58 protein-coding genes (1 of these 58 cut by a window edge) are annotated in these 57,671 nt (G+C 36.4%); 22 read left to right on the top strand and 36 right to left on the bottom strand.

Translation table 11 applies throughout. The features are described from left to right. Positions 1 to 243 carry the 3' portion of a GNAT family N-acetyltransferase gene (locus BMZ04_RS09940; RefSeq protein ID WP_093269052.1) on the top strand. 306 nt of this gene lie to the left of the window's left edge, so 243 of the gene's 549 nt are visible here — the last part of the coding sequence; the start codon falls outside the window, past its left edge; its stop codon occupies positions 241 to 243. A 105-nt stretch (positions 244 to 348) separates the two neighbouring features. Here BMZ04_RS09940 and BMZ04_RS09945 read toward each other — a convergent pair whose 3' ends face one another. Beyond that, positions 349 to 1,191 (bottom strand): GNAT family N-acetyltransferase, encoded by an 843-nt coding sequence (locus BMZ04_RS09945; RefSeq protein WP_093269056.1) that lies wholly within the window; start codon positions 1,189 to 1,191, stop codon positions 349 to 351. A gap of 309 nt (positions 1,192 to 1,500) precedes the next feature. Here BMZ04_RS09945 and BMZ04_RS09950 point away from each other — a divergent pair, with 309 nt between their 5' ends. Then, entirely contained in the window at positions 1,501 to 1,758 is a 258-nt protein-coding gene (locus tag BMZ04_RS09950; RefSeq protein ID WP_093269060.1) for a phage holin, read from the top strand. A 755-nt stretch (positions 1,759 to 2,513) separates the two neighbouring features. On the opposite strand, the gene BMZ04_RS09960 is transcribed toward BMZ04_RS09950, so the two are convergent. The 3 genes from BMZ04_RS09960 to BMZ04_RS09970 are packed head-to-tail and all read right to left on the bottom strand — an operon-like array spanning position 2,514 to position 6,284. Continuing rightward, entirely contained in the window at positions 2,514 to 3,638 is a 1,125-nt protein-coding gene (locus BMZ04_RS09960; protein WP_093269063.1) for a Ger(x)C family spore germination protein, read from the bottom strand. Further along, on the bottom strand, positions 3,638 to 4,747 hold the full coding sequence (locus BMZ04_RS09965; RefSeq protein ID WP_093269067.1) for a GerAB/ArcD/ProY family transporter: 1,110 nt from the start codon (positions 4,745 to 4,747) through the stop codon (positions 3,638 to 3,640). Before BMZ04_RS09965 ends, BMZ04_RS09960 begins: the two co-directional genes overlap by 1 nt. Before the next feature lie 16 nt (positions 4,748 to 4,763). Next, positions 4,764 to 6,284, bottom strand: coding sequence for a spore germination protein (locus BMZ04_RS09970; protein WP_093269071.1), 1,521 nt, complete (start codon positions 6,282 to 6,284; stop codon positions 4,764 to 4,766). Positions 6,285 to 6,796: 512 nt separating this feature from the next. Between BMZ04_RS09970 and BMZ04_RS09975 the strand changes: the two genes are divergently transcribed. Further along, positions 6,797 to 8,098, top strand: coding sequence for a CitMHS family transporter (locus BMZ04_RS09975; protein ID WP_093269075.1), 1,302 nt, complete (start codon positions 6,797 to 6,799; stop codon positions 8,096 to 8,098). Between the two features lie 50 nt (positions 8,099 to 8,148). Here BMZ04_RS09975 and BMZ04_RS09980 read toward each other — a convergent pair whose 3' ends face one another. Continuing rightward, positions 8,149 to 8,403 (bottom strand): (4Fe-4S)-binding protein, encoded by a 255-nt coding sequence (locus BMZ04_RS09980; protein ID WP_093269078.1) that lies wholly within the window; start codon positions 8,401 to 8,403, stop codon positions 8,149 to 8,151. Positions 8,404 to 8,421: 18 nt separating this feature from the next. Next, positions 8,422 to 10,119, bottom strand: coding sequence for a ribonuclease J (locus tag BMZ04_RS09985; RefSeq protein WP_093269607.1), 1,698 nt, complete (start codon positions 10,117 to 10,119; stop codon positions 8,422 to 8,424). Between the two features lie 222 nt (positions 10,120 to 10,341). Between BMZ04_RS09985 and BMZ04_RS09990 the strand changes: the two genes are divergently transcribed. The 7 genes from BMZ04_RS09990 to BMZ04_RS10020 all read left to right on the top strand — a co-directional run bounded on the left by BMZ04_RS09990 (position 10,342) and on the right by BMZ04_RS10020 (position 16,220). Beyond that, a complete protein-coding gene (locus BMZ04_RS09990; RefSeq protein ID WP_093269083.1) occupies positions 10,342 to 11,730 on the top strand; it encodes an amino acid permease in 1,389 nt (462 codons plus the stop codon). Between the two features lie 167 nt (positions 11,731 to 11,897). After that, a complete protein-coding gene (locus tag BMZ04_RS09995; protein ID WP_093269086.1) occupies positions 11,898 to 12,848 on the top strand; it encodes a polysaccharide deacetylase family protein in 951 nt (316 codons plus the stop codon). A 120-nt stretch (positions 12,849 to 12,968) separates the two neighbouring features. Then, the gene (locus tag BMZ04_RS10000; RefSeq protein WP_093269090.1) at positions 12,969 to 13,283 is read left to right on the top strand and encodes a hypothetical protein; all 315 of its coding nucleotides are present in this window, start codon (positions 12,969 to 12,971) and stop codon (positions 13,281 to 13,283) included. Positions 13,284 to 13,309: 26 nt separating this feature from the next. Then, on the top strand, positions 13,310 to 13,780 hold the full coding sequence (locus BMZ04_RS10005) for an LAGLIDADG family homing endonuclease (protein ID WP_093269096.1): 471 nt from the start codon (positions 13,310 to 13,312) through the stop codon (positions 13,778 to 13,780). Further along, on the top strand, positions 13,764 to 14,141 hold the full coding sequence (locus tag BMZ04_RS10010; RefSeq protein ID WP_093269100.1) for an rRNA methyltransferase: 378 nt from the start codon (positions 13,764 to 13,766) through the stop codon (positions 14,139 to 14,141). The genes BMZ04_RS10005 and BMZ04_RS10010 overlap by 17 nt, the downstream gene beginning before the upstream one ends. Positions 14,142 to 14,990: 849 nt before the next feature. Next, on the top strand, positions 14,991 to 15,218 hold the full coding sequence (locus BMZ04_RS10015; RefSeq protein WP_093269104.1) for a hypothetical protein: 228 nt from the start codon (positions 14,991 to 14,993) through the stop codon (positions 15,216 to 15,218). Between the two features lie 288 nt (positions 15,219 to 15,506). Further along, the gene (locus BMZ04_RS10020; protein ID WP_093269109.1) at positions 15,507 to 16,220 is read left to right on the top strand and encodes a hypothetical protein; all 714 of its coding nucleotides are present in this window, start codon (positions 15,507 to 15,509) and stop codon (positions 16,218 to 16,220) included. A gap of 1,080 nt (positions 16,221 to 17,300) precedes the next feature. Here the strand turns inward: BMZ04_RS10020 and BMZ04_RS10025 are convergent. Both BMZ04_RS10025 and BMZ04_RS10030 read right to left on the bottom strand, forming a co-directional pair. Beyond that, a complete protein-coding gene (locus BMZ04_RS10025; RefSeq protein ID WP_093269113.1) occupies positions 17,301 to 18,407 on the bottom strand; it encodes a copper resistance D family protein in 1,107 nt (368 codons plus the stop codon). Continuing rightward, positions 18,404 to 18,967: a copper resistance CopC family protein gene (locus BMZ04_RS10030; RefSeq protein ID WP_093269118.1), complete on the bottom strand. Its 564-nt coding sequence runs from the start codon at positions 18,965 to 18,967 to the stop codon at positions 18,404 to 18,406. The genes BMZ04_RS10025 and BMZ04_RS10030 overlap by 4 nt, the downstream gene beginning before the upstream one ends. Before the next feature lie 122 nt (positions 18,968 to 19,089). On the opposite strand from BMZ04_RS10030, the gene BMZ04_RS10035 reads away from it, so the two are divergent. Continuing rightward, a complete protein-coding gene (locus BMZ04_RS10035) occupies positions 19,090 to 19,344 on the top strand; it encodes a hypothetical protein (protein ID WP_093269122.1) in 255 nt (84 codons plus the stop codon). 146 nt (positions 19,345 to 19,490) lie between these two features. Beyond that, positions 19,491 to 19,688 carry a hypothetical protein gene (locus tag BMZ04_RS22360; RefSeq protein ID WP_177184403.1) on the top strand — a complete coding sequence of 66 codons (198 nt, stop codon included), beginning with the start codon at positions 19,491 to 19,493 and terminating at the stop codon, positions 19,686 to 19,688. A gap of 377 nt (positions 19,689 to 20,065) precedes the next feature. On the opposite strand, the gene parC is transcribed toward BMZ04_RS22360, so the two are convergent. Together parC and parE are read right to left on the bottom strand one after the other, a co-directional pair. Beyond that, positions 20,066 to 22,498, bottom strand: coding sequence for a DNA topoisomerase IV subunit A (gene parC, locus BMZ04_RS10045; RefSeq protein WP_093269131.1), 2,433 nt, complete (start codon positions 22,496 to 22,498; stop codon positions 20,066 to 20,068). Continuing rightward, positions 22,495 to 24,492, bottom strand: a complete 1,998-nt coding sequence (gene parE, locus BMZ04_RS10050) for a DNA topoisomerase IV subunit B (protein WP_218145520.1) — start codon at positions 24,490 to 24,492, stop codon at positions 22,495 to 22,497. The genes parC and parE overlap by 4 nt, the downstream gene beginning before the upstream one ends. A gap of 230 nt (positions 24,493 to 24,722) precedes the next feature. On the opposite strand from parE, the gene plsY reads away from it, so the two are divergent. Together plsY and BMZ04_RS10060 are read left to right on the top strand one after the other, a co-directional pair. Next, positions 24,723 to 25,328 (top strand): glycerol-3-phosphate 1-O-acyltransferase PlsY, encoded by a 606-nt coding sequence (gene plsY, locus BMZ04_RS10055; RefSeq protein ID WP_093269139.1) that lies wholly within the window; start codon positions 24,723 to 24,725, stop codon positions 25,326 to 25,328. 10 nt (positions 25,329 to 25,338) lie between these two features. After that, on the top strand, positions 25,339 to 25,641 hold the full coding sequence (locus BMZ04_RS10060) for a HesB/YadR/YfhF family protein (RefSeq protein WP_369802648.1): 303 nt from the start codon (positions 25,339 to 25,341) through the stop codon (positions 25,639 to 25,641). Positions 25,642 to 25,780: 139 nt separating this feature from the next. On the opposite strand, the gene BMZ04_RS10065 is transcribed toward BMZ04_RS10060, so the two are convergent. The 11 genes from BMZ04_RS10065 to BMZ04_RS10115 form a co-directional block, all read right to left on the bottom strand. After that, a complete protein-coding gene (locus tag BMZ04_RS10065; RefSeq protein WP_093269144.1) occupies positions 25,781 to 26,077 on the bottom strand; it encodes a hypothetical protein in 297 nt (98 codons plus the stop codon). Next, the gene (locus tag BMZ04_RS10070; protein WP_093269148.1) at positions 26,077 to 26,502 is read right to left on the bottom strand and encodes an acyl-CoA thioesterase; all 426 of its coding nucleotides are present in this window, start codon (positions 26,500 to 26,502) and stop codon (positions 26,077 to 26,079) included. The genes BMZ04_RS10065 and BMZ04_RS10070 overlap by 1 nt, the downstream gene beginning before the upstream one ends. A gap of 54 nt (positions 26,503 to 26,556) precedes the next feature. After that, positions 26,557 to 28,047, bottom strand: a complete 1,491-nt coding sequence (locus BMZ04_RS10075; RefSeq protein ID WP_093269153.1) for a class I adenylate-forming enzyme family protein — start codon at positions 28,045 to 28,047, stop codon at positions 26,557 to 26,559. An 18-nt stretch (positions 28,048 to 28,065) separates the two neighbouring features. Further along, positions 28,066 to 28,806 (bottom strand): 3-oxoacyl-ACP reductase FabG, encoded by a 741-nt coding sequence (fabG, locus tag BMZ04_RS10080; RefSeq protein ID WP_093269158.1) that lies wholly within the window; start codon positions 28,804 to 28,806, stop codon positions 28,066 to 28,068. Further along, positions 28,803 to 29,705 (bottom strand): intracellular short-chain-length polyhydroxyalkanoate depolymerase, encoded by a 903-nt coding sequence (locus BMZ04_RS10085; protein WP_093269162.1) that lies wholly within the window; start codon positions 29,703 to 29,705, stop codon positions 28,803 to 28,805. The genes fabG and BMZ04_RS10085 overlap by 4 nt, the downstream gene beginning before the upstream one ends. Before the next feature lie 15 nt (positions 29,706 to 29,720). After that, positions 29,721 to 30,728: a 3-oxoacyl-ACP synthase gene (locus BMZ04_RS10090; protein WP_093269166.1), complete on the bottom strand. Its 1,008-nt coding sequence runs from the start codon at positions 30,726 to 30,728 to the stop codon at positions 29,721 to 29,723. Beyond that, complete coding sequence (locus BMZ04_RS10095) at positions 30,725 to 31,735, bottom strand: branched-chain amino acid ABC transporter permease (protein ID WP_093269171.1); 1,011 nt, start codon at positions 31,733 to 31,735, stop codon at positions 30,725 to 30,727. The genes BMZ04_RS10090 and BMZ04_RS10095 overlap by 4 nt, the downstream gene beginning before the upstream one ends. Positions 31,736 to 31,741: 6 nt before the next feature. Beyond that, the gene (locus BMZ04_RS10100) at positions 31,742 to 32,602 is read right to left on the bottom strand and encodes a branched-chain amino acid ABC transporter permease (protein ID WP_093269175.1); all 861 of its coding nucleotides are present in this window, start codon (positions 32,600 to 32,602) and stop codon (positions 31,742 to 31,744) included. A 12-nt stretch (positions 32,603 to 32,614) separates the two neighbouring features. After that, positions 32,615 to 33,322, bottom strand: a complete 708-nt coding sequence (locus BMZ04_RS10105; RefSeq protein ID WP_093269180.1) for an ABC transporter ATP-binding protein — start codon at positions 33,320 to 33,322, stop codon at positions 32,615 to 32,617. Then, a complete protein-coding gene (locus BMZ04_RS10110; RefSeq protein ID WP_093269183.1) occupies positions 33,306 to 34,073 on the bottom strand; it encodes an ABC transporter ATP-binding protein in 768 nt (255 codons plus the stop codon). The genes BMZ04_RS10105 and BMZ04_RS10110 overlap by 17 nt, the downstream gene beginning before the upstream one ends. Positions 34,074 to 34,173: 100 nt before the next feature. After that, complete coding sequence (locus tag BMZ04_RS10115) at positions 34,174 to 35,427, bottom strand: substrate-binding domain-containing protein (protein WP_093269187.1); 1,254 nt, start codon at positions 35,425 to 35,427, stop codon at positions 34,174 to 34,176. A gap of 140 nt (positions 35,428 to 35,567) precedes the next feature. Between BMZ04_RS10115 and BMZ04_RS10120 the strand changes: the two genes are divergently transcribed. Together BMZ04_RS10120 and BMZ04_RS10125 are read left to right on the top strand one after the other, a co-directional pair. After that, positions 35,568 to 35,750 (top strand): hypothetical protein, encoded by a 183-nt coding sequence (locus tag BMZ04_RS10120; RefSeq protein WP_093269190.1) that lies wholly within the window; start codon positions 35,568 to 35,570, stop codon positions 35,748 to 35,750. Between the two features lie 338 nt (positions 35,751 to 36,088). Beyond that, positions 36,089 to 36,277, top strand: a complete 189-nt coding sequence (locus BMZ04_RS10125; protein ID WP_093269195.1) for a hypothetical protein — start codon at positions 36,089 to 36,091, stop codon at positions 36,275 to 36,277. Positions 36,278 to 36,311: 34 nt separating this feature from the next. On the opposite strand, the gene BMZ04_RS10130 is transcribed toward BMZ04_RS10125, so the two are convergent. Then, a complete protein-coding gene (locus BMZ04_RS10130; RefSeq protein ID WP_093269200.1) occupies positions 36,312 to 39,521 on the bottom strand; it encodes a BTAD domain-containing putative transcriptional regulator in 3,210 nt (1,069 codons plus the stop codon). Positions 39,522 to 39,676: 155 nt separating this feature from the next. Here BMZ04_RS10130 and BMZ04_RS10135 point away from each other — a divergent pair, with 155 nt between their 5' ends. After that, complete coding sequence (locus tag BMZ04_RS10135; RefSeq protein ID WP_093269202.1) at positions 39,677 to 40,219, top strand: GNAT family N-acetyltransferase; 543 nt, start codon at positions 39,677 to 39,679, stop codon at positions 40,217 to 40,219. A 51-nt stretch (positions 40,220 to 40,270) separates the two neighbouring features. On the opposite strand, the gene BMZ04_RS10140 is transcribed toward BMZ04_RS10135, so the two are convergent. From BMZ04_RS10140 to BMZ04_RS10150, 3 genes are all read right to left on the bottom strand, one after another. Next, positions 40,271 to 40,687 (bottom strand): iron-containing alcohol dehydrogenase, encoded by a 417-nt coding sequence (locus BMZ04_RS10140; protein WP_143128291.1) that lies wholly within the window; start codon positions 40,685 to 40,687, stop codon positions 40,271 to 40,273. A 960-nt stretch (positions 40,688 to 41,647) separates the two neighbouring features. After that, a complete protein-coding gene (acnA, locus tag BMZ04_RS10145; RefSeq protein ID WP_093269209.1) occupies positions 41,648 to 44,356 on the bottom strand; it encodes an aconitate hydratase AcnA in 2,709 nt (902 codons plus the stop codon). A 119-nt stretch (positions 44,357 to 44,475) separates the two neighbouring features. Continuing rightward, positions 44,476 to 44,988, bottom strand: a complete 513-nt coding sequence (locus BMZ04_RS10150) for a DinB family protein (protein WP_255367876.1) — start codon at positions 44,986 to 44,988, stop codon at positions 44,476 to 44,478. Between the two features lie 116 nt (positions 44,989 to 45,104). Between BMZ04_RS10150 and yfkAB the strand changes: the two genes are divergently transcribed. From yfkAB to BMZ04_RS10165, 3 genes are all read left to right on the top strand, one after another. Next, positions 45,105 to 46,214 (top strand): radical SAM/CxCxxxxC motif protein YfkAB, encoded by a 1,110-nt coding sequence (gene yfkAB / locus BMZ04_RS10155; RefSeq protein ID WP_093269213.1) that lies wholly within the window; start codon positions 45,105 to 45,107, stop codon positions 46,212 to 46,214. A 413-nt stretch (positions 46,215 to 46,627) separates the two neighbouring features. Beyond that, on the top strand, positions 46,628 to 47,173 hold the full coding sequence (locus BMZ04_RS10160; protein WP_093269216.1) for a cysteine hydrolase family protein: 546 nt from the start codon (positions 46,628 to 46,630) through the stop codon (positions 47,171 to 47,173). Positions 47,174 to 47,526: 353 nt separating this feature from the next. Further along, positions 47,527 to 47,775 carry a GlsB/YeaQ/YmgE family stress response membrane protein gene (locus tag BMZ04_RS10165; protein WP_093269219.1) on the top strand — a complete coding sequence of 83 codons (249 nt, stop codon included), beginning with the start codon at positions 47,527 to 47,529 and terminating at the stop codon, positions 47,773 to 47,775. A 16-nt stretch (positions 47,776 to 47,791) separates the two neighbouring features. On the opposite strand, the gene BMZ04_RS10170 is transcribed toward BMZ04_RS10165, so the two are convergent. Next, complete coding sequence (locus BMZ04_RS10170) at positions 47,792 to 48,487, bottom strand: lytic transglycosylase domain-containing protein (RefSeq protein WP_093269222.1); 696 nt, start codon at positions 48,485 to 48,487, stop codon at positions 47,792 to 47,794. A gap of 176 nt (positions 48,488 to 48,663) precedes the next feature. On the opposite strand from BMZ04_RS10170, the gene mscL reads away from it, so the two are divergent. After that, positions 48,664 to 49,053 carry a large conductance mechanosensitive channel protein MscL gene (mscL, locus tag BMZ04_RS10175; RefSeq protein WP_093269226.1) on the top strand — a complete coding sequence of 130 codons (390 nt, stop codon included), beginning with the start codon at positions 48,664 to 48,666 and terminating at the stop codon, positions 49,051 to 49,053. A 25-nt stretch (positions 49,054 to 49,078) separates the two neighbouring features. Here mscL and BMZ04_RS10180 read toward each other — a convergent pair whose 3' ends face one another. From BMZ04_RS10180 to BMZ04_RS10195, 4 genes are all read right to left on the bottom strand, one after another. Next, positions 49,079 to 49,669 (bottom strand): SCO family protein, encoded by a 591-nt coding sequence (locus BMZ04_RS10180; RefSeq protein ID WP_093269231.1) that lies wholly within the window; start codon positions 49,667 to 49,669, stop codon positions 49,079 to 49,081. Positions 49,670 to 49,774: 105 nt separating this feature from the next. Continuing rightward, the gene (locus tag BMZ04_RS10185) at positions 49,775 to 49,897 is read right to left on the bottom strand and encodes a YvrJ family protein (RefSeq protein WP_093269234.1); all 123 of its coding nucleotides are present in this window, start codon (positions 49,895 to 49,897) and stop codon (positions 49,775 to 49,777) included. A gap of 57 nt (positions 49,898 to 49,954) precedes the next feature. Beyond that, a complete protein-coding gene (locus BMZ04_RS10190; RefSeq protein ID WP_093269239.1) occupies positions 49,955 to 50,167 on the bottom strand; it encodes a DUF2922 domain-containing protein in 213 nt (70 codons plus the stop codon). 21 nt (positions 50,168 to 50,188) lie between these two features. After that, entirely contained in the window at positions 50,189 to 50,404 is a 216-nt protein-coding gene (locus BMZ04_RS10195; RefSeq protein WP_093269242.1) for a DUF1659 domain-containing protein, read from the bottom strand. Between the two features lie 116 nt (positions 50,405 to 50,520). On the opposite strand from BMZ04_RS10195, the gene BMZ04_RS10200 reads away from it, so the two are divergent. Then, the gene (locus tag BMZ04_RS10200) at positions 50,521 to 50,976 is read left to right on the top strand and encodes a DUF2621 domain-containing protein (protein ID WP_093269247.1); all 456 of its coding nucleotides are present in this window, start codon (positions 50,521 to 50,523) and stop codon (positions 50,974 to 50,976) included. 275 nt (positions 50,977 to 51,251) lie between these two features. On the opposite strand, the gene BMZ04_RS10205 is transcribed toward BMZ04_RS10200, so the two are convergent. The 6 genes from BMZ04_RS10205 to BMZ04_RS10230 form a co-directional block, all read right to left on the bottom strand. Beyond that, entirely contained in the window at positions 51,252 to 51,740 is a 489-nt protein-coding gene (locus BMZ04_RS10205) for a CcdC family protein (RefSeq protein ID WP_093269252.1), read from the bottom strand. A 39-nt stretch (positions 51,741 to 51,779) separates the two neighbouring features. Beyond that, positions 51,780 to 52,142, bottom strand: coding sequence for a response regulator (locus BMZ04_RS10210; protein WP_093269257.1), 363 nt, complete (start codon positions 52,140 to 52,142; stop codon positions 51,780 to 51,782). A gap of 43 nt (positions 52,143 to 52,185) precedes the next feature. Further along, positions 52,186 to 52,896 (bottom strand): cytochrome c biogenesis CcdA family protein, encoded by a 711-nt coding sequence (locus BMZ04_RS10215; RefSeq protein ID WP_093269262.1) that lies wholly within the window; start codon positions 52,894 to 52,896, stop codon positions 52,186 to 52,188. Positions 52,897 to 53,237: 341 nt separating this feature from the next. Further along, on the bottom strand, positions 53,238 to 53,606 hold the full coding sequence (locus tag BMZ04_RS10220; protein ID WP_093269266.1) for a hypothetical protein: 369 nt from the start codon (positions 53,604 to 53,606) through the stop codon (positions 53,238 to 53,240). 168 nt (positions 53,607 to 53,774) lie between these two features. Then, on the bottom strand, positions 53,775 to 55,559 hold the full coding sequence (locus BMZ04_RS10225; protein ID WP_093269271.1) for an ABC transporter ATP-binding protein: 1,785 nt from the start codon (positions 55,557 to 55,559) through the stop codon (positions 53,775 to 53,777). Further along, a complete protein-coding gene (locus BMZ04_RS10230; protein WP_093269274.1) occupies positions 55,559 to 57,313 on the bottom strand; it encodes an ABC transporter transmembrane domain-containing protein in 1,755 nt (584 codons plus the stop codon). Before BMZ04_RS10230 ends, BMZ04_RS10225 begins: the two co-directional genes overlap by 1 nt. Positions 57,314 to 57,671: the final 358 nt, after the last annotated feature.

Below are 57,671 nucleotides of genomic sequence, written 5' to 3' on the forward strand. Positions count from 1 at the left end.
TATGTTGGTTTAGGGTTAATGACTAAAGCGGTTAAAGCTTTTGTACATTATGCATTAAATGACTTAAATTTGAACAGAGTAGAAATTCGCGCTGCTGTAGAAAATAAAAAAAGTAGAGCAATTCCAGAAAGACTTGGGTTCACAGAAGAAGGGTGTATTCGTCAAGCGGAATGGTTGTACGATCATTATGTTGACCATGTAGTTTATGGAATGCTAAAGAACGATTGGAAAGAAGAAATCTAAACCATTTAATATTATAAGATACAATCCAATCAGTAGGGGGCTTCATCCTCCACTGATTGGTAAATTGAACTAAAGCAGCTAACCCATTTATGCTTCTTCGATTCCTCAGAGCTTTGAGGTGCTGGATAGAGAGGGATAAAAATAGTAATCTTGCGCATGTGTAACTATGAACCCAACCGATTGATAAAGTCCAAGTGCATGTGCATTAGTGGTTTCTACCTCAAGATGAACAGAGTGACCTGCTTCTGATTGTTCTTTAACTACCCTCTGTAATACCTTGCGTCCAATACCTTGCCCTTGCTGTGTAGGTAAAATGGAGAAACCATAAATCCATGCTTCTCCATTTTCTTTTTTCACTCGAATTTTTCCGACTGGTTCTTCATGAACATCTATCATGAATATAGCATTGTCACTGTCTCCAACGATTCTGTTCTCCATTTCTTGTGCATCTTCAATAGTTATACCGAATGCTTCTATATCCAAACGAATGCGCATTTCTAAATCCTCTATATTTGCTTTTCGCAAAGTAAAGCCGTCTACTTCTTCTAGATTCTTTCCTTTCCACTCCATTTGATGTTCTGAAAATTCATAGTTAGCCCCTAGTTTTGTTAAAAATAACTTAGCTTCCACAGAACTTGCTGGAGCATTTAACAAGATTTTTTTGAAATGCTTATATTTTGCAGTAGCTAACCCTTGTTGAAGCAGTCTAGAAAAGTGTCCTTTTCGCCTCTTTATTGGTTTTACCATGCCACATACTTCTACTGTCGAACCAAAAGGATATAACCCTAAAAAGGCTACAAGTTCATCATTTTCATAATGAAAGAAGTCGAATTCATTGAACTCCCGATTGCTAAGCATGTCCCAATTTAACTTTAGTTGAAGGTGATCGTGTGTTTCACATTCTTGTTGAAGTTGTTTAATATCTTCCAATTGTTTTTGTGTTAACATATTTTACCCCTTTTTCTTATGTATCGAGGATAGTGCAACTCACTTTTATTTTACATCAGTTAAAAGGCAAAACAAGTATATTTACGAAAAATTTGATCAACCCTATATATTCGGACAAAAGTAATGCCATATTATCATTCAATATAAGTTACAATAATAATATTATGTTAACTTGATAAGGGGAACGCTTGGTTAATCTATGAAATACTTTAGTTGACTAGAATCATTGAAATGTCGAATTAGGACAAGTATACATTGCATATGATGAGAGTAGCATAAACTACAATCATTACGTTAGGGGGACCAAGTTTGACGAATAAACAGCATTCAGCACCATTTGAGAAAATGATGATTGTTCGTACGGTCGTTCTATTAATTGCCTGGTTAAACCAATATCTCGTTATGAAAGGTAAAAGTCCAATACAGTTTAAGGACGAAGATGTGGAACTCGCTGTAACTTTTGGGTTTGCTTTTTTAGCCTCGATTTGGGCATGGTGGAAAAACAATGATGTGAGGTACAAGGCACGTCGAAATACACAACATCTGAGAAATAATGGGTTAAAATAGTTGCTGATTCTAGTATATAAAACGATTTCAATCGTTTTATATACTAGTTTTTTTAATATATTTGGAAAAGATGAAAGGGAGGTGTACGCTTGGTGAAAAGATAGTGGCAGATTACGTATTGTATCAAGAGAGGATGCGGTATCGAACATCCTGTATTTAATCCCTATTATTCATGGTGCAGAGATGTCCTTAACCGGGGAGCTACCTACTTTTTATCCGGAGATTCATCGGGAACATGGTCTTGGTCCGTTAATTCCAGACGGAATAAGCAGCAAAAAATAATAGTAGAATCCACCGTATTGAGTTTGACCAACATTACGATATGTTCTTTCATCATTTTCTATCCGTTATGACAGGTCAACACATAAAGGGAAACTTCCAACAGTGGGGAGTTCTTCATTCCTTACTGATAAGGAATGAAGAACTAAGGCAAACAACACCGTATCCAATGGAAGGCATTCTAAATTTGCCTGCGTACTGCTCCTTCGCAAAAGAACTTTTGCGACAACAATTCCATGACCCACGTCCCTGTAGGCCTCAATGCTTAAGTTACCAACGTCTTGTTGACCCTAGGTTCATAGGATGATTCACATAGATGAAGTCTCACGACGTGGGTTTTTTCGTCTATGTTCTATGTTCTACATCAGGAATTTATAGGACATTAATCACGATCATTTTAATCGTTTTCTCACCCTAATAGTTGAAGTGGAGAAATCACCGTCTGTTGAACAGGGATAAACATTGAGTAGAATATTTTACTCAAAAACACCATCTCTGAGTATTTCAAATTCAACTTTAATATTTACCTTCATATCTTTGTACATATCATGCAATTTTTCTTTCGACAAATTAGAATTTCTTACGGAGCTTCTATACTTTTCGCCAAAGCCAAAGATATCCGATTGGACATTTTGGCAATGGGCAATAACCCTTGATATCTCTCTTGTTAAGTTTTTAACCATCGCATCTTCAAGTCTTTCGATTACTTTTGGATCTCCTGATTCCACATCTGGATATATTTCTAAAAGTCGTGCTTTTAGTTTAAGCTGAAAATCAAACTCTGGAGTAGTCGCATCAACTAGTTTCAACTCTCTTTTCGATTTAATTGCATCAAATGCTACAGGCATTTCATTAGACGTCCCTTTTATCAAATTGGGGGGGATATCCTCTTCCTTTAGGATCGTTTCAAATATTCCTGACTTAAAATTGTCTCTCAAAAGTTTCACATAAAAGCTATCTTCTAATGAAAGAGAACTTACCATTTTGCCATCATTAAATATGGCAACACCTGTTAATTCGACTAATTCTCCCTCTTTTTTTATAATTGGTATCGCGCTATCTTTACCTACCATATAAAAATCATGTGCAATTTCATGCAAGGTAGAAGAAATCATGTGTTCATATTTAATGTTTTGTTCCATTAACCTATATATATGTTGACCAATATCATCTATATTTTTATATTCATGTTCAAGTAATACGGACGTTTCTCCTTCTACTACTGCCAAATACAGACTATTACTTACACTTGGATTTTCTAAAAGTGAATCCAAGTAAGAGTGAAGATCATCTTTTGCCAACTCTTCGCCGAACAAAACGACTCGCATCTGACCGATCGTAATTTTTTTGGATAACTTTCGATTGGCTTTCATTCTATTTCCTTTGCTTGTTTCGTTTTCCGTCGTAATCACTTCTACATTGCTTTGAAATTCTGGGTTTACTTCTCTAACAACCACCGTAGTGGACATTCTTTCTTCAGTCCCTACATCATAACCGACTAAAGTGGTTAACCCTACTCGATCCAATATATCTGTCTCTGCACAACCAACTAAAATACTGAGCAAAAATAGAGGTATGATATAGAACGTAACTTTTTTCATTATTTTTGCTCCTTCTGTGATGAATATTTCTTTTTCAGCATCGCTACGAGCAATAAGATAATAGGATAGACAAATATTATATAGAAAGCTATATTTCCAAAATGGGTATTAATCGAATTTATTTGGGTTCTGCTTTGAACAATTAATGTGCCTATAAATATAAGAATGGAGAAAATCCAAACAAATTTCGTCCCGCTTATTTTAATTACTCGACTTGCACCACGAGAAGCAGCCCATAAATAAAGACATAGATTTGGTAAAATAATTAGCATCCAAAAACAAACTGCCACAAATTCAAACCGCTCCATAAAGGGAAAACTAATAAAACTGAACAAAGTTAAAGTCGCCCATATCGTTTTATCTAATTTTCCTTCGCTATAGTAAGTGAGGGAGACGAGCATAATGATTAGATATACGGCAGTAGTGAATAACAAGCCTAAATGCACATGTTTTTTCACATTTTCTTTGTCTTTTACAAAAGGATAAATGATTTGAAGGATTTCAAAGCCTATAATCGTAAAAGCCATAGATTTTGCACCTTTTAAAATAGAGCCAATATTTGCTTCTAAAATAGGTAAAAGGCTATCTACTGATGCAAATTTTAAAGGAATTAATAACAGAGGGAGGATCCATAGAGCGAGTACGATACTAAAAAAAGAAACGCCAACAATCACCCGAAGACCACCTGTAAACGCATAAATAGTAACTAAAAGCAATGACGCAGAAATAAACCACGTACCTAAGCCTGGAAAAATCCATGTTTGAATTACTTCAATATAATTTCGCAGGACGGAAAAAAATGCAACGGAACAATACAGTATATAAATTACATTCAAGAAATTTCCAAACCATATACCAAAGACATCTTGATGGATCCCATAAAGATCATTGGAACCGTATATTTCCAATGTTTTGATCATACAAAAAGCAATGAGATGAGTGGCAAGACCTGCCAGAAGAACAGAAATCCATGCATCTTGTTTTGCCTCTTGATACACAATCCGTTGAAATCCATGAATACCAACCCCAACTTGAGCACTATGGATTACAAAGATGAGCAAATAAGAATTAATCATATCTTTAGCGCTAAGTTGTATAGGATTTTTCATTGATTTCACCTTCAGTTCAGCTTTTTTCAGGTTTTATAGGCTCTGGATTGAATTTATCTTCATCAGCTGGCCTAACATTGGAAGGTCTTTTTGCTGTATAGGGTAATGGCATTCTAATAAGACTATCTCGCATATCCTGAAATCTAGGGGGATAGAAAGGAGCCATATAAGGTGCACCCAAACTTGTTTGACGTAATAGATGAATAAGAATAAAGCAGAAGGCAAGCATAATTCCAAAAAACCCCCAAAATCCTGCGAGTATGATGATGGGAAAACGAATAAGACGGATAACATTTCCCATAGTATAACTTGGTGTCGTAAAGGACGCTAATGCGCTTAAAGCGACAATAATAAGTAATATATTACTTGTTATTCCCGCTTGTACGGCTGCAGTTCCAATTACGATACCCCCTACAATCCCAATCGTTTGGCCAATCTTTGTAGGTAATCTTGCCCCAGCTTCTCGTAGTAGTTCAATGATAAATTCAAGAAGTAAGGCTTCAAAAACAGGTGGAAAAGGGACTAATGCCCTTGATTCACTCAGTGGAACTAAGAAAGCCTGTGGAATTACTTCATAGTGAAATGTCAACGCACCTACATAAATTGGAGTCAAGAAAATGGAAAGAAAAATAGCAGTAAATCTTAATAGGCGAACAAATGTGGCAACTTGCCATCGTAGATTCTTATCTTCTCTACTTTCAAAAAACTCAATAAACGATTGAGGACAAACAATTGCCATGGAACTACCGTCCACTATGACACCCAATTTTCCATTCAATAGACCATCGCAAAACCTGTCTGGTCGTTCCGTTAAAAGCATTTGGGGGAAAGGCGATAACGAATTATCATCAATCATTTCAACAAGGACCGCACTATCTAGTAATGCATCGACATCAAGATCTTTTATCCTTTGGCGAAGTGTATTTACCATTTCATCAGAAGCTATACCATTCATATAGATAAGGGAGAGGGAAGTATTGGAGCGCTTTCCTACTTTGAATTCTTCATTACAAAGATCGGGACTTACAATATTGCGACGAACCAATGAGATATTTGTAGAAAGACTCTCATTAAATCCAACTTGTGCTCCGATTACTTGTGATTCATTTTCAGGTGCTGATAGACTTCGCGATTCTCTTTTGGGAATATTCGCCAACACAACTGGTGAGTATCCCTCCACATATATAAGAACGCTTCCATTTACTAGGGAAGCTACTGTTTCCTCCAGTTGACTAGATATATTTACCTCTGGTAATGAAAGTGACAACTTGATTGTTTCTGGTGTTTCATAAATTTTATTTTGTAAATTAGTAATAATATGATCGTTTAAAATTTGATCATTTACTAAATTTTTTATATATATAAGGGTTAAGTTCGGTGGAATAGATTTAACGATTAAATCAGATGGATTATGGGTAGCATCTTTTATCATCTGAGTAAAATTATTTTCCTCAGGAATAATCATTTCTACATTTTCTTTAGTTGCTTGTATGACTATAGGTGTTTGTTTTTTATTGAAAGGTAGTTTAAATTTCATATTGAATATTAGGCTCCTCTCATTTCTTACTTAGTTTATAGAATGGACTTTTAAAGGATTATCTATACTTATTTCATTAGATAAGATGAAAGAAGATATCCACGGGAACGACATACTTATAACCAAACTTTCCATCATGCATTCTTTCAAGATTTTGAACCGATAGTAATAGAACGATTTGGTGAGTCGGAGCAGCTGTTGTTATTAGATTAATAACTAAAGTAAATAGTACTGTCTAACTAAGAATAAAATCTTAGTTAGACAGTTTTTTTATATTAATATTAGTTTGTTCGGCGCTTCTAAGATATTACCGAATAGAAAAAAGAATCCTTGAACATGACTAATACTCGAACCAAAATGATAAAAAACTAGCAAAAATGAAATTCGCATTACTTTATTTAAAATATTCTAAAAAATTGGACTTGACTTAATAGTGGATACTTTATAAAATATATTGCATATACATAGAAAATTCGTGATTCAATACACGAACTAGAGGGGAATTATTATTCATGTTGGCTTTGTTGGGTTTTTTGATGATTGTTACTTTTTTATTTTTAGTAATAACTAAGCGACTCTCGGTAGTAGCAGCTTTTATCGGTGTGGCGGTTGTGTTTGCATTAATCGGTGGATTTTACGCTGAGATGGGTCAGATGATGATGGATGGTATTATCAAAGTGACACCAACTGCGGTTATGATTGTTTTTGCTATATTGTATTTTGGGTTAATGATAGATGTTGGATTATTTGATCCGATGATTAACCGCATTTTAGCACTTGTAAAAGGGGATCCTTTAAAAGTAGTTTTAGCTACCGCCGTTATTACAATATTAGTAGGTTTAGATGGAGATGGTTCTTCCACGTTTATGGTATCGGTCACTGCAATGCTTCCTTTATACATACGACTTGGGATGAGTCGATTAGTGTTAGCCTGTGTAGTAGCTTTAGCAGCAGGTGTGATGAATATTATTCCATGGGGTGGACCACTCGTTCGAGCTGCAGCGAGCCTTCAAGTAGAAGTTGCCGATTTGTTTATTCCTTTAATTCCAGTTATGGTTGCAGGGTTATTATGGACGCTATTCTCTGCCTATTTGTTAGGGAAGAAGGAAAGAGCACGACTCGGGGTTATTGTGTTAGAAGAGCCAACACCAACAGTAGCTGAACTAGCAGCAACAACTGTTGAGAAAAGAGGCGTTTCTAAAATTTATTGGTTTAATCTTTTCTTAACGATCGTTTTAATGGCCTTACTTGTCATGGATATATTGCCGATTGCTATTTTATTTGCTACAGCATTTGCCATCGCATTAGTAGTTAACTTCCCAGATGTACAAAAACAACAAGATCAGATTTTAAGACATGCGAATAACTTTGTCATGATTAGTACAATGGTTTTTGCAGCAGGTATTTTTACGGGTATTTTCAGTGGAACTGGGATGATGGATGCGATGGCAAAAACTCTGGTTTCCGTAATTCCTGAATCGCTCGGAAGCCATATGCCAGTTATAGTTGCACTTACTAGTATTCCAATGGGACTTGTATTTTCTCCAGACGCCTATTACTTTGGTATACTACCTATTCTTAGTGAAACAGCAGCAGGTTTTGGAATAGATCCTGTAGAAATCGGACGGGCTGCATTATTAGGGCATTCAACCGCTGGATTCCCGTTATCACCATTAGTGCCAGCTACTTTTATCCTGATTGGGTTAGTTGGGGTAAGTTTTGGTGAACATCAAAAATTCCTATTTAAATGGGCTTTTGGTACTACCGTAGTTATGACCATCGCAGCCGTGTTAACTGGTGCGATTACCTTATAAACAAACAACTGTTAAAACGCTACTGCAGAAAAATGCAGTAGCGTTTTATGTTAGGGGTAGAGCGATTCAGTCTTTTCTATATGTTTTAATGCTTCACTTGGACATGTTGCGATAACTCTTTTCACATCTTCTCTAAGTGCTGCATCAGGTAATATCCAAGGTTTTCTACTCATGTTGAATGTCGAAGGTAAATATTTTATACAATTGGCAGCATGTATGCATTTTCCTATATGAAAATAGACATCGACTTCATAGCCATTATATTTCTTGTAACCTGCATTGAGTAGGGCTTTTTCATCTTCCATTTTTTCCTTCACCCGATGTTACACTTCAATCATAATTGGAAGAATCATTGGCTTCCGTTTCGTACGGGAATATAAATGTTTTTCCACCGTTTTTTTGATATTTTGTTTTAACACGCGCTGATTTCGATTATTATCTTTCATTTTATCTATAGTTGTTTTTACGATTTGATTTACTTCGTTTATAAGCTCTCCAGATTCTGGACCGTATATAAAACCTCTTGAGATAGTATCTGGACCTGAAATAATATTTCCTTGCGATTTACTAATAGTCGTAACAATGACTAGCATGCCATCTTCTGAAAGTAATTTACGATCACGCAAGATGATTTCTCCAACATCACCTACACCAATACCATCTACGAAAACATTTCCAGCATCTACACTTCGCGTTTGAATGGCCTCATTATTCACAATATCTACGACATCTCCATTACTAACAATGAAAATATTTTCTGTTTGGACTCCAACAGATTCTGCTAATAAGCGATGTTGATGAAGCATTCTGTATTCACCGTGAATAGGGATAAAGTATTTTGGTTTCATCAACGTTAGCATCAACTTTAACTCTTCTTGGCAAGCATGACCCGATACATGAAGTCCTGTAACACTACCTGAACCATATATTACCCTGGCACCTAATTGAAATAGATTATCTATTATGCGGGAAATACTCCGCTCATTTCCTGGAATAGGACCAGCAGCTAAAATAACTGTGTCATCAGGAAGAACTTCTACTTGTCTAAAGTTTGAACTCGATAAACGTGATAACGCGGCCATCGGTTCACCTTGGCTTCCTGTACATAGAATGACCACTTTTTCTGGATCCATCGAGTTTACTTCATTCGCTTCTATTATCATATTCTCTGGAACATCTAAGTATCCTCGCTCTATTGCAACCGATACAACATTGACCATACTACGTCCAAGTAGAACAAGTTTACGGTTAGTCTTGATCGCTGCATTTACTATTTGTTGAACACGATGTACATTCGAAGCGAATGTAGAGATGAACACTTTCCTAGGCGCATGACGAAATGCTTCTTCAATATGATCTCCTACAACCTGTTCTGATGAGGTAGACCCAGGTCTCTCTGCATTTGTACTTTCGGACAGTAGCAGCAGAACACCATTTTCACCTAGTGCTGCCATTTTGTGAATGTCGGAACCCTGTTTATCTACTGGTGTCCAATCAAACTTGAAATCTCCAGTATGTACGATTGTGCCTTGTGATGTATGGAATGCTATACCAAGACAGTCCGGAATACTGTGACTAGTTTTGAAAAATGTTGTCTTAATCGTTCCTAACTGTAACTCCGACTCACTATCAATCATAAAAAGCTTCGTTCGTCTTAGAAGACCATGTTCTTTTAACTTAATTTCGATTAAACCTAACGTTAAATTAGTAGCATAAATTGGGACGTTTACTTGTTTTAAGAAGTAGGGGATACCTCCAGTATGATCTTCATGTCCATGTGTAACGATTAGAGCCCTAATTTTTTCTTGATTCTCCTGTAAGTACGAAATATCCTGGATGATCAAATCTATACCTAATAGACTTTCATCCGGAAACTTTGATCCGCAGTCAATTACGACAATATCATCTTCAGATTGCAATACATACATATTTTTACCGATTTCGTTAACGCCTCCAAGGGCAAAAATCGATACTTTTTGGTCTGTTGTGTTCAATATATTTTTCCTCCCCTTCAAATTCATATTCAAAGTATTGCCTTTTCTACATCTTTTATAAGTAAGTTTATTTGGAATTTTTTTATTAGGGATTGAAGAAAGTGTTATTTGAAAAATTATCTATTTTTGAAACTATGAGATTTTGGTTATTGTCGAATATACTTGTATTGTGCTAGAATATTGTTTATACAAAAATTCTCAAATATTAGAAAAATTAAAATATGTAGTAACAGAGGGAGAGGAAGTTATATGCAAGAACAACAGCTAGCGAGAGGTTTAAAAAACAGACATGTTCAGTTAATCGCTATTGGTGGGGCAATCGGTACGGGATTATTTCTTGGAGCAGGTAAATCTATTCACTTAGCAGGACCTTCGATATTATTTGCGTATTTAATAACAGGTATCATTTGTTTTTTAATCATGCGTGCACTGGGTGAATTACTTCTATCGAATTTAAACTATCATTCTTTTGTAGATTTCGTACAAGATTATTTGGGTAATATGGCTGCATTCATTACGGGATGGACGTATTGGTTCTGTTGGATCTCTATTGCAATGGCAGACTTAACCGCGGTAGGACTCTACACGCAATACTGGTTTCCCGAAGTACCACAATGGATGCCCGGATTAATCGCACTTGTTATTTTGCTATTTATGAACCTTGCAACTGTAAAGCTTTTTGGAGAAATGGAATTTTGGTTCGCACTAATAAAGGTCATTGCCATTCTAGCATTAATTGTTATCGGTATTTTCATGATTATTAAAGGGTTTTCAACCGATGCAGGTGCATCCAGCTTCTCGAATATCTGGGGTAATGGGGGCATGTTCCCAAATGGAATGAATGGCTTTATTCTCTCGTTTCAGATGGTAGTGTTTGCGTTTGTCGGAATTGAACTTGTTGGATTGACAGCAGGGGAGACAGAAAACCCGGAAAAAGTCATCCCAAAAGCAATTAATAATATCCCGATTCGGATTTTAATCTTCTACATCGGTGCACTTATTGTCATTATGAGTATTTATCCATGGAATGCTATCAATCCAATGGAAAGTCCATTCGTTCAAGTCTTTGTGGCAGTAGGTATTGCTGCGGCTGCTGGTATTGTCAATTTTGTTGTGTTAACATCTGCAGCTTCCGCATGTAATAGTGCCATATTTAGTACAAGCCGTATGTTGTTTTCACTGGCAAAAGATAACAACGCACCCGTACCATTTACAAAATTGACTACTCATAAAGTTCCTTCCAATGCATTATTCTTTTCAACAATTATTATTCTAATAGCTGTTGTCTTGAACTATGTAATGCCGGAAGGGGTGTTTACACTTATCACAAGTATTTCTACCGTATGTTTTATCTTTATATGGGGAATTACGGTCATTTGTCACTTAAAATATCGCAAAACAAGACCTAATTTAGCTAAATTAAACAAATTCAAGATGCCGCTTTACCCATTTGCGAATTACTTGATTCTTGCTTTCCTTGCATTTGTTCTTGTCATTTTAGCACTTGCAGCAGATACTCGTGTTGCGTTGTTCGTAACGCCTGTATGGTTTCTAATGCTGATTGTTATTTATATGGTTAGGAACACGAAGGGGAAACAAAGAACTCTTGTTGAAAATGCATCAGTTGAAAACAATTAAGGTTAACTTACTAATTTAGTGATGAAATCCTCTGTCTTTTGTTGAGACAGGGGATTTCTTTGTTTTGGTAATGAACATACCGTCACCCTAACGAAATTTGAACAAGTATAGTCCTAAAGTAAAGGGGAAACTTAATATCATTAAACTTTCAAAATGGAGGAGCGGCAATGTCAAAACATAATACAAGACGGAGATTAACAAGGAAAAGGTATACTTTACAGATTATTATGTTTGTGAGTGTTTTCCTTTTAACGGTGGGAAGCTTCGTACTTTTAACTTCCGCAGATTTTAAAACGGACAGTCTTTATCAAGAAATTCAAAACTATAGCAAGCAACACGATATAAAGCCGATTGATGCAAAAGTGGATAGGGTTTGGAAAGCTATCCCTGGCTACAATGGATTGATTGTAAATATCAAAGCAAGTTATGAAAAAATGAAAAAAGAAGGTGTCTTTAATAAAAACAAAATTGTTTATAAAGAGATATCGCCAAATGTACATCTAGATGATTTAGATCCTCAACCTATCTATAGGGGTAATCCAGAAAAACCAATGGTAACCCTGTTAATTAATGTTGCCTGGGGTAATGAATATATTCCAGCCATTCTTAAAACATTAAACACTCATCAGGTCAAAGCGACATTCTTCTTTGACGGTAGTTGGGTTAAGAAGAACCCTGATATAGCTAAGATGATTAGTAAAGAGGGGCATGAAATTGGTAACCACGCTTATAGCCATCCGGATCTTAATCAACGTTCGAGAATCGAAACTTTAGAAGAAATAAAAAAGACGAATGATGTGATCCAGGCAACGATAGGGATGAAACCGAAGTGGTTTGCACCGCCAAGTGGTAGTTTTAATCAGGAAACGATCAATGTCGCTCACGAGCTCGAAATGAAAACTATCCTATGGACGGTCGATACGGTTGACTGGAAAAAACCTTCACCATCAGAAATGGTCACTCGCGTTGTAACGAAAGTAGAAAATGGTTCCATGATTCTTATGCATCCCACAGAACCTGTTGCTGAAGGTCTAGATTCCATGATATCGACTATAAAAGCGAAGGGGTATCAACTAGGGACAGTTAGTGATCTTATGAGTGAAAAACGGATTGATTGATTGATTGATTGAGGAAGATCATATTCAACTGAGAGAAATTTCACATTTTCTCAGTTTTTTTTGATTTCAAGAACATTTGTTTGTATAATGGATATAAAGCTATTCTGGGGGGATTGAATTATGCCTAGGAAACGAGGAATAACCGATGAAATGATTATCGAGATGTATAAAAGCGGTATGACATATAAAGAAATGGAGACAACAGTTGGACTAACTTCTGTAGCAATACTGAATGTTATATACAAACACAAAGTACCTATAAACAGAAAACAATATTCTGGTAGACCAAGAAAGAATAAGGTCAATGAACATTTCTTTAAGGTTTGGTCACATGAAATGGCTTGGGTTTTAGGAATGTTAGTTACGGATGGCCATGTGCATAAAAATCCCACAGTATTAATTTCTCTCAAAAAGATGAAAGAATACTGCATTTGATAGCGAAATATTTGGAGGCAGATTACGTGTTAGCTCCGTATGGAAAAACAAAAACAACACCAACATTAATTATCAATTCAAAGATTATGAAAGAAGATCTTGCTATACTAGGAATAATTCCAAATAAATCATTGACAGTTCCTTTTCCAGAAGTGCCAAAAGAATATTTATCTTCATTTATTAGAGGTGTAATCGATGGGGATGGATGGGTCCAAGACAAGGGTTATGTAATGAATGTAACTACAGGAAGTGAAGATTTTGCTAAAGGTCTTTTGGATGTCTACAGATCATGGAATCTAAGAACTGAAATAACAACGGAATGCAGCCGAAAAGGGAGTATAATATACCGTGTTTGGGTAAAAGGAAAAGACGATCTCCCAAAGCTCGCAAAAATCATTTACGAACATGCAAACGATAACTATAATTATCTAAAAAAAGAAAGACTAACCCAAAGGTTGAAGGAGAAGGAGACAATTTATTATGTGGAAATTAATTAATGGAAGATTAATACAAACAATTGATCAAACAAGAAGTGAATATAAAACACGCATTAGTTCAAATCTAATTAAACATCTTAAAAAAATGGCTGAAGAAAATAACACGCATATTGGATATTTACTCGAAAACGGCTTTGAAAATATTATGAATGCAGATGAAATTATATTTGATAAGAAAAATCGTCCTAAGGATCGTATAGAGTTCCGGACAACTTGTGATAAAGAAGTGATAACAAACCTAAGACTATTTGCCAAGAAAAATAATTTGAATTTAAATGACGTGATAGAGGCTAGTTATGCATACATAGACACAAATCATGTAAAAAGTGCTAACTGGAGATATAGAAAGGAAATAGAATGAATAAAAAAGACTCTCTCAAATAGGGATGTGGTCATAATATAAATTATACAAAGCTGCGTTTCATTGAATAAGTATACTTGTAACAGTGAGATATTTGAAGGAATTTAAAAACTGCAAATTTATTAAGATTTAGGCATAAACTTTAGGAAAATGCATTTTCTATAAAAATCGAACAGAGTTTCATTTTAATTTTGCATATATAAGAATCTATCCATTTTACTTAGCTTATTTTAAACGTTAAACATTGCAAACTTTTATTAGCTTATACTATTCCACAACATTCGTTTTAGTTTTCTTACAATTTCATCATATCAAAAATATCGCTTCTTCCCTCTCATTAGGTAGATCGGGATATCTAAATGGTTCTTAATATTATTTTTTAAGTCTTAGGACTTGAATTGTTTCCTCCGAGTTATCAGTTGATGAAATCCGTTTCTATATGCTTCAAGTAAAATGTCCGTCAAATTAAACTGAAAAGGGTTGTTATTTCAAATCCTGACTGGACTGTATTCAACTAAATTAATATTCCCATCTATTTCTATATTTACTAGTAAATATAGACTGTCTTAATCACGGTGTCCATGCAACCTACCTCCCCCTCCATTGCACTAGCTACCATAACAGGATCATGCCTTCCTTTAAAGTTATTCCTTTTAGAAGAGGAACACACCACTCTGCATATATACGACAAACTAGAGCATTAATTGTGTATAGGTGTATTAAGATAACTGGAATGATGTAATTAAATTGTATTAACAGAAAGTTTCTCTATCGATAACTACTTATTTATTGGTCTTAAATAATATATTCTATGACTTGAAACAACAAATTAAATGAGGAGTGATTTACATGGCAAAATCAGCTGCCAAACGAAAAAGAACACATCTACTACGCACTACAGGAAAAGATGTGACAAAACTGCGTAATGACATCGACTTTAGCACCCATGTACGAATGACGAAAACTAAAAAGGAAAAACTACAAAGAAAAGAAAACAAATATAAAAAGCATTTCCAACAAGGACAATATCCAGATGGAAATGCTTTTTATTTTTGTTTAAAAAACTTGCTCGCTTAAAAGTAACGCTAAGTATGCAGAAATGACAACCAAAATGCTCATGATGAACGAGAATAAAGGTGTCATTTTTTTGTAGAAAGATAAGATACTTACCGTAAAGAAGCAAATAGAAACAATTCCAGAAAAACGTGTCATTTCTTCTCAGCCTGTTTTGGGGGGACTTAAAAATAGACAACTTCGTTATTAGAAGCTTACTTTAAAAGTGAAAACTGTACTTATCAAATAGTTTATAGCCCGTCAGCCCTGATATTTGCTTGAATAGGATAATGAAGAAAGAGAGGTGAAAGTATGAATTCAAATAATATAAATCATAAAAAGCATGTTTGTCAATGGGACGGCCATAGAAAAGTCAATTGCAATGCTGGACCATTTAGAGCTATTGACGTTGCCTGTTTACCTATACAAGAAAACAGTGGTGAAAATCATTCTTGTGTAAATGCCAACCACGCAAATGTTGCTGATTTGGCGCACTTTGCTGAAAATGCCGGGACTGCTAACACAGCGCACTTTGCTGAAAATGCAGGCACTGCTAACACAGCGCACTTTGCTGAAAATGCAGGCACTGCTAACACAGCGCACTTTGCTGAAAATGCAGGTACTGCTAACATAGCGCACTTTGCTGAAAACGCAGGCACTGCTAACACAGCGCACTTTGCTGAAAATGCAGGCACTGCTAACACAGCGCACTTTGCTGAAAACGCAGGCACTGCTAACACAGCGCACTTTGCTGAAAACGCAGGCACTGCTAATCTGGCTCATAATGCGGAAAATTTGAATGGTATTTCTTCTACACAATTTCTCCGTTCAGATACATCTGGAACTTTAAATGGCGATTTAATGATTAACGGGAATTTAAATGTTAGTGGAAACTTTATTCAATTAAATACTAGTCCATCTGACCCATTTGCATGCAGTGCTGCAACAGCTGGGGTTGTTTATTATAATACAACAAATAATAAATTACTTCTCTGCGATGGCACAGATTTTGTAGAGCTCAATTAAAGATGCCACCAGGTTCTAAAACAATTCTGATTTGTATTAGAACCTGGTATCTATCACTAAGTACTCGCCTCCATTATTTCAGACCAATCCGGAAAATTAGTGAAAACTGAATTTCTGGACAACCCCGTGTTTTTTTGTGAACTATCGCTAATTTCTAATAATTTTTCCTCAATCTCCTGCTTCACACTTCTACCAAATTAAATGTAAAATTTGCTTTTTTAAGATCAAATAGTACCCTGGAAACAAAGGGTGTTGAATAATATGTGAAGGGTATGTTTTTACTTTGCATTTTTTTATATCTTTTACTTTCATGGGATTAGCTTCTCTATTATGATCAAAAGTTTTTATTAAGTAACTCCACTTCCAATAATATGAATTATCACTTTGATTAACTACAATATGCTCATAATTATGATCTCCTTTTATCTCTTCATAGATAGATGGATGAAAGGCAAGTAATTCTCTGCCTAATCCAAGTACATCACTTTGATTATCTGCTGATTTTTTGAATAGAGCATCTGCCTTTCCTTTTTAGTAAGGCTGCTTGATAATTATTGATTTAAATTTATTATCTTCTCCTTTTTATCTAAATTGTCCGTTAGATAATCAACGACATCCACATCCAGTTGAAGAGAAATATAATAAAGCTTCCCTGTGTTAGACATAAATTATAAACAATTCAAAATAGTGTCCGATTTGTTTCTAACACAGGGAGCATATTTAAAGGCATTAGCCCTCTCGATTAACTAACATTATCGAGCTCTATCCCTTCAACCATTTGGCTTTCCACTCGCCACCTAATTGTATACGCTTAAAGGCTAATGTTGCCATTAGCCCTCCAAGACCCGCTACGAGTGAAAAGCTAGTTCTTTCTCGACGGGAATCCCACCCGCTATATGATACGACCTAGGCTCGACCGCACAAGCACCCGTTAATTCAATAAGACTCTTTTTTGTTTCTAACAGTTCCCATGTACGAATGACTAAAACAAGACAGGAAAAAATACAACGTAATGAAAACAAATATAAAAAGCATTTCCAACAAGGTCAATATCCTGATGGAAATGCTTTTTATTTTTGTTTATACAACTTGCACGCTTAAAAGTAACGCTAAGTATGCAGAAATGACAACCAAAATGCTCATGATGAACGAGAATAAAGGCGGCATTTTTTTGAAAAAAGTTAGGATACTTACCGTAAAGAAGCAAATAGATACAATCCCTAGTAATATACCATCAAATTTAGGCACTAATTGTGCGTTTAAACTAGGTTGGATAGCTCCATCGTAGAATAATCCAAATAAAGGAGAAATCCCTTCAGAACTCAATATTTGGGCTATATTACTTGGTGGAGATTGCTGACTCATCGCTCCAGTGGCTACGAAAATAAGTAAAATAACAAAGAATTCAACTCTTGTCCATGGTCTTGGGTCAAAACTTCCCTCTTTTTTCAACTTTCTCTTCATGACAATTCCATTAATGAATGCATACCCGATCAATGGGATAATGAGCAAATGTTTGATGAGCAAGCTTTGACCGTAAGAAAGCATCCAGGAATCTGGATAAGCACTCCATTCCATTGATAGATTCATGAGCGAAAGTCCTGTAATCATTACAATGGCAAAACAATACAAGGCCATAACATGAAACCACTTTAAAAAGTTACTCCAATTGTCCGTATTGCGAGAAAACCAACTGACGATAAGTAATATGCCTACCCAAACAACGACAGATGCAAAGTGAGTAAAATGAGTGATAAAGCCTTTAACCGGAGAAATGGAACTAGCATGACCTGACCAGCCTAGACCTGCTATTAAGACAAAAATCAATATTATGCCAATAACAGAATAAATAGCAGATGTTTTCTTATCAAAGAAGAAAATATACAAGCCTAAAATGATAGAAAAAATAGCTAAGAATAACCATGCCCTTCCTACTCCAAACGTGAAAATAATGGATTTTAGCGTTTGCCATAAGCCATGATCCTCATATAAAAAAGTGACTAGACTTAGTAGTGGCGTAAAAGAAAAAATAGCGATCCCAGCAACTGCAAAAAGCTTGATTTTCTGTGAGACTATTATTTTTGGTTTTAAATCAGCTGGAAATAAAGAAAAAATATAACTTCCCATTAACAAGGCGAAGCATGTATAAACAATCGCTTCGCTAATTGTTGTTAGAAAAAAAATCATTTATTTTTTCTCCGTGTCATGAACCATATTGCTGCAGCTAACACTACTATAATTGCAATAATAAGTCCTGTGTTGCTGTTTTTATCTTCTTCCACCTCTGCTGAAGCAGTTTCATCTGCAACTTGTTCTTCTTCCGTTACTTCTGGTTCTGTAGTTTCTGACTCTTGTACCGTTTCAGTAACCGTACCTTCCTCTACTTCTTCTAAAATTGGCGCATTTAATACGAAGTCCACTTCCCCTTCGATCGGATGCCCATCAATGCCGACAATTTTCCAAACGATTTTGTAAGGTCCATTTTCTAGATTTCCTTCAACATTACCTGTCATCACATTTTCGTTTACAGCAAAGTTTGCGATATCCATCGATTCATTTGAAGCGTTCATTAATTTAAATGAGCCTGTTTCCTCAATTTTAGTCATATAAGTAAGTGTAATTTCATTCAATGCTTCAGTTACTGTAGTCCCTTGAGCTGGATTTGAACTCTCTAATCCTGTGTGTGCTAAAGCTTGTGAACTGAATATAAATAAACAAGCGATTGTCATTAAAATAATTTTCTTCATGTTGTTCCTCCAAAATTTATATGTATTAGCTTGCTGCCTATATACTTATACCATATAGTTATGAAGAAAGAATGAAATCTTTCTTTTTTGTAAAATTCTATATTATACTAGGAGTGATTTAAATGGGAAAATCAGCTGCGCAAAAGAAGCGAGCACATCAGATGCGTAACAACGGCAAAGACGTAACAATGTTTCGAAATGAAGTAGATTTTAGTACACATCTAAGAAAGTCCAAAACGAAGACTGAGAAGTTAAACCAACTGCATACAAAACACAAAAAGCATTTCACAAAAGGTATAGTACCTAATGGAAATGCTTTTTATTATGCTTATTATAGTTGTATTTGTTTAGTAACATTGCTCTATTTCATCAAGTAAAAGTTTAATATAGACAATGCTACAATGAGCTATCCAAAATAATTGTGTGCTTCACAAGGAATAAAGTGTGTAGTGACAGACGTTTACACGATAGTTATACTTGCACTTGCGGTACCCTCAATGTCCGTTGGGGGAGTTCCTGCGTGATGATGATTATGATTATGATGATGATGATGATGATGATGATGATGGTGAATATGATGATGATGATGATGATGATGATGATGGTGAATATGATGATGATGATGATGATGATGGTGATGATGATGATGATGATGATGATGATGATGATCGATGATGATGATGATGGTGATGGTGATCGTGATCTGGCTCTATACATCTAGGATCAACAGCTGTAAATGGCCCAAGATTACTGCAACGATTTAGATGACATCCACAATGTGAATTATTACGACACATAAAATCACCTCCTTTCTCTGCTATACTATTCATGAAATTGCAGGGAGGACGGGGTTTATAACTATATCTTTAGAAAAGTTTTTAAAATATTTTTATTTAGAGGTAGTAAGACTCTTACTTGAATGTATCAGGAGATTCGGAAAGGATAATTGAGGCTACTCGATTTTTTGATTATTTTAAGCTTGAGTTGAACTTTGCAATGAGCTTAGCCAACTGCATACAAAATAAAAAAGCATTTCACAAAAGGTATAGTACCTAATGGAAATGCTTTTTATTTAGATTCATCCTAAGTTAAGTTCTCTTACTCTTTTTGATCAATCGCTTGTTTCCATACTCGAACGAGTTGACCGTCTTTGCCTGTATCAATGATCAGTGATCCGTTTGAGTAGCGATCTACTGGACGTAGTGTATTCAGTTGAATCACTTCTTGAATCCCTTTTTCCGTTTCTATGACAAGTTCCTCTTTTTTATTCGTTAATAGAACTGCGAACACTTTATGTGGATTTGTTTTTAGCTCACGAAGTGTAACAATGCCCCGTTTAGCACGTGTACCGGATTCGATTTCTTTCAATGCCATTTTCTTCACTGCACCACGGTGTGTGACTAATATAATATCATCGTGACTATCTAGAGGTACGATGTTTACGCTCACAACATGGTCATCCTCTTTTAAACTAATCCCTTTTACGCCGCCCGTTTTTACCCCAGTAATTGGTACTTCATCTAATGAGAATCGAATAGAATAACTTAAATGGGTCGTAAAGAGCACGTCATCGGAAGGTGCTACTAGTTGTGCAAGTATCATCTCATCATTTGCCTTCAAATTAATCGTTTTAATCGGACGCGCATATCGTTGTACAACATAATCCGATAATAATGATCGCTTAATTTGCCCATCTTTAGTTGCAGTTAGGACACATAGATCCTGTTCAAACGAATCAATGCCAATCGCATTAATAAGCGTTTCATTGGCATCTAACGGCACAATACTAGAAATATGCTGACCTAAGTCTTTCCAACGAATATCCGGCAATTCATGTACCGGTTGGTAAATATAATTTCCTTTGGACGTAAATAATAGTAAATGATGCTGTGTATTAATCGGAGCTTGGAAAAGCATATAATCCGATTCTTTAATAGCAAAATCTTGTCCGTTGGAAGCGGTAAAGGATCTTACACTAGTTCGTTTTATATAGCCATCTTTCGTAACTGTGACGATGACTTCTTCACTTGGAATAAGGACATCAAGTGTAACTTTTATTTCTTCAATTTCATCTTCGATTATCGATTTACGTGGCTCTGCAAATTGTTTTCGCACTACTAACAGTTCTTTTTTGATTACTTTCATCAGAACAGACTCTTTTGCAAGAATACTTTCTAATTCCTTTACTAGTGCATTTAGTGTTTCTTCTTCTTTTTGTAGTTCCGTAATATCCGTATTTGTTAATCGGTATAATTGTAAAGAAACGATTGCTTCTGCTTGTGCTTCTGAGAAATCGTAAGAGGCAATTAAATTATTTTTAGCATCTCTTTTATCTTTGGAAGCCCGTATGGTTCTAATGACCTCATCTAAAATCGATAAAGCTTTCATCAGACCCGCTACGATATGTAAACGTTCCTTCGCTTTTTCTAAATCGAATGCAGTACGACGAGTTACGACTTCTTTTTGATGATCGATATAGGAATCTAATAATAATGGCAATGTCATCATCGTCGGTCTGCGATTATGAATTGCGATCATATTGAAATTGTAAGTCACTTGTAAATCAGTATTTTTTAATAAATATTGAAGAATACCATGTGCATCGACTTCTTTTTTCATTTCAATGACAATGCGTAAACCAGTACGGTCGGATTCGTCTCGGACTTCAGCTATTCCTTCTAGACGTTTATCATGTCTTTGTTCATCGATTTTTTTCACTAGGTTTGCTTTGTTCACTTCATAAGGAATTTCGGTAACAACAATTTGTTGCTTACCACCTTTTATAGTTTCTATTTCCGTTTTGGATCGAACTACAATTTTACCTTTTCCTGTTTCGTATGCTTTTTTAATACCCTCTACACCCTGTATTATCCCACCTGTAGGGAAATCTGGACCTTTTATAACAGTCATTAACTCATCTACAGTTGCAGCAGGGTTTTCAATTCTCATCAGTACAGCATCAAGAGCTTCATGTAGTGCATGAGGAGGTATATCCGTTGCATACCCCGCAGAAATCCCTGTAGAACCATTTACTATTAAATTTGGAAATCGAGCTGGTAATACTACCGGTTCTGAATCAGAATCATCGAAGTTTGGAATATAATCAACTGTATTCTTATTAATATCGCGTAGTAGCTCATGAGAAATAGCCGAAAGTCTAGCTTCCGTATAACGCATCGCAGCCGGTGGATCACCATCTACAGAACCATTGTTACCATGCATTTCTACGGTCATATGGCGCAGCTTCCAATCCTGACTCATACGAACCATTGCCTCATAAACGGAACTATCACCATGTGGGTGATAGTTACCAATTACATTACCAACAGTTTTAGCTGATTTACGGAATGGTTTATCATTTGTATTGCCCTCTTGAAACATTGCAAACAAGATACGACGTTGAACGGGTTTAAGACCATCTCTCGCATCAGGTAGCGCTCGATCTTGAATGATGTATTTGCTATAACGTCCAAACCGATCACCGATCACCTCTTCTAATGGCAAATTTTGATAACGTTCGGTTTGTGTCATGCTAATTCATCCTCCGTGTGTATTCTGTCATTTTCTAATATATTTGAATCATCTTCTAAGCTGAAGTTGACATTAGCTTCTATCCATTTACGGCGTGGTTCTACCTTATCTCCCATAAGTGTGGTTATATGTCTTTCAGCACGGGCACCATCTTCAATTGTTACTCGAATGAGTGTCCTTGTTTCAGGATTCATTGTAGTGTCCCATAATTGGTCAGCATTCATCTCTCCGAGACCTTTATAACGTTGGAGTATGTACCCTTTTCCAATCCTCCCAGAAGCGGCTTCTAATTCTTTTTCCGTCCATGCATATTCGAACACTTCTTTTTTACCTACACCTTTATAAACTTTATAAAGCGGAGGCAAAGCAATATATATATTCCCATTTTCAATTAACGGTTTCATATAGCGGTAGAAAAATGTTAATAGAAGTACTTGAATATGTGCACCATCCGTATCAGCATCCGTCATGATGACGATTTTGTCATACGCAATATCATCAATTTGGAATTCTGCTCCTACGCCACCACCAATAGCGTGAATAATCGTCGCAATTTCAACATTTTTCATAATATCTGATAGATTTGCTTTTTCCGTATTGATAACTTTACCTCGCAGGGGAAGAATGGCTTGGAACGTACGATCTCGACCTTGTTTTGCAGATCCTCCTGCAGAATCTCCTTCGACTAAATAAAGTTCATTCTTCGCGGCGTTTCTCGATTGGGCAGGAGTTAACTTACCAGATAATAATTCAGAAGGTTTACGTTTTTTCCCGCTACGAGCATCCTCTCGAGCTTTTCTCGCAGCTTCTCGAGCTTGTTGTGCACGAATTGCTTTACGTATTAGGGAAGCAGTTAACTCCGAATTTTCTTCCAAAGTATATTGTAATTTTTCAGAAATTACCGCATCTACCGCACTTCTAGCTTCACTTGTTCCTAGTTTTCCTTTTGTTTGGCCTTCGAACTGTAATATATTTTCAGGAATTCTTACTGAAACAATGGCAGAAATACCTTCCCGAATATCGGAACCATCTAAGTTTTTGTCTTTTTCTTTCAATAAATTAGTTTTCCGCGCATATTCGTTAAATACCCTAGTCAAAGCAGCTTTTGCACCAGTTTCATGAGTCCCACCATCTCTTGTGCGCACATTATTAACAAACGATAAAATAGTCTCCGAGTAACCATCATTAAATTGGAATGCAAACTCCACTTCAATAGCATCCTGTGCACCTTCCATATAGAAAACAGGGTGAAGCACATCTTTTTCTTCATTCAAATAAGAAACGAAAGCTTCAATTCCCGTTTCATAGTAAAAAATATCATGCGCTTCTGTACGTTCATCCAGCAGTTCAATTTTAAGTCCTTTCAATAGAAAAGCGGATTCTCTAAGTCTTTCACAAAGTGTTTCGTAATTATATTTGACAGTAGAGAAGATTGTATTGTCGGGTAAAAAATGTACAGACGTACCGGTTTCTTTTGTTGTTCCTATTTCTTTTAACGACTGGGCTATTTTCCCACCATTTTCAAAGCGTTGAATGAATTTTTTGCCATCTCGGTGAATGATTACTTCTACAAAGGAAGAAAGAGCATTGACGACTGAAGCACCAACTCCGTGAAGTCCACCACTCGTTTTGTATCCGCCCTGTCCAAATTTTCCACCTGCATGCAATACAGTGAAAATTACCTCAGCAGTCGGAATTCCTGATCTATGCATTCCTGTCGGCATCCCTCGACCATAGTCGCGTACCGTAATACTTTGATCTTCATGAATCGTCACTTTAATATGATCTCCGAATCCAGCTAAGCTTTCGTCGACTGAGTTATCCACTATTTCATAGACAAGGTGATGTAAGCCTCGTGCATCTGTCGAACCTATATACATCCCAGGTCGTTTCCGAACGGCTTCTAAACCTTCTAATACCTGTATATCATCATCAGTGTAGCTTGTTATTTCCTCATTTTTACTCAAATACGTTCCCTCCAAAAAACAAAACATCCGTTCTTTTTTCTTTATTAAGCGTACAAACAGATAATCATTATGTCAATAGCTCAATTAGAAGCCAGACTTTAATTGTAATTAAATATCAATTATATTGCAATCTCACTCTTACTTAGCTTTCTCTATTGAGAGACATTATTCCTTCTTGACATTGAACAAAACTAAGCGTACATGGTAAACTGAATTTGTTCAATATATTCTTAGTTTCATAAATAAAGGAGCATACTATGACAATAATCATTTTACTTTTACTTGCTTATGTAATCGGGTCTATCCCTTCCGGCTTATGGGTCGGGAAGATATTTTACAATACTGATATTCGCGAACATGGAAGTGGAAACTTAGGTGGAACGAATACATTTCGAACGCTTGGAAAAAAAGCGGGACTAGTTGTTACAATTATGGATATTCTAAAAGGTACGGCGGCAACACTTTTAGGTTATATATCTGTGTTTAATACAGTAAATGTTCATCCACTTATTCTTGGGATTATCGCAGTGATCGGGCATATGTTTCCTATTTTTGCAAAATTCAAAGGTGGAAAAGCAGTTGCAACTTCTGGTGGTATATTGCTTGCGTATAACTGGCCACTTTTTGTACTACTAGTTGTAGGATTTTTTATCATCTTAAAAATGACGAAGATGGTTTCGTTAACTTCCATGATTCTATCTATTATTGCATTAATTTATTCGATTATTTATTATTTCACAGTGGAAAAAGATTGGCCATTAATTGCTATGCTTATCTTAATAGCTGCTTTTATCTTTTATCGTCATCGCTCCAACATTAAACGTATTAAAAATGGAACGGAACCGAAAGTAAAATGGATTTAAGGAAGGCTCGGTGATTAGCTTGAAAATATTTATATCGAAGGATGCTTTAACATGGTTTCAAGACGAAATGGAAGCAACTAACGGTGATACCATTCGTTTTTACGCACGCTATGGTGGGTCAAGTCCGATACAGCAAGGTTTTTCGCTTGGAATGACTAAGGATAAGCCAGTTGAGCCAGTTGTAACCGTTACAAACGAAGGGATTTTATTTTTTATCGAAGAGCGTGATGAATGGTACTTCGATGGGCATGATTTGTATGTGGACGTGGATCACCAATTAGATGAGTTAGCATATTCGTATAAAAAAGCGTGATTCAATATCACGCTTTTTTTAATGATAAGAAGTATTAAACTTATTAACGCAGTATTGCGCAAGCTCCAGTGCCTTGCTCCTGCGCACAGCTCGTCGCAGAAGAACGTTTCCCCGACAGGCATAGGCGCTTGCGCTTTTCTTAAGTAAACCGCATCAACTGATCCAGCAGTCCTTCTTTTTTCATGATTTCATATTCGTGTTTTCCAAATAAATCGAAATGTGGATAAGCTTCCTTATGGTCAATCCACTCTTCTTTTAAACCGTATTTTTCTCCCCACTCGATTAGCTTCTCTAAGTTGCTACAGCCGACTTTCGTAACCGTTTTACATCCCGGAAATCGATCATCTAGCCAGTAATGGGTTAGAAAGGCGATTTGTTCCTTTTCAACGGTTACTTTCCAACGACGTAACTCTTCCCTAGTTATACCAAATGCCATTAATCCATCACCTTTGCAATTTCCGCATATTTTGCATCCCATGCAGGATGAACTTTTTTCAGTGAAACTGGTCGGAAATTGTCTTTGTTCACAACAACATGTTCCGACGTTGCAGTAGAAGCAATCGTTCCGTCTTCATGGACAATTTCATAACCATATGTAGTACGAAGCTTTCCGTGGCTTTCAATCCAAGTTCTCACAACTACTGTTTCCCCGTATTTTACAGATGATTTATAGTGTATATTCACATTTGTCACAGGCGATAAATAACCATCGCTTTCAAGTCCAGCGTAAGAGAAGCCTAAGTCTTTAATAAGCTGCGTACGACCGATTTCTAACCATATGACATAGTTTGCATGGTACACAACTCCCATTTGATCTGTTTCCGCATAGCGTACTTCTATTTCTTTCTTACTAATAAACATATACATGTCACCTCATAACTTATTATACAAAAAGGCAACAAAAAAAGCTGTAAATCAATACTTTACAGCTTTTACAGCTAATTCTTGTAATCTTTTTTTATCGATTTTGCCAACATCCGTTCGGGGTAGCTCATCTAAAATATAGATCTTTTTTGGCACCTTATAACCGCTAAGTATGCGCTTACAACAGTGCAATAATTCAGTTTCGAACGATTCATCTATCTCAAGACAGGATACAAATGCAGTTACACACTCTCCCCATTTTTCATCCTGGACTCCGATAACTGCCGCTTCTCGAACATTGGGATGTAAAATCAGGCACTGCTCCACCTCTTGCGGATACACATTTTCCCCACCTGAAATAATCATCTCTTTTTTTCTACCAACAATATAATAGTATCCATCTTCATCTACCATTGCTAAATCACCCGTTTTTAACCAACCATCTGCAAATGCACGCTTCGTTTCTTTATCGTTATTCCAATATTTTGTAAACACATGCTTACCTGAAATATATAGCTCTCCCACTTCGTTTGGACGGCAAAGTACTCCATTTTCATTTACTATTTTCACTTTATTAAACAGCATACATTTCCCTACGGATCCTCGTTTTGTGCGTGCATCTAATGGATCGATAAAAAAGTTGTTTGGTCCGGCTTCAGTTAGTCCATATCCTTCTTTAAAAAGGATCCCCTTTTCTTCAAATCGTTGATAAATAGTATGAGGACAAGGTGCCCCGCCAGATAAAAACACTTTTACGGTTGGAAAAGTTGCGGTTTGAATATAAGTCGTATCGAGCATTGCTTGATACATAGTTGGAACAAATAAAGACATCGTAGTTTTATAAGTATTTAACGCTTTAAGTGCTTCCTCTGCATCGAAACGACCTCCGACAACTACTGTACCACCTGACATTAAAATTGGAAGACATAGGGCATTTAACCCTCCTGTATGAAACATAGGCATATAATTCAACGTACAATCAGAATCACTTAACCCCCAACTTGTAATTGTATTGATCGCATTCCAATTGACCGCATCAAATGAAAGCTCTACCCCTTTTGGCTTTCCTGTCGTTCCCCCTGTATAGATGATAATCCAGCAATCAGACGGGCTCCAATTATTGCGGGCTGGATAGAAAAAAGGAGCGTGATTTAATACGGTTGTCACTAAGAGACGCTCCACATGTACAAAAGAATCACAAATTGCCTGATGCGCTTCATCATGAATAATGAGCACCGGTTTACAATCCTCTAAAATATATGAAAGTTCTACTTCACTTAATCGAAAATTGAGCGGTACATAGAGTAGACCTGATACGCCGCATGCGAAAATAATCGCAAATAAGTCCATTCGATTCTGGGAGATAACAACGATTCGATCGCCTTTTTGATAATTTTTTTGTTGAAAATAGTGAACCCATTCGGATATACGTTCGGTTAAAGTACGATAGCTCCATTGTTCATTAGTGCTACTATCAATGAGGGCAATTTTTGTTGGAGACAGCGCTGCACGTTTATATATCCAAGCCTGCTCTGTATACACTTTGCACCGCTCCTTTCATTACATCATAATTCCACCGTCTACTTGTAAAACAGTCCCATGGACATAACTCGATTCATCCGATGCCAAATATAAATAAGCATTGGCAATATCTTCTGGTTCCCCAAGTCGTTGCAACGCAACTACGGATTTCATTTGTTCGATGATTTTTTCCGGCATTTTTGCAACCATCGCTGTAGAAGTGAAACCTGGTGAAACAGCATTAACATTAATGCCTTTTCTTCCAAGCTCTTTTGCCCATGTTTTGGTCATACCAATAACCGCTGCTTTAGAAGCTGCATAATTGGTTTGACCAATATTTCCATAAACCCCACTTACAGAAGATGTATTGATAATTTTTCCATATTTTTGTTCTACAAAATGGGGTAATACTGCTTGCGTGCAATGAAAGACTCCATTGACGTTTACACCCAATACACGCGAAAAGTCTTCTGCTGTCATTTTAGTCAGCATAGCATCTTTCGTAATTCCCGCATTATTGATTAATATATGAATCTCTCCGAAATGATCAATCGTTTGTGCTACAAGGGAATCTACACTATCTCTATTTGCTACATCTACTTGAATAAACTTAACATCATAGCCTTGTTCTTTTAGTGCTTTCTCCTGTTCCACCCCTGCATTTGCATCATAGTCTGCCAAAACCACTTTAGCCCCTTCTTCTGCGAAGCGAAGAGCCGCTGCTAAACCAATTCCATTAGCTGCACCAGTAATAATGGCGACTTTGTCTTGTAATCTCATTGTTCATTATTCTCCTTTGAAATGAAATTTTCGATTCGGCTTGTTAACTGCTCCAAATCGTCTATCAATGGAGAATGGCCACAATTTGTAAGTGGGATATAAGTGGCATTCTCCCCTAAATCAGTGACAATTTCCTGAGTCATTTCCTCTGTCACAACGTAATCACGATCCCCTCTTAAAATAAGGACAGGGATGGTAATATCTTTTGCTTGATTTGTACCTTTAGCTGCTTCGTTATTTACCGCACTTATATTAAATGTATTTAACGAATGATATACATCTGCTAGGTTTCGCTGCGTTAACATGTCATCAAGATAAGCGTCATAATCCTCCTCTTTTGGTCGGTTATGTGTATAGATTGAAGCATTCCAGACGGCTCTTAATCCGGCTTTATTTTTTGTATTATATAAAGCCTGCATCGGTATTGTTCTTGCTAGATCATTCTCCACATCCACAATCGATTTAAATCTATGTGATAAATTAGGTGAACCAACCATATTTGTAGCGAAAAATGGATATCCTCTTGTGGATGCGGACGCAAGCAGTACTAGTTTTTTGCAATAACCTGGATAATCCGCTACAAATTGCATACAAATCGCTCCACCAGTAGACCAACCTATCAAGTGAAATTGCTTCAATTCTAATGCATCGACAAAGCCTTTTAAATCATCTGAAAAGTCTTTGATCCCTTGAACACGAGTTTTATACGTAGATTCACCAAAACCTCTCAAATCGATCGCGTATACTTTATACTTCGCATCTAATTGATCGATTAGCACATCCCAATGCTTAGAAGAAGTCATATTCCCATGGACTAATACAACGACTTCTTCCCCGCCTGGACGTTCGCGATACGATACCTGTTCACCGTTTTCTAACTGTACTTTTGGTAAACTCATCTTCATACACTCCTTTTATCTTCCCCATTTAACCGCTACCGCTCCCCATGCATACCCTATCCCAGCACTTACTAATACTGCTAAATCACCATCCTTTAACTTCCCTACTTTTTGTGCTAATTCTAATGAAATAATTTGATCCATTTGCCCAATGTGTCCATAATCACTCAAATAAGTCGTTTGTTCACTTGTTAAACCAAGTTCCTGTAATACAAAATCATGTGCCGATTTTTTCATATGGAGGATGGCTAAATAATCAATGTCTTGCTCGGAGTAACCGCTTTTCAATAATGCATGTCGAATGACTTTTAAGAAGTTCTGCATCGATTTCTGCTCGAGTCTCGCCTTCATCCCTTCTGGGTCCAATACATCAAGCCGGTATAATCCTTTTTGTAAATGATCCGCTGTTAAGGGCTCTTTTGTTCCACCAACTGGTACAACGACATCTTCTGAGAAAGATCCATCCGTCATCATATCAGTCTCTAAAATTATATTTTCCGCATGATCTTTTTTCAAAATCATGGCGGCTCCTCCTGCACCAAGATTAAACATAAAACGAGTTCGCTCATTTGTATAATCAATAAAATCACTATTGCGATAGCCACCTGCAAGTAAAACAGTGTTAATCGTTGCATCTGATTGCATTAAACTTTTTGCTAATTTGATTGCCATAATCGTTGTTCCACAGCGAAGGGCAACATCGAACCCCCATGCATGATATGCTCCAAGTTCTTCTTGCATTTTAATGGCTGCCGTCCATAAAGGATATTCCTTATGTTCTTCTCCAATATAAATGACTAAATCGATTGTTTTCGGATCAATATTCCCTTTTTGAAGCGCTTTTTCCGCCGCCCGAATACCCATTGTTACCGTATGATCATCCGGACCGGGAATGGCTTTTTGTGTAATACCCATTTTGTTTTTTACAACATGAATCGGTAAATTGGAAAGTGTAGCTATTTCTTCAGCAGTCATAAAGTTGTCTGGTATGTAAACACCAGTACTGACAATCCCTACAGTCATTTTATTAGCTCCTTTCGTTTAGGAGCAGGGACGTCAACTTTTAGATCGTTATTTTTACGTTTCCAATAAGCATAACGAATCGTACCGACAATACCTTTTGGGAAAAAGATAACTGCTAATATATAAATAATCCCAAAGAAGATGATCCATCTTTCAAAAATAGGATAATCTTTTGCCAACCCAGATAAATAATGCTGGGCAAGCTCAATTACACCAGCTCCTATTATCGGACCTATTAACGTTCCTACGCCTCCAATAATCGTCATGAGGAGAGCATCGAGCGTAATTTCCATCGTTAAAACACTTGTATTCACAAATCGTAATGAGATAGCATATAAAGATCCCGCTAAACTTGCAACAACTCCCGCAATAACAGAAGCAATTACTTTATAATGCAATGTCTGAAAACCGAGTGATTTTGTTCTTTGTTCATTTTCCCTTACCGCTATTAAAACTCTTCCTAGTGGCGAATTCACAAATCTACGCAGGAAAAAGTATACGAGAACTAAACATGCGAGAACTAGGAGATAAAACATCATCCGATCTTTAAAAAACTCTGGTGCACGAAACGTGAATCCATCATTCCCTTGTGTAAGCGTTCTCCACTTTTCTGCAAGGACTAAAAATAAACCAGATACAGCCATCGTTAACATTGCAAAGAAATGACTTTTTAACCTAAGTGTAAGTAGTCCAATTAAAAAGCTAAGAATACCTGCGATTACCATACCAACTGCTATTGATAAAAAGAACACACCTAACGTTGGTTCTATACGGTTGAGCATGATTGCTGTTGCATAGGCACCCATTCCAAAAAACATCGCATGACCAAACGATACGATTCCGGTATACCCCAGTAAAATATCATAACTCATCGCCAAAATAGAGAATATGAATATTTGTGTCAATAAAATGGTCCATGTTCGTGAATCAGAAACAAATGGGAATACGGCGAGGGCTGCCACTATGACGATTAAGATACCATTATTAACTTGGAATTTAGTTTTCATCTCCCATCATCCTTTCGCTGTAAACAAACCTTGCGGACGGAAAATTAATACAATCGCCATTAGCATCATATTAACCGCAAGTGATAAAGCAGGAACATAGTAAGCCATGAAACTGCCCGCAAGACCTACAAGTATGGCTGCAAGAAGGGACCCTGGAAAACTGCCCATTCCACCAATAACTACTACTATAAATGCGAGAATAGCAAATTCCATGCCCATTTCCGCATATACAACTCCCGAATATGGTGCCATTAGCGCACCACCTAATGCCGCAAGTGCTGCTCCTGCCATAAATACATATAAAAATACTTGTTTAATATTAATTCCAAGCGCTTGCACCATTTCTTTGTTCATTACTCCAGCGCGAACGATCAATCCAATCTTTGTTCGTTTTAAGATGAACTGGAAAACTCCAAATACAATAAGTCCTACAATAATAATAAATAAGCGGTATTTTATAATAATGACGTCTCCGATTTCCCAGCTTCCAGATAATAATGGAGGCGTTTTTGCTGCGAGTTGATTTGGGCCAAACACTACTTTAAGCATTTCGGACAAAACAATCATAAATCCGAGCGTTATTAAAATTTGTTGGATATGATTACCGTAAACTGGTGTAATAATAAGCTTTTCAGTAATAAACCCAAGCACGATTCCCGTCAAAATAGCTCCTATAATTGCTACGGTAAAACTATTAGTAAGCCCGTAAAACCAAACACCTGAAAATGCTCCCCAGGCAAACAAACCACCATGTGCAAAGTTTAATACATCCATTAAACCAAATATTAAAGTAAGTCCAGCTGCTAGAAGAAAGATAAGCATGCCTGTCGCTAATCCATTTATCAATAAATTGATGATTAATTCCATTGTTTCCCCCCCTTACCCTATACCTAAATATTGGCGTTTTAACTCTTCATTTTGGACTAGTTCGCTCATTTGGCCAGATTGAACGGTTTCACCATCATCGATTAATGTATATGTATCACCGATTCTACTAGCCATAATGAAGTTCTGTTCTACTAAAATAATCGTAGTTTGTTTTTTCATTTCCACAATTGCTTCCATTACTTTTTCAATCACTACAGGCGCCAGTCCTTTGGAAGGCTCATCTATTAATAACAACTTGCTATCATTAATAAAAGCTCTTGCCATCGATAGCATTTGCTTTTGACCGCCCGATAGATGTCCGCCTTCTTTTTTCCAATACTTTTTTAAATCTGGAAAAAGCTCCAGTACATACTCTTGTCTTTCACGAGCAGCATCATCTTCTTTTCTCATTGCCACTTTTAAATTTTCTTCTACTGTAAGTGCCCCAAAGATCCCTTGATCCTCTGGTACATAACCAATTCCGTTAGAAGCAATATGATGTGTAGCATTTTTGGTGATTCCTTCATTCAAAAAAGTAACCGTTCCAGAAGTTGCTGGAGTTAGCCCCATAATTGTCTTTAATGTAGTCGTTTTACCCGCACCATTTCTCCCGAGTAAAACACTTACTTCGCCTTCTTTTGCTTCAAATGAAACACCTTGTAAAATGTGATACTGACCAATATGCGTATGAATATTATCGACTTTAAGCAAGATGCTCATCGTATAGCCCCCCTAAATAAGCATTTTGAACTGTTTCATTGTCCATAATTTCTTTTGGAGTTCCATCTGCAAGCAATCTACCATTAAAAAGCACCATAATAGAATCTGATAGATCCATGATCATATCCATCTTATGTTCAATTAACAAAATCGTTTTGTCTCCTGTTTGTTTAATTTGTTTAATCACGTCCAGAATGGCTGGGACTTCCTCCAATGACATTCCAGCGGTAGGTTCATCTAATAGTAAAACTTCTGTATCGAGTGCAAGTAACATAGCAATTTCTAGTTTTCTTTTCTCTCCATGAGATAATTGATTTGCGATTGCATTTGCTTTGTTCGAAAGCAGTACTACTTCTAGTAATTTTTCCGCTTGAATATACAGGTCTTTATATGCCGTAAAGTGACGAAACATTTGATATCGTACATTTTCTTTTGATTGGACTGCTAGTCGCACATTTTCAATTACCGTAAGATTAGGAAACACATTTGTAATTTGAAATGATCGCCCAAGTCCTTTTCTTGTGCGTTCAACAGACGAGTATTTCGCCATCGATTCCCCTCTAAATAAGACATCTCCTTCTGTTGGCTTTAACTCACCACTTATTAAGTTAAAGAAAGTTGTTTTGCCAGCTCCATTTGGTCCGATAATCGATTTAAAATGTTTTGCTGGCATTGTAAAATTCACATGATCTACAGCGGTTTGCCCGCCAAATTTTATCGTTAAATTCTCGGTTTTCAGTATTGGTTCCAACTTCATTTACCCCTTTCATCTATCGCTCTCCACATAATAGAGCTAGCTCTATTATGTGGAGAGCGATAGAACTAATTACTTAGCCTATCACTACTCTGTATTATTTATTGTTTAAAATTGGTGGTTCTGTTTCTTCAGGTGACAACTCTCTTATTAGAACTGGTACAGGATAATCTACTCCTTCTTGTTTTTCTAACTTAATAGAATAAAGAGGTTGTAGTGCTTGGTGATCTTCTGGACGGAAAGTCATTGTACCTTTCGGCGTTTCAAATGACATGCCTTCCATTATTTTGATTAGTTCATTTCCATCCGCGTTTCCTTCTGATTTTTTCAAAGCTTCCACGATAGAGATAGCAGCAGACATCCCACCTGGAGTGAATAAATCAGGCACTTCACCGTTAAAACGTTTTTTATGTTCCTCTACTAACCAATCATTGATTGGATTATCAGGAAGTGTATGGTAGTAAACAGAAAATCCTTCCATGCCAACTAATGGTTCCATAATAGATAAAGCTGGGATATCAGGCGCTCCTGTTGAAATTTTAATCCCTTTTTCTTGCATTTTTAAATCAGCAATTTGGTTCCACGGTGAGTTCGCTCCAGCCCACACAACAAATAAGTAATCCGGTTTTTCTTGAATAATCTTTTGTAGATTAGAAGTAAAATCAGTAGCTGCAGGATCTGCATATTCTTCAAGAACAATTTCAGCACCTAATTTTTCAGCAGCTGCTTTAAATGCTGCTACTCCATCCCATCCGAAAGAATAATCGGGTGCAAATGTTGCGATTTTAACGCCTGGTTTAGCAATAGCTGCCGCACCTGCAACTGCATCTTGTGAGGAATTACGTGCAGTTCTAAAAATATACGGATTAAACTCTGAACCTGTAATACTATCTGCAACTGCAGGTTCTACGATCATAATTTTTTCATATTCTTCAGCAAGAGGAAGCACTGCTAATGTATCGCCTGAACTAGAGGATCCAACTAGAAAATCTACTTCATCTTCTTCTAATAGTTTCGTAGCCTTCTGTACAGCGACTTCTGGTTTTGTTTCCGTGTCTTCAAATACAACTTCAATTTTCTTGCCTGCTACTTCCATTGTTCCGTCTGTAGCGTATTCAAGTCCTAATTCAAAACCATTTCTCGTTTGTTTCCCATATGATTCTAGTGCGCCAGTCAATGACGCAAGCACACCAATTTTGATTGTGCCTCCTTCTTCCGTCACTTCACTAGATACCGGAGTTGTTGTTCCTTCTTCTGTTTCTTCTTTTGTTGTACTCGTATCATCACTACAAGCTGCACTGAAAATTAAGACGAATACGAACATCAGTGATAGGCCCCATTTTTTTGTCATGTAAATCCCCCTTTGAACATTTTGTAAGCGTTGTCATGCTTCTCGTTTATAGTACTGAATAGGAGTTACAAAAGAGTTACAAAAAAACCGTTCTACTTTTAAAAAAACGTTTTTTTTGAGACGAGCTCGAGTAGGAGCATATGGTTTTACTGCGACGAGCTCGAGTAGGAGCATATGGTTTCACTGCGACTAGCAAGCATAGTGGCGCAGGAGCAAATGGTTTCACTGCGACGAGCAAGCATAGCGGCGCAGGAGCAAATGCATTTTTTCAAAAAATGCTACCAATTGACAATAAATCTATCCATTTCTATTTTGGTGGATGAAGAATAGTAACACAATCGATGAACTCCATAATAAGTACGCAAATACCATGATTCTAACTATTTTTCTAACAATATAATTCTTTTTGTTTTTTGATAGAAATAGTCATTTTTCACAAGAAATAAGAAGTAAAAGGGCCAATATTGTGAGAGGAAGTAAATAAAAATCACATAAGATGATTCAAGTCGAATGTCTAGTCAATGTACTCCTATTTATTTGGCAAAATATTGATTCATACGACAAAACTAAAAATTCTTTAAAAACTGGATTGCTACCATAGCAAAATACAAAGTAAAAGACATATAAAAAATCTCTCAATCAATATAAACCGAAAGAAGAGATGTTAGAAGCTACCAATACAGAGGAACAAATTGATTTAATGAAGGTCAACTCCTCATTTGTAGTACATGAAGATGATTTAGCTTCTAATTGGTATTCAGACATTGGCGTATATATAGATCGCAAACATGTTGCTTTGGGTGGTGGAGGACCACAAGGAAGGGTAGTTCAGAAATTCAGTTTTCACTGACATCCTGGACTACCCTTTTTTGTTATATATTCGTTTAACCGTAACTTGTAATCATTTCATACATTTGAATTGTCGTATGCATCGGCTCTACTTTTAACTCTATATTTAATACGGAAATACATTTTTCATACCATTTCACGGCTTGGGTCCTATTTTGAAGCTGATAATATGCGAACATCAATAATCGGTATGCTTCTTCCCAAGTGGGGTCCATTCTTACTAACTTCTCCGCCCAGTAGATGGATTTCTCAAACTCTTTTAATCTCGTATACGTTTGAGCGAGCCTTTCTAAAACAAACAAATATTGTTGTTGATTTTTTTCCCGATCATGAGATATCCAATCAATTCTTGACTTGTCCTCGAATAATTCCCCTTTATATAATTTTACTGCTTTCAATAGGTAATCTGCTGACAGCAAAGGATTCTTTTCCTCCAATCCTTGTTCCGTCAATTGTTGAAACGATTCTAAATCACTAGTTACAGCTGCTTCTGGATTTATTCGGTACATTGCTTGTTTTCTAACAATGAAAAATGATTCTTCTCTTGCTAAACGATTTGGTTCAATCACTTTTAATAATGCATTTAATACTACTTTAAAGTCGCGATTTAGCGACTTTTCGTCCCCTTCTCCCCATATTGCATGCATCAATTCTTCTTTTGGAACGAATCTATTCCGATTCAAATACAAATACGTAAGTAATTCCTTTGATTTATCGCGTTGCCATTTCTTCTCGCTAATTTCTTCGTACCCCATAAAAAGCGTAAAAGGCCCGAATAGTTGAAGTGTAAGCTGATACCCTGGATAATTAATGCTTTTATTTAATTTCAATAGATTTGCTAATGTATTAATAGCGATGGAACTCGGTTCTAATACGATTGCTTTTTGGAGTAATGGATAATGCAATTGTATATCTGCAGGTCCAAAAATGGTCTTCTTTAGTAGGAAGAAAGTAAATTCATATTGTACACAAATCGATGCAAACTTTTCGGCATGAAAAACAAATTTATCATTGTCACCTAATTTGTCATAAATAATCATTAACCAGTAATCAGAAATCATTTCGCCGTATACGTCTCCACCACTTATGAAAAGACGATTAGCATCATATATCTTTTGTAGAGCTTCATCCATCAGATCATTCTCAACATAAACGATGGTTAAACAAACTAATATATACGCAGATAGCCAATAGTCATTACCCTTATTTGTTTCTCTAAGCCCACTTTCTCCGTAAGATATTGCTTCCTGCAACAATCCTTGCCTAGATTTTAAAATGGCAAGTCCCATGAAAGGCTCTGCTTTTCCTCTAGATACATTCAATTCTCCCATTCCATGAACAGCTTTTAAATAATAATTCTCTGGAGTTTCTAAGTCAAAAGGATTTTCTAATATTTCAGCATGCCCACGACGTATCCAACCGACTGCCTCCACAAAACTCGATCTTTCACGAATACCTGTTTCAATTCCTTTAATAGCGGATCGTTTTGCCTCTTCTATATTGCCTGTTAACGAGTATATAAATGAAAGGAGCACTTCCGTTTCCCTATGTGAATCTGGTAAATTGATCTCATCATTAATTCTATTTCTTAATATAACCTCAGCTTCATTTAGTAAACCTGTTCTAAGAAGTATTCGTGCATCTAAATTACCTTCTTTAAGGATGGAAGCTTCCAATTCTTCTTGTTGCACCCAATCTTTTGCCTCATTCGCCTTACCTAAATTCACTAGATTTTCAGCTAATAAACGCTTTAATATGATTCTTTCATGACTACCCATTTCAGAGCTATTCTCTGCCCATTTCACAGCATTTTCTAAAAAAGGTTTTGCTAATGCAGGCTGAATCGTATCTAAATATATATGTGCAAGCCCTACATTTGCTCGACTTATATAGAGTGGATTTTCGTTATTCATGGCAAAAGCTAAACAAGTCTCATAAGCCTTTCTCGCTTTCTCATAAAATGCTCTATAACGATGGCACTCACCCTCATAAAAGAATAATTCATAAAACTCTTCTCTCCTATTATCCGAAAAATGCTCTTTTAATAAATCTAAAAACCAATCAAATTGGCCATCTTTAATGATGAACGCTGCAAACTGTAAGATTATTGTTCCAAGAAAATAATCATCATTTGCTTTGACTGCATGATAAATCGATTGAATGATGTTTTGTTGTTCACTAAAATAATGAGCCGCTCTTTTATGAGTTTCAAAATACAAACTACTATCTTTTTGAAGCCATTTCGTTTCTAAAAATTGTTGAAACAATGCATGAAAGCGATAAGATCCTGGATTACTTAAGGATTGAATAAAAGCATGGCTACTAGATAACCTTTCAAGATCGTTTGCTTCGTTATCTCCAAAAAATTCACGAATTTCTTTTTCCGTAAATATCGGAAAAATACTGAAATTTAACAATGATTGTTTATCTTCATCACTCATCAAAAAAAATACTTCTTCAGACAAATAAGAGAACAAATCATTTAAAGTGGGATCAACTAACTCGTTTATATGTCTACCCGTCTCAGCAAGTTGCATTGCTATTAAATGAATGGCAATCGCCCAACCTTCTGTCAGTTTCATAATTTCTGCAGCTTCTTCATCAGAAATTGTTCTTTCAAAATAATCTTCAAAAAATACTTGTATTTCTTCCTCTGTAAACATAAAGTCCTTCTCTATGATTTCTACTAACTGGCCTTTTAGTTTGAGTTTTAAAAGGATAGACCACTTAGGGCGAGTCCTTGACGCGACTACCAGATGGATATGTGCTGGAAGAAACTCAATTATTTTTTCGATGACAAAATTTATATGAAACACATGATCAATGAGGTGAAAGTCATCCAAAACAATAGAAAAGGGTTCCTCAATTATTGTGAGTTCATTACTAAATAAAGAATACCACTGCGTCAATTCCTCTTCTTTTGGATACATAGAAAGCAAATCTCTTTCCATTAAACTTTCACCAAACGTTGGTATAACTTGGCGAATACTTTGAACTAGATATCGTAGAAAAGGAAGAATATTATCATCTTCCTCCGATATTGTATACCAAGAATATAATTCTTTTGAATCCGCATATACTTGAGCTAATGCAGAGCTTTTACCAAAACCGGCCCCACTATGTAAAATGGATAATTTGCTATTTGTATTCGTTTTTAATTTCTTAATAAGAGATGATCTTCTCATGTAAAAGGAAGACGTAATAGGCGGGGTCAATTTCGACATAATAATGGTTGTTTGTTCCATCCTTTACCTCCGATCATGATTATGTAGCATCATCATTTATACTAATTCTACCATATAAATTATCTTAATTAAACGATAATTCTGATGTATCATGAATTATGGAAGTATGTTAAGGTATTCTTCAATAATATATGCGAGAAGAAGGAGAAAATAAAATGGAATTTCCAATTTTACAAACGAATCGTCTGAAACTGGTTGAGATTACTGAAGAACATATCACTCATGTTTATTCTATCTTTTCCGACGAGAGAGTTACAAAATATTATGGCATGGCTCATTTCATTGATGTACAGCAAGCAGTAAATCTAGTAAACTCATTTCAGAAAAATTTTCAAGAGAAGCGGTCCATCCGTTGGGGTATAACACTTAAAGAGACAGAGGAATTTGTAGGAACTATTGGATTGAACAATCTTCAAATAGCTAGTAAAAAGACAGAAATAGGATATGACTTGAATCCGGAGTACTGGAGAAGAGGAATCATTAGCGAAGCTGCGAAGGCAGTTATCCAGTATAGCTTTGAAGAATTAGATTTATACCGGATAGGAGCAGTTACTTTTCCAGAGAATGAAGCTTCTTATAAGCTGTTATTAACATTAGGTTTTCAAAGGGAGGGTCTGTTAAGAGGTTATATTTATCAAAATGACAAATCAAACGATGCCTATATTTTTTCACTGGTTAGACCGGACTGGAATATTTAGGATTCTCGGCATTAATAAAACACCTTTTGCAAAATTAAGGTGTTTTATTAGCTACCAGTTTGTACTAGTATCATTGCTTACTTTCACTTTAAATGTTTGCGTGTTCAAGTTGTTTTTAACAATATAATCTTGGAAAATATCCGTTATTTCTTCCTGTATTTTGTCGTTAGCTTCTTGATTAGTAAGTATAAATTTGACTAATATCTTATCATTTGAGGTTATACCGCCAAGCATATAGTGCTCGTAACCTTTTTCTTTTAACCTTTGTCCTACTTGATCATACACTCCCCCCTTTTCCATAAGCGTTAGTTGCATACTTTGCATCTCTAACGACCCATTTTGAAATAGTGGCGAACATAGTTCAAGGACTGCCTTTGGAGTTTTAGTAAATAAAAGAATTGTAAAAGAAGCAAACAAAATAAATCCAGCCACAACGAAACGATTTCTTCTTTTTTTCGATTCAGTCACTCCTACAACATTTATTCTGATGATATGCAATCATTTATGAAGCTATTCATACCATTGAATAACAGCAATGGGCATCAAAATAGTAATAATGCGTACTAAAGTCGCTCTATTAAGTGACCACTAGGATTTCCGCTTCAGGCGGACGCTTTCCGCGGGCATGGCTTCAGCCTCCCCGTCGCTTCGCTCCTGCGGGGTCTTCAGCTCATGCACCTGCCGCTTCGCTTTCGGTGCAGCAAAAACATATGCTATTCCCGCTGGAGTCGCCGCCTTGCGCTTCAACCAAAGGAAATTGCTTACTTATCAGTAACCACTCGCTAAAACCAAATATTAAGTAATTTTTCAAATGTATTAACCCAAAAAATGGCTTAGGGCAACAAACCGGTAATTGAAAGCAATCAATTCGATTCGGAAAGCAACCAAATTACTGATGAAAGCACTTATTTCTTAAAATAACAAGATTACTTGTTGTAATACTACAATAGATATATAGATGTTATTCTAATAAATGGTTGAATGAAACGAACTTGATCCCAGTAAATGCTCCATTTATTTGAAGACAGCATTTTCTAATTAGGTTTAATAAATTTTGCGAAGTTGACCCGATAAATTTAAATCTCTGATAACTGCAGACGCTAGATTTGCAAGAAATTCTTATTGATTGTAGCGGAAGGGCGGCGACTCCGGCGGAGGCCAACAGGATGTTGGTCACGAAGGTGTTGCCACACGAGGTGGCGCACTTAGCCTTCGTTCCTCTGTTTGAGTCAGATGAGACTTCACAACGTACGCGTAAGCGGCGGTGAAGGCTCATCGCTCACCCCGCGGAAAGCGTCCGCCCTGCAGCGAAAATCATGGCGGACACTGGAATCTAACTTCTTTTGGCGCATTATCCCTGAAAAGTCGGATACTTCCCTAAAAAAAAGAGCCTAATTCAGCAAACGAATTAGGCTCTTCTCTATTTATTTATGCTTCTAGCACTTTATTACGTAGTACCATTTGAAGAATACCACCGTGACGGTAGTAATCAACTTCTACTTCGGAGTCAAAGCGAGCAAGTACGTTGAATTGTTTTACAGTACCGTCCTCTGCTTTTGCAGTAACTTGTAAAATATCACGAGGTTTAACACCTTCTGCAATATTAATACTAATTTCTTCTTTACCAGTTAAGCCAAGAGATTCAGCATTTTCACCTGGTAAGAAATTAAGTGGTAAAACACCCATCATTACTAGATTTGAACGATGAATACGTTCAAAGCTTTCCGTAATAACAGCTTTAATACCTAAAAGGTTTGTTCCTTTAGCTGCCCAGTCACGAGATGATCCCATTCCGTAATCTTTTCCACCAAGTACGACTAAGCCAGTACCCTCTTCTTGGTATTTCATAGCAGCATCATAGATTGCCATAATTTCACCAGTTGGCCAGTAAGTAGTGTATCCACCTTCTGTACCTGGTGCAATTTGGTTACGAATACGGATATTTGCGAATGTTCCGCGCATCATTACTTCGTGATTACCACGACGAGATCCATAAGAGTTGAAATCACGGATTTCTACACCGTTTTCGCGCAAGTATTTACCTGCTGGTGTATCTTTACCAATCGCACCTGCTGGTGAAATATGGTCAGTAGTGATAGAATCACCGAATTTCGCAACAACGCGAAGTCCAGCAAGTGTTTGAATACTACCAGGCTCCTTAGATAATCCTTGGAAGAATGGTGGGTTTTGAATATAAGTTGATGTATCATCAAACGAATATAAAGATTCAGTTGAAGTTTCAATTGCATTCCATGCTTCGTTTTCGTCAAATACACGTGCATATTCTTTTTGGAATAATTCACGAGTAACTACTTTATTAAGCACTGCATTTACTTCATCAGTTGATGGCCAGATGTCTGCAAAGAATACGTCATTGCCATCTTTATCTTTACCTAATGAATCTGTTTGTAGATCGATATCTACAGTTCCAGCAAGTGCATAAGCAACAACTAATGGTGGTGAAGCCAAGTAGTTCGCTTTTACTAGTGGATGTACACGCCCTTCAAAGTTACGGTTACCAGATAGTACAGAAGTTACGAATAGATCTTCGTCAACAATTGCTTTTTCAATTTCAGGTAATAATGGACCTGAGTTACCGATACATGTAGTACATCCGTAACCAACTGTATTAAAGCCAATTTTATCTAGATATTCGTTTAATCCTGAATCCTCTAAATAACCTGTAACTACTTTTGAACCAGGTGCCAAAGATGTTTTTACGTATGCAGGAACTGTTAATCCTTTTTCTACTGCTTTTTTCGCAACTAAACCAGCAGCTAGCATTACGTATGGGTTAGATGTATTCGTACAAGATGTGATTGCAGCGATTGCTACAGCACCTGTTGGAATTGTAACATCACCGTCTGCAAATTTAGCAGTTGCCGTTTTGTCGAATTCTTTTTCTGACAATCCAAAACCTTGTGTACCTTGAGGAGCAACGACTGCTTCATGGTAACGAGCTTTCATGTCAGTAAGTGGAATCAAATCTTGAGGACGTTTTGGTCCAGAAAGGTTTGCTACGATATCTGCTAAGTCAATTTCAATTACATCTGTATAAACTGGTTCTAATGTTGGATCAAAGAACATATCATTTGCTTTTAAGTAAGCTTCTACTACAGCAATATGCTCTTCGTCACGACCAGTTAGTCGTAAATAGTTAAGTGATTCTTCATCGATTGCGAAGTAACCACAAGTAGCACCATATTCAGGAGCCATATTCGCAATAGTTGCACGGTCAGCAAGTGGTAATTTAGATACCCCAGGACCGAAGAATTCTACAAATTTACCAACTACACCGCGTTGACGCAATACTTGAGTAACTTTAAGCGCTAAGTCAGTAGCAGTTGTTCCGTTTGGAAGATCTCCTACTAATTTAACTCCGATTACTTCCGGAATTGGGAAGTATGAAGGTTGTCCAAGCATTCCTGCTTCTGCTTCAATACCACCTACACCCCATCCTAATACGCCAAGACCGTTAATCATTGTTGTATGAGAGTCAGTACCTACTACTGAGTCAGGGAAAGTTTCTAATGTGCCATCTGCATTTTCATTCACATGCACGATTGGAGCCAAATATTCTAAGTTTACTTGGTGAACAATACCAGTTGCTGGTGGAACAGCACGGAAATTGTTGTAAGATGTTTGTGCCCATTTAAGGAATTTATAACGCTCTGCATTTCGTTCAAATTCAAGGTCCATATTTGCTTTTAATGCAGTCGATGTTCCGTATTTGTCTACTTGTACAGAGTGGTCAATTACAAGGTCAACTGGAATAGCAGGATTGATCTTATCTGGATTACCACCCATTTCTTTCATTGCCGAACGTAATGAAGCTAGATCAACTACTACTGGAACACCAGTGAAATCTTGCAGTACTACACGTGAAGGTTTAAATGGTACTTCCGCTTCTGTATTTGCGTCTTTACCCCATTTTGCTAATTGGTTTACATGATCGTCTTTGATTACATATCCGTCATATTGACGTAACACTGATTCTAATAATACTTTGATTGAATAAGGAAGGCGTGATACATTTGCGATTCCCGCTTCTTCTAAAGCTGCTAAACGGTAATAGTTATACTCTTTACCATTCACAGAAAAAGAAGTACGGCTGTTGTGTAAATTACTTTTTGCCATTACTTTTCCTCCTAATGTCTATTGAAAAGACTCTAATCTAGTGACTTTTCTCCAATTTCAATCATACTCGAATAAAGTCGATAAGTAAATTACATTAAAATTATAATAAGTAATAATTATTACTTATGACCTTTTAATTTCTCAATCGTTTTTTCTAATTGCTTTAGATGTCTTTTCTCATGTAGACCCACGAAAGGGAACCATTGAATAAGTGGAACTTTCCCAAAAACGGGATGCCTCAAAGATTTTGACCTTAAAACATTTGGATTACTAGATGTATAGACAGAAAGCAACTCCATTCTAGCTTCATGAAGCAATGCTTTCATTTTTTCTTTTTTTTCATATTCTGAGGTTGGCACTGTATGCCTTTGTGCTTTTACTTTTATGAATCGTAATGTCGAAAGTTGTATTGGTTTTTTCTTTGCTGACGGGCTTTCCGGATTATCTAATTGATCTATTATACCTTTTGTAATCGTTTGTTCCATTTTCACCAGATGCTCCATGATTTCTTTTGGTGACCAAGCGTTCGTATCTGGTTTCTCATTGAATTGTAAGTCTGTTAATGTATCCATTTGCTGAAAAAGCTCAGCTCTAATTTTATTATTTTTTCCAATAACATGTAATTCCTCCACTCATATATGGTTATTACTCTTATACCCTCTAGTTTTGCCAGGCAATCTTTCTTTCGAGTTATATTTTCATTTTCATTAGAATATGAGACAATATCATATTGGAAAGGAAGATTTACATGATTACAAAAAACATAATGACACCAACAAACGATCCGTGGGAAGCTTATCGAGATATCGAAACACACGGTAAACTTACATTATCCAATATCGAATTTACCACAACTAATCTTTGTAATATGCGCTGTGCACATTGTGCAGTTGGATATACACTACAAACGAAAGATGATGATGCACTTCCTATTGATTTAATCATAACGAGACTAGAGGAGATTCCTCACCTAAAAACCATTAGTATTACGGGCGGAGAACCGATGCTCTCCAAGAAATCAGTCATGAATTATGTACTTCCGCTTTTAAAGTATGCTAAAGGTCGTGGCGTGCGAACACAAATAAACTCCAATCTCACATTAGATTCAGAAAGATACTTACTTATCGCCCCGTACCTAGACGTCCTTCATATTTCTCATAATTGGGGTACGATTGATGAATTTGTAGAAACTGGCTTTGCCATGATGGATAGAAAACCGACATATGAGCAACGTGCGAAATTGTTTCAGCGAATGATCGACAATAGTCGGATGCTATCAGAAGCGGGAGTTATGGTCTCAGCAGAGACGATGTTAAACAAAAAAACACTTCCATATTTAGAACATATCCATAAACAAGTAGTGGAAGAAATGAAATGCTCAAGACATGAAATTCACCCTATGTACCCTTCTGATTTTGCAAGCGCACTAACAACGCTTACGTTAGAAGAAACGCATGATGCGATTGAACAATTATTAAATTATCGTGATGAAGACACATGGATGCTGTTCGGGACTTTGCCGTTTTATCCTTGCAGTCAAAATGATAGAAGCATAGAGTTATTAAATAGATTAAAAAATGCTAAAAATGTTTCGGTACGAAATGATCCTGATGGCAGATCTCGTTTAAATATTAATATCTTTTCAGGTGAAGTGATAGTAACTGACTTTGGAGATGCTCCAAAGCTAGGAAATATTCAAACGGATACGCTTTCAGCTATTTTTGATAAATGGCTTGCTTCCCCGCTATCGAAATCACTCAACTGCCATTGTCCAGCAGTAAAATGCTTAGGTCCAAACATTTTAGTTAAAAATATGTATTATACAGAAACGGAGTTTGAAAGTGGATCTGTGAAATAAGAACAAAAGTGCAAGCGCCTTGGCTCCTCGGGGCCAAGGCATTTTAGTCTGGACGGAGAATTTCTTGTTATACACATGTTATAATTTTATAATTCCTAAGCAAGAAAAACGACCGAATGTATATGCTACATTCGGTCGTTTTTCTTTTTAGATGTACTTCTATTCTAGTGAATAAAAATTATATCTACTATTATGTTTATAATGAAAACAGAGTGAAGTATGGCGAAACGTACACCTTGTTTATTTAACTTTTTTGTTACTTGACTGTCCATATTATCCACTCCCCTTTTATTTTATTATATTCTCATCATCCTTAAAATACAAATTATTCTGAATAGTTAATTTGCATTATTTTATGGATTTTTATTATTATTCATTCATACTAATAGTAATTAGTAAAGGAGTGTTGCAAAGTGAAAAAAGCATTACTAGTAGTTGACTATACGGTAGATTTTGTTGCAGATGATGGAGCACTTACATGTGGAAAGCCAGGACAATTAATAGAAGAAGCGATTGTTTCCCTTACGCAAGATTTTTTGAATAACAATGAATTAGTCATCTTCCCTGTGGATTTACACGAAGCAAACGATCTATTCCATCCGGAAACGCAACTATTTCCTCCTCATAATATTCGCAACACGCCAGGTCGTGCATTATATGGGAACCTAAAAAATGTATATGAAATGAATCGCGATAAAATTATTTGGATGGATAAAACGCGTTATAGTTCATTTGCTGGAACAAATTTGCATCAAATATTACGTGAACGTCAGATTGAAGAAGTACATATTGTCGGAGTATGTACAGATATTTGTGTATTGCATACAGCAATGGATGCGTACAATTTAGGCTTTTCAATTGTCATTCATGAGTCAGCGGTCGCAAGTTTCAATCCTAAAGGGCACGAATGGGCTTTAGAACATTTCACAAACTCTTTAGGTGCTAAAGTGATCAAGTAAAACTTCAATGATTAAGTGTTTTCTTTATACTCCTATGATTAGGAAATTAAATAACGCCGCACCCAATGGAAAGCATTCTAAGTTAGCCGCGTCTCGTATGCCTAAGGATTGTAGGATTTGAGTCACATAGATGGAGACACACGACGTGGGTTTTTCCCTCTATATTCTGCAGTAGGCGCTAACGGCAGTTAGCCCCAACCTACACTTCATCGATTCCTCCAAGCTTTGAGTTGGAAAGCTTAGTTGCTCTTTAAAGCGAAAAAAAAATAATGACTACATGTTTAGTTATTCTCCTGTATGGCTATATAAAGAGTGTACAGCAATACAACATTCTTACAAGGAGATGACTAAAAATGGGATTCATTTTATATTTAATAATCGGTGGTATTATTGGATGGTTAGCAGGATTAATATTAGGTAAAGACATTCCCGGAGGTATTATCGGTAATATAATTGCGGGTATTATTGGTGCATGGATTGGTGGACTAATCTTCCCGGACTTTGGTCCAGTTATTTGGGATATGGCTATTCTACCCGCTTTAATCGGTGCCATTATTTTAGTATTCATTTTAAGTTTGATACTAAAATCTATGCGTAAATAAGCAAAAGGATGTACCCTTAGGGTCCATCCTTTTTTTCTATTTGTAAAGTGGATGCAGATTGGAGAGCTTGCAATTGACTTTCATATAAATGATAAAAATACAATACATCTTCTACGTATTTATCGCTCCGGTTGTAATTAAAAATTGCCTTTTCTAATTCCCCATCTGCTGCTCCGCTTGCCGCTAAATAGTTTGCAGCACTGAAAATGGCATCTTCTATATCATAAGGGTCAGCTACTCCATCTTTATTCGCATCGACACCATATCCCCCGTACTCGGCAATTATTTCGGGGTCTACTTTATCTTCTTCAGGAATATCACCCTGTCCTAACCCACTACAACTTGGATGCGACCAACCAACAAAAGTACATGGCATGAACTGCATATGACCCTCTGCTCCAACTGGAGAAAGCAGCGGGTCCATGGTTGAAAATATAGTTTCCATTCGATGATGGGCTGCAAGTAGCGTCCAAGGTACACCATATATCTCTTCCGCTTGTTGATATATAGCAATGTATTCTTCGGGAATATCTAATTTTTCTTGAGTAAATGATTTTAGATGAATAGATTCTGCCCATTCAAGTACTACTGGTATCCTTTGTAATTCTTTCCATCCGATTATCAACAATATATAAACTGTAATCGTAATGGGAAGGAGTAATATAACTATCCAAGCTTTAGCTTTATAGGATGTATCCTTCTTTTGCTTCATATAGCTTTATTCACCTATTTCACGAAATACTTTTTTTGTCATCGTCTATCATACCCGTCTTTCACTAAAAGAAAACAATAGCATGTTTTCATAAATAAAAGTAGTCTCAAAATGTCTAAAGTCACTATACATTTCTTCTGTTTTTTTGTAGTATGGCATAGTGGTGGTGATATTATATGTGGAATGACTTTAAAGAGTTTGCCTTTAAAGGAAATGTATTAGATTTAGCTGTAGCAGTTGTTATTGGTGCTGCTTTTGGAAAGATTGTTTCATCATTAGTAGAGAACATTATTACCCCATTAGTTGGACTACTATTAAATGGTGTTAAATTCACTTCCTTGTCCTTTAAGTACAAGGAAACTGAAATTTTATACGGAAATTTTATTCAATCTGTTTTTGATTTTCTAATTATTTCTTTTTCTATTTTCTTATTTATTCGTTTGTTATCTAAATTTAAACGCAAAAAAGAAGAAGTTGTTGTCGAAGAAGCTCCTCCAAAAGATACGAAAGAAGTATTATTGTTGGAAGAAATTAGAGACTTACTAAAAAAGCAAAATAATGCTTAAAAAAGAACCCTTATCGGGTTCTTTTTTACTGTCCATCTGCGATTAATGTTTCCACATCCATTACAATCTCTTCTGTTGGTACATCTTGATAACCATTATAATTTTTGACAACTACGCCGTTTTGATCAACCAAATAGAAGGATATACCATGCATAACTTCGTTTGTATTTGGGTTTTTAATGGCAGCAGTTTGGAAATTATTCGCTGCAAAATCTTTAATATCTTTTTGTGCGTAACCAGTTAAAAGGTTCCATTTACTTTCATCGGGCACTTCAAAGTTCCCAATATATTCTTGTAGAACTTCTGGAGTGTCAAATTCAGGGTCAGCACTAAACGAAACAATTTTATAATCTTCTATTCCTTTATCGACAAGCTCTTTTTGAATATCGCTCATATTAAAGGTCATTAATGGACATTCCGTCGTACAATTCGTATAGATGAAACTTGCCAGCCAAACAGTTCCTTTTAAATCATCTAGTGAAACAGCTTCTCCACGTTGATTTTCATAATTGAAATCTTCTACTTTCCAATTTGTTTGTGCTTCGAAATTACCTCCACTTCCACAGCCTGCAAGAATAAGCAAGGTAATGGAAAGCATTGCTAATAATTTTTTCATGAAATGAGACCTCTCTTTTCTATTATAGCCTTATCTTAACTAAACAACTTGCTGCATTCAACTACATAGACTCCTATTAATTCAACAGTTTTGTGAATAGGGAAGTTATTTTAATGATAATAGTGCATTTTTTATTTCTTCGAGTTTACTTTCCATTCGGTGCATCAAATAAAATGATACAAAAATCGGAAAACCAACATCTTGAATGACTGCAATCCATTGTTCCATCCACATTCATCTCCCTTTTAAAAAATGACTCTCCGTTGCTCGGAGAGTCATTCCAAATTAGATAATGGTTGTTACATTTTGTTCAACTACTTTTGCAGTTTTAGCAAGTGCAAGGGGAGCACCTTCCAATTGAAAAACATTACTACTAATGATGGCGTTCATACCTGTTTGTATTTCCGTTGAAGTTAGTGACTCTTTTGGTTCATCAACTGATATCGTAATGTTTTTTCCGTTTGCTGCTTCAAATTGTAATTGCAAAGTTTTAGCCATGCTGTTTCCTCCTTTTCGTTATTAGTTTAAGTTTAATGTTTCGATTTTTTCAGCACCAATGAAGGGACTATTTGTAAAGCTTGATAATGTAGTTGCTACTACTTCTAATTGATCTGCAGATGCAGCACCTTGTAAATTACGATAAGACTTTGACTTTGTCTTCATCTTACCGTCCTCTGTCAACCCTCCCTCATAAATAAGTTTTAATACAGCTTGTTTATGTTCTAAGTTCGCCATGTGTATCACCTCCTTTCAACTAGTAGATAGAAACTTTTTGATCGAAAGGATACATTCCTAGTGAAATATTTTTCAGAACATCTTATACTATTGGTAAGAAGATTGAGGTGAATAGATTGTTAAATGGTTGGTTTTTATGGTTTATACTTTTTTGGGTAGTCGTTTTAATATCACTAATGGCGATTGGCGGCTTCTTTATGTTCCGAAAGTTTTTAAAAGCTTTACCGAAGGATGACGGGAAGTCCGAGTTAGATTGGGAAGAATACTATGTCAACAACACAATACATTTATGGAATGAAGACCAAAAAGTCCTTTTAAATGAATTAGTAAGTCCAGTACCAGAACTTTTTAGACCGGTAGCAAAGCAAAAAATCGCTGGTAAAATTGGACAATTAGCATTAGAGGAAAAAGCGTCCTCTATTACACGGGAGCTGTTAGTCCGTGGTTATATTATTGCTACACCTAAGCGAGATCACAAATTTTTGCGAAAAAAACTAGCAGAACTTAAGATTGATGTAGCACCTTATGAACAGTTTTTCGAGCTATCAGCAGACATGCCCAGAGGTAAATAAGAAGAGCGCAAGCGTCTATGTTAGAGGAATACAGTCTAAGTTCGCCACTCCTGTGGCAACGGGATGCATGACCCTCATCGTGCTGGCCCAGGAGGAAGCTCCCCAGCCACCACAAGCGATTTTGTTTGCGACGAGCTTGCGCAAGCTGCTTTTTCACATTTGACCCCGAGGGGTAAGGCGCTGGCGCTGAATCAATACTGAGTAATAAAGTTATATTTTCTTATCTTTTGAAAAAAAGCGAGCATCCCTATTTAAAGGAATGCTCGCTTTCTATTTTATAGACTTACTTCTTTTTGTATTTTCCTAAATTGCATATACATCGCAATTCTCCATGGAACTATCATACCGAATGCTAATATCCAAAACATGCCACTTAGTGCTCCGATATCAATTGTAGAGCTAAGCACAAGTTTTGCTATAATACGCACGATTAACAATCCGAACAAGATAAAAATAAAAGCTTTTGATTGCTTCAAATAAATTTCACCATCTCTTCGTTCAAATTTGGAAGTCCAAATCAGCACGGTGGAGAATAATATTCCAGCAATTATCGCTTCTATAAATTCTGACCCTGTTACTCGAAAAAAGGGAAAAATAAACATTAGTGCTCCTGTAGACATAAAAAGTGGCGGCAATAATATTTTCTTAACACTTGCCGGTCGTTTGGCAGATTTCGCTCTAATAGTCGTAACCGCAATTCCCATTCCGATAGCAAACACCGTGGAAACTATTAACATTACATTCGGTGAAATTTTTTCAAACATTATATACACCATATCCTTCAATTCTATTACATCTATTCTTTAGTCAGCTGTTACATTATTTAGCACTTGCACTATTTGTTCTGGGTTAAATGGTTTAGTAATGAAATCTTTTGCGCCAGACTCTAGTGCATCTACTATTAGTTTTTGTTGTCCAAGTGCTGTAACCATCACTATTTTTGCGTCTGGGTGCTCGGAAATAATTGATTTAACTGCCTCAATCCCTGTCATTCCTGGCATAGTAATATCCATTGTCACTACATCTGGTAATAACTTTCTATACATTTCAATTGCTTCTTGTCCATTAGCCGCTTCACCAATTATTTGAAATTGCTGTTCTTCAAGCATTCTTTTAATCGTAGTTCTCATGAAGATTGCATCATCCACTACTAATACTGTTTTCATACTCACGCCCCCTTAACAATGAAATCCAATGTCTTTCATAATGTTAAAATCCTGTAAAATCACCAAACAATGGACTCAAAATTCGTATAATATATTCTAATCCGTCAAAAAACAATAAGATTCCCAGAGCAATCATTATATAACCGCCTACTTTTACGATTAAATTACTGTTTTTACGAATCCAGTTAAGTCTTGTAACAAAGAAAGATAGTACGAAAAATGGAATAGCAAATCCTAACACATATGCTAACATATACCATATTCCAACATCTGGATTTGATCCTGCCATTACAATTACTGCTGCTAAAATCGGTCCTGTACACGGTGTCCATCCAGCAGCAAAAGCCATCCCTATCAAAGTGGTTCCTAAAAATCCAGAAGGGCGATTTTTAAATTGAAGGCGTTTTTCTTTCATTAGAAATTCCGGATTAAATATACCAACGATGATTAAACCAAATATGACAATGAAAATTGCTCCAACTTGACGGAGTAGATCTCCATATTGGATAAAGAATGTACCTACTAAAGATGTTGCAAATCCTATTGCAACAAATATAATGGAGAATCCTAATAAAAAGAATAATGTATGTAGCATTCCTCTTTTTTGCATCAACTTTTTGTCAGTTTTGATTTCTTCTAGTGACATCCCTGTAATATAAGATAAGAATGCGGGATACAATGGCAATGTACAAGGAGAGATAAAGCTTAAAAACCCTGCTCCAAATGCCAATAATAGATTAATATCGGTACTCACGGCTGTCTTCCTTTCCGATTTACTGTCCCTATCGTACCAAATTTACCTCGCTTTGACTCTACAATTGCTTGTGACAGCTTTTTGACTCTTTTAAGCGCTATCCTCTATCTATTCATTTTTGAAAAAAGACATCTTATTTCAGAACCAAAATATACAAATAAGACTTTTTAAGTTTAGCAAATCTACAACCTTTGTGAAAGACTGGAATAGTAAATTTTTCAATTTCGGAAATATTACCTAAACTTTCTACTACTACTTTCATCAATTCATCCTTCGACAGAATATCCTTTCCAAAAAAAATCACCAACTATAAAATATAGTTAGGTGAATTTCGGATTAGTTTACACTTGTGTTTTCTTGAAAAACTGCAGTGCATTGATCATTTCATGTAGTGATGCAACTAATTCCTCATACGTTGTTTTAGCTTGTAGCGCATCAACTTCTGCTTCATAGTCTGTTCTTGTACCTACAAAAACTGTTCCAAATAAAGCAATTTTTCTTTGAAATACATGAACCTCAGTTAAGTTTTCAATCGTAGAATTCATATATGTATATACATTGAAAGAATGTTGGTTCGCACAATATCTTTCAAATAAATCAGAGCGTTCTTTACCTGTTTTCAAAGAAATTTGCTCTAATTCTTTTGCACAAGCTATCACGTTCTGTCCTTGCTCCGCAACCATTTTTACCGTTTCATTTATTGGATACATTCAAATTACGACCTTTCTCTTTTCAACTATTATTATATCACAACAGAAAAATGATCACGTTCTAAGTGATTAGTTAAGGAGAAAAATTATAGCTATAAGTAAAATCTATTTAAATGAAATAAACCAGCCTAGAGTCTTAACACTAGCTGGTTTATTTGCGTGTAATTATTATGCGATATCATCCACCACATTGTTCTGTAATAGATACATTTTATGATATAAACCTTTTTGGTTTAGTAGTTCTTGGTGTGTACCACGCTCGACTATTTCCCCGTGATGTAGAACAAGTATAAGCTCCGCATCGGCAATAGTGCTTAAACGATGGGCAATAGCAATCGTTGTACGCCCTTTTCTCATCTTTTCTAAACTATTTTGGATAGCGACTTCGGTTTCCGTGTCAATATTAGCAGTTGCTTCATCCAGTACTAAAATTTTTGGATTCGTTGCGATTGTACGTGCAAAAGCAACTAATTGTCTTTGCCCACTTGAAAATGTGGAGCCCCTCTCTGTTACTTTTTGTTTGTACGTATTCGGGAGCTTATCGATAAATATATTTGCTTGCACAAATTCTGCAGCAGCTTTTACTTCCTCGGAGGTCATTTCTTTATCATGTAATCTAATATTATTTTCGATATCCCCATAGAACAAAAATGGATCTTGTAGTACAAGTCCTACTTTTTCTCTGATTTCTTCTGCCTGAAAGTCTTTCACTGAATGTCCATCGATTTTAATATCTCCTTGTTCAAACTCATAAAAGCGCATTAGCAAGTTGATAATTGAACTTTTCCCACTTCCAGTATGTCCTACTAAAGCTACCGTTTGACCAGGTTCCGCTGTAAACGAAATGTTTTTCAATACTTCCATTTTACCATCATATGAAAAAGAAACATTCTGAAATTCGATTTTACCATGTTCAATTTTCGCACTAGCGTTATTCTTTTGGGAAGGTGCTAGGTCGTTCTCGTCTAATAGTTTGAATACACGCGAAGCGGCAACAATTGCTTGTTGGAATATAGACAGACGTTGCATTACATGGTTAATCGGCTCAAAGAATCGGTCAATATACGTGACGAACACATATATTAGTCCAACTTCTACAACATTGTTCATAGACGTAATTCCAAAATAACTAAGGACCATAACAATAGCAAGTGCGTACACTAAATCGATTGCTGGTCGTAGCAGCAAGCTATCTAGCTTAATATTACGTTTACCTGCATTCCAATGCTTGTCGTTAATTTCATTAAACTCATCTTGTAGTCTATCTTCTTGTCTAAAAGCCTGTATCATCGTCATCCCTTGCAAAGATTCCGCAAGCTTTGCATTTAGCTGACTTAGTCGTTCGCGCAAATCTTGATATACTACCGAACTATGTTTACGATATGTCGTAATGATGAAAAATAAAATAGGCAATAAGAGAACCGCCACAAGAGCCAATTTTACATTCAGTATAAACATAGCAATATATACACCAATTATTAAAAAACCACTTTGTACAAATGCTACTAATACACTAACGAACATATCTTTAATCGCTTCCGTATCATTTGTTACACGGGATACGATGCTTCCCGCGGGTGTTTTATCAAAGTATCGCATACCTAGCTTATGCACTTTTGAAAAAACATCAATGCGCATTTGTTGGATAATTTTCAACGCAATTTCTTGAAATCTGAGCAATTGAAAGTAACTGACGATGACATTTCCAACTTGTATAAAAACATAGCCAAGTGCTAGACCAACAATGGGACCTGTTGGAAAATTTCTCGGAGTTAAATAATCGTCCATAAATGCCTTGATCAGAAAAGGCGCTAAAATGTCTCCTAATACAGTCAAAATTAGTAAGAATAAAGCTAAAGAAATAACTTTCTTATGTGGTTTTAAATAGGTGAGCAATCGTTTAAAAACTTTCCACTGATCTTTCCCACTTAACTGTAGTTGTTTTTCTTCCATTATGCTTCACCACCCTGTTCCACTAAAGATTCAAGTTGTTGTAATTGATACATTTCGAAATACATTCCTTTTAACTCCATCAATTGTTCATGGGACCCTTTTTCTATAATTGTTCCTTCACTCATTACGATAATTTGGTGCGCATGTTGAATCGCACTCAGTCGATGGGAAGTAATAATCGTCGTTTCGTTCTGTCGTTTTGCTTTTAAAGCTTCTAATATTGCCTCTTCCGTCCGTGCGTCTACTGCGGACAATGAATCATCGAGGATTAAAACTTCCGGCTCCATCATCAGTGCACGCGCTATCGAAATACGCTGTTTTTGACCACCTGATAAGGACACCCCTCGTTCCCCAACAACTGTGCTATATCCGTCAGTAAACTGCAATATATCTTCATGAATATACGCAAGTTTCGCCGCTTCATATACTTGTTCCATGGAAGCACCTGCATTTGCAAACGCAATATTCCCAGCTACAGTTGTGGAGAACAGGAAATGATCTTGAGGCACATACCCAATCGCTTCACGTAAACTCCGCTTTTTATACGCATCTATTGGGTGATTTCCATATAGGATTTCCCCCGTATATCCTTCAAACTCTCGCATTAATAATTTTAATACTGCTGTTTTTCCAGCCCCAGTTTTTCCGACGATCCCTAATGTTTCTCCGCGTTTAAGCGAGAAATGGACATCACGTATCGCAGCCCTTTCGTCACCTGGAAATTTGAATTCATCCACATGAAATTGTATATCCCCCTCCGGCTTTTCTTCCAGAGCTCCTTCTTTATCATCAATTTCAATCTTCTCATCCAATAAATTCATAATTCGATCATATGAAGCGCGACCACGCTCTACAATATTAAATAACCAGCCAAAAGCAAGCATCGGCCATACGAGTAATCCTAGATAGGAAGTAAAGGCAAATAAGTCTCCGATCGACATTTCATCGGCTAAGATAAAACGACTTCCAAACACTATAGATAAGAAAAAACAAATACCAACAATGAGTGAAATCGTTGGATCGAATAATGCATCTACTTTGGCGACACGAACATTTTTATCTACTACATCTTGTGATAATTGCACGAAATCTTCTGTATCCTCTTTTTCTTGTCCGAATGTTTTAATGACTTTCACACCAGAGATACTTTCTTGTGCTTTATCATTTAAACTGGAAAATGCTTCTTGTGCAAAACGAAATCGTTTGTGCAATAGCGTTCCATAATAACTTGTTAAAATTGCCATCAAAGGAAGTGGGATAAGGGCAATTAATGTTAGCTTCCAGTTGATAGTAATAGCCATTGCAGCGATAACAAATCCGCCTGTAGTGACCGAATCAACAAGTGTTAATACTCCAGCTCCTGCCGTTTGTTGAACAGCAGACAAATCATTTGTAGCATGCGCCATCAAATCTCCCACCCGTTTTTTCTGATAAAACGAAGGAGCCATTTTCGTAAAATGACGAAACAATCTTTCTCTCAATTGTCGCGCTAAAAAAATAGCTGAACCGAAAATCATAATGCGCCAATAGTATCGTAGACCATACATACCAATAGCTGCCACCGCTAAAATTGCAAGCCATTTCGTTAACGTGGTAATGGTTAATGTACCCGCACTAATTTCATCTACAACATACCCAATAATTTTTGGTGGGATCAGCTGCAAAAAAGCGACGAACATAAGCATAACGATACCTAATAAGTATTGTTTCTTTCTTTCTTTAAAAAACCATCCTAAATCCAAAAATACTTTCACATTTTTTCCCCCATGTTTCTATATTAAGACTAATATAGTTTAGCAAATGTTCATATATTTCGGAAGACAAGAAGGTAAAATAATTCGGATGTTGAAATTTCTTCTCCTAGAAGTAATGATATTTTAAAATGAATGGGTAAGGGAAACTATAGAAAATGAGAGAGCAACCAAATTACTTACAAGAACGACTAAATGAAAAACTACTATTGTAAACGGATAGTTCGCGCAATATAGGGAGAATGCATCGTAAGGAAATTAACGCTGGGATTTCTGCTGCACGGCGGACGCTTTCCGCGGGCATGGCTTCAGCCTCCTCGTCGCTTTGCTCCTGCGGGGTCTTCAGCTCATGCTATTCCCG

The sequence above is a fragment of the Psychrobacillus sp. OK032 genome (genome assembly GCF_900111345.1).
Taxonomy (GTDB): Bacteria; Bacillota; Bacilli; order Bacillales_A; family Planococcaceae; genus Psychrobacillus.

Bases quoted from the DNA above. Each gene is read 5' to 3' on its own strand.
- yfkAB (WP_093269213.1), top strand. From the start codon at position 45,105: ATGATTACAAAAAACATAATGACACCAACAAACGATCCGTGGGAAGCT.
- BMZ04_RS10070 (WP_093269148.1), bottom strand. From the start codon at position 26,502: ATGTTTATTAGTAAGAAAGAAATAGAAGTACGCTATGCGGAAACAGAT.
- BMZ04_RS10165 (WP_093269219.1), top strand. From the start codon at position 47,527: ATGGGATTCATTTTATATTTAATAATCGGTGGTATTATTGGATGGTTA.
- BMZ04_RS10210 (WP_093269257.1), bottom strand. From the start codon at position 52,142: ATGAAAACAGTATTAGTAGTGGATGATGCAATCTTCATGAGAACTACG.
- BMZ04_RS09985 (WP_093269607.1), bottom strand. From the start codon at position 10,119: ATGAATTTGAAGGGGAGGAAAAATATATTGAACACAACAGACCAAAAA.
- fabG (WP_093269158.1), bottom strand. From the start codon at position 28,806: ATGAGATTACAAGACAAAGTCGCCATTATTACTGGTGCAGCTAATGGA.
- BMZ04_RS10065 (WP_093269144.1), bottom strand. From the start codon at position 26,077: ATGGCATTTGGTATAACTAGGGAAGAGTTACGTCGTTGGAAAGTAACC.
- acnA (WP_093269209.1), bottom strand. From the start codon at position 44,356: ATGGCAAAAAGTAATTTACACAACAGCCGTACTTCTTTTTCTGTGAAT.
- BMZ04_RS10030 (WP_093269118.1), bottom strand. From the start codon at position 18,967: ATGAAGAAAATTATTTTAATGACAATCGCTTGTTTATTTATATTCAGT.
- BMZ04_RS10205 (WP_093269252.1), bottom strand. From the start codon at position 51,740: ATGTTTGAAAAAATTTCACCGAATGTAATGTTAATAGTTTCCACGGTG.
- mscL (WP_093269226.1), top strand. From the start codon at position 48,664: ATGTGGAATGACTTTAAAGAGTTTGCCTTTAAAGGAAATGTATTAGAT.
- BMZ04_RS10180 (WP_093269231.1), bottom strand. From the start codon at position 49,669: ATGAAAAAATTATTAGCAATGCTTTCCATTACCTTGCTTATTCTTGCA.
- BMZ04_RS10020 (WP_093269109.1), top strand. From the start codon at position 15,507: ATGAATTCAAATAATATAAATCATAAAAAGCATGTTTGTCAATGGGAC.
- BMZ04_RS10105 (WP_093269180.1), bottom strand. From the start codon at position 33,322: ATGAGCATCTTGCTTAAAGTCGATAATATTCATACGCATATTGGTCAG.
- BMZ04_RS10085 (WP_093269162.1), bottom strand. From the start codon at position 29,705: ATGAGTTTACCAAAAGTACAGTTAGAAAACGGTGAACAGGTATCGTAT.
- BMZ04_RS10190 (WP_093269239.1), bottom strand. From the start codon at position 50,167: ATGGCTAAAACTTTGCAATTACAATTTGAAGCAGCAAACGGAAAAAAC.
- BMZ04_RS09990 (WP_093269083.1), top strand. From the start codon at position 10,342: ATGCAAGAACAACAGCTAGCGAGAGGTTTAAAAAACAGACATGTTCAG.
- parE (WP_218145520.1), bottom strand. From the start codon at position 24,492: ATGTTTTGTTTTTTGGAGGGAACGTATTTGAGTAAAAATGAGGAAATA.
- BMZ04_RS10000 (WP_093269090.1), top strand. From the start codon at position 12,969: ATGCCTAGGAAACGAGGAATAACCGATGAAATGATTATCGAGATGTAT.
- BMZ04_RS10135 (WP_093269202.1), top strand. From the start codon at position 39,677: ATGGAATTTCCAATTTTACAAACGAATCGTCTGAAACTGGTTGAGATT.
- parC (WP_093269131.1), bottom strand. From the start codon at position 22,498: ATGACACAAACCGAACGTTATCAAAATTTGCCATTAGAAGAGGTGATC.
- BMZ04_RS10035 (WP_093269122.1), top strand. From the start codon at position 19,090: ATGGGAAAATCAGCTGCGCAAAAGAAGCGAGCACATCAGATGCGTAAC.
- BMZ04_RS10120 (WP_093269190.1), top strand. From the start codon at position 35,568: ATGGTTTTACTGCGACGAGCTCGAGTAGGAGCATATGGTTTCACTGCG.
- plsY (WP_093269139.1), top strand. From the start codon at position 24,723: ATGACAATAATCATTTTACTTTTACTTGCTTATGTAATCGGGTCTATC.
- BMZ04_RS10185 (WP_093269234.1), bottom strand. From the start codon at position 49,897: ATGGAACAATGGATTGCAGTCATTCAAGATGTTGGTTTTCCGATTTTT.
- BMZ04_RS09970 (WP_093269071.1), bottom strand. From the start codon at position 6,284: ATGAAATTTAAACTACCTTTCAATAAAAAACAAACACCTATAGTCATA.
- BMZ04_RS10090 (WP_093269166.1), bottom strand. From the start codon at position 30,728: ATGACTGTAGGGATTGTCAGTACTGGTGTTTACATACCAGACAACTTT.
- BMZ04_RS10015 (WP_093269104.1), top strand. From the start codon at position 14,991: ATGGCAAAATCAGCTGCCAAACGAAAAAGAACACATCTACTACGCACT.
- BMZ04_RS10125 (WP_093269195.1), top strand. From the start codon at position 36,089: ATGTTAGAAGCTACCAATACAGAGGAACAAATTGATTTAATGAAGGTC.
- BMZ04_RS10025 (WP_093269113.1), bottom strand. From the start codon at position 18,407: ATGATTTTTTTTCTAACAACAATTAGCGAAGCGATTGTTTATACATGC.
- BMZ04_RS09965 (WP_093269067.1), bottom strand. From the start codon at position 4,747: ATGAAAAATCCTATACAACTTAGCGCTAAAGATATGATTAATTCTTAT.
- BMZ04_RS10100 (WP_093269175.1), bottom strand. From the start codon at position 32,602: ATGGAATTAATCATCAATTTATTGATAAATGGATTAGCGACAGGCATG.
- BMZ04_RS09975 (WP_093269075.1), top strand. From the start codon at position 6,797: ATGTTGGCTTTGTTGGGTTTTTTGATGATTGTTACTTTTTTATTTTTA.
- BMZ04_RS10130 (WP_093269200.1), bottom strand. From the start codon at position 39,521: ATGGAACAAACAACCATTATTATGTCGAAATTGACCCCGCCTATTACG.
- BMZ04_RS10010 (WP_093269100.1), top strand. From the start codon at position 13,764: ATGTGGAAATTAATTAATGGAAGATTAATACAAACAATTGATCAAACA.
- BMZ04_RS10225 (WP_093269271.1), bottom strand. From the start codon at position 55,559: ATGGAAGAAAAACAACTACAGTTAAGTGGGAAAGATCAGTGGAAAGTT.
- BMZ04_RS10220 (WP_093269266.1), bottom strand. From the start codon at position 53,606: ATGTATCCAATAAATGAAACGGTAAAAATGGTTGCGGAGCAAGGACAG.
- BMZ04_RS22360 (WP_177184403.1), top strand. From the start codon at position 19,491: ATGATGATTATGATTATGATGATGATGATGATGATGATGATGATGGTG.
- BMZ04_RS10115 (WP_093269187.1), bottom strand. From the start codon at position 35,427: ATGACAAAAAAATGGGGCCTATCACTGATGTTCGTATTCGTCTTAATT.
- BMZ04_RS09995 (WP_093269086.1), top strand. From the start codon at position 11,898: ATGTCAAAACATAATACAAGACGGAGATTAACAAGGAAAAGGTATACT.
- BMZ04_RS09945 (WP_093269056.1), bottom strand. From the start codon at position 1,191: ATGTTAACACAAAAACAATTGGAAGATATTAAACAACTTCAACAAGAA.
- BMZ04_RS10170 (WP_093269222.1), bottom strand. From the start codon at position 48,487: ATGAAGCAAAAGAAGGATACATCCTATAAAGCTAAAGCTTGGATAGTT.
- BMZ04_RS10195 (WP_093269242.1), bottom strand. From the start codon at position 50,404: ATGGCGAACTTAGAACATAAACAAGCTGTATTAAAACTTATTTATGAG.
- BMZ04_RS09960 (WP_093269063.1), bottom strand. From the start codon at position 3,638: ATGAAAAAAGTTACGTTCTATATCATACCTCTATTTTTGCTCAGTATT.
- BMZ04_RS09980 (WP_093269078.1), bottom strand. From the start codon at position 8,403: ATGGAAGATGAAAAAGCCCTACTCAATGCAGGTTACAAGAAATATAAT.
- BMZ04_RS10095 (WP_093269171.1), bottom strand. From the start codon at position 31,735: ATGAAAACTAAATTCCAAGTTAATAATGGTATCTTAATCGTCATAGTG.